We start from the raw sequence: 54958 nt of genomic DNA on the forward strand, positions 1-54958 counted from the left end.
AAGAGCGCCGGTCACGGGTTTTAAAGGATCAATGGTTTAATTTGTCGAGGTCGATATTTAATTTCAACACATTTATTTTCCGGGGGCCCAGAAACCGATGGTCAATATGGTTATTTACCAATTCCTGTACGCTCTGTTGTGCAAGCCCCCGGACCCTTGCAATGCGTGCTACCTGGGCATTCGCCGCAGCAACCGAAATGTCGGGGTCTAACCCGCTGCCGCTTGCTGTTACAATATCGGCGGGGATTACGGCTCCTGGATTCAGCTGTTTAAAATTTTCGACCCGTTGCCGTACTTCTTTCAGGTAGTCAGGATTGTTAGGTCCTTTATTGCTGCCACCGCTGCCGCCGGCATTGTAAGCTACCGCGGAAGGGCGAGAATGGAAGTAGATGCTGCTATCGAAACGTTGCCCGATATTGGCATAATAGCTTTTCCCGCGGCTGTCCGTGATCATTTCTCCCTTTCCTTTTTCCGGTGTAAGCCGGGCAAAGCCTGAGAGCAGCAATGGATAAAAGCCTACACAGAGCAACATCAGTACAAGTGTAAGGCGTAGGGCGGGAAGAATATGTTGTTTCATTGTTTTATTTTTTGGAGAAGTGAATGGTGAAATATTTATGGTGAGACCCTGGCCTGAGAAATTTATAGCGAAAATGGATGCCAGTATTGTTTTTAAAAGACCAGTCCCACCATCAGGTCAATCAGCTTAATGCCGATAAAAGGCACAATAATGCCGCCAAGCCCATAAATGAAGAGGTTTCTTCGCAGCAGTGCACTGGCGCCGATGGGTTTGTAGGCAACGCCTTTTAATGCCAATGGTATCAGTAAGGGAATGATAATGGCATTAAAGATTACAGCAGAAAGAATGGCGCTTTCCGGACTATGCAGCCGCATGATATTTAACCCCTGTAGGGTTGGCACAGCGGCAATGAATAATGCCGGTATGATGGCAAAATATTTGGCCACATCGTTGGCGATGCTAAAAGTAGTGAGTGTGCCACGGGTCATCAGCAATTGTTTCCCGATCTCTACTACCTCGATCAGCTTCGTTGGGTCATTGTCAAGATCTACCATATTGCCGGCTTCTTTGGCTGCCTGCGTTCCGCTGTTCATAGCCACGCCTACATCGGCCTGCGCCAGGGCGGGTGCATCATTGGTGCCGTCGCCCATCATGGCAACCAGGCGGCCTTCAGCCTGCTCCTTCCGGATATAATTCATTTTGTCTTCAGGTTTGGCCTCCGCAATAAAATCGTCTACCCCGGCTTTTTCTGCAATGAATTTGGCGGTAAGCGGATTATCTCCGGTTACCATCACTGTTTTGATACCCATCCGGCGCAGCCGTTCAAAACGCTCCCGGATGCCGGGTTTGATGATGTCCTGTAGTTCGATCACTCCCAGTACCGTGTCGTTTTGGGCTACCACCAGCGGAGTACCTCCATTGCTCGCGATCTTCTTTGTTTGGATAAGGGTTGCTGCCGGAATGCTGTTGCCTGCTTTTTGAACCAGTCTTGTAATGGCATCCATAGCGCCCTTACGGATATGGACGCCGCTGAAGTTTACGCCAGAGCACCGGGTCTCTGCGGTGAACGGGATTGGTTTGTAATTGCTGTGCTCAGCAAAGAACTGCTGCTGTGCATGCGGAATATAGCTTTTATCTTTAAGCATGCCGGAAGCCAGTTCCACGATGGATTTTCCCTCTGGGGTTTCGTCTGCAAGAGAACTCAGTACTGCAGCCTCCATGAAATTCTGTTCACTGACGCCGTTGGCCGGCCAAAAATGGGTGGCCTTCCTGTTTCCGATAGTGATGGTACCTGTTTTATCCAGCAACAGCACATCAATGTCGCCCGCGGTTTCAACGGCCTTGCCACTCTTGGTGATTACATTGGCCCGCAGCGCCCGGTCCATACCTGCAATGCCGATTGCAGAAAGCAGGCCGCCAATGGTAGTGGGGATCAGGCAAACAAAAAGTGCGATCAGGGCCGCGATGGTAATGGGGGTGTGCGCAAAGTCGCCAAATGGCTTCAGCGTGGTACATACGATAATAAATACGAGTGAAAAGCCGGCGAGCAAAATGGTAAGGGCGATTTCGTTGGGCGTCTTCTGCCGGGAGGCTCCCTCTACCAGAGCGATCATTTTGTCCAGGAAACTTTCGCCGGGTCTTGTGGTTACTTTTACTTTTATTTTATCCGATAAAACCTTGGTGCCGCCAGTTACCGAGCTTTTATCACCACCGGCTTCCCGGATTACGGGAGCACTCTCGCCGGTGATTGCGCTTTCGTCAATCGTAGCGAGGCCTTCGATAATCTCTCCGTCGGTAGGAACGATATCACCTGGTTCGCAGATGAAAATATCATTGAGTTCAAGGGTGGAAGAAGGAACAATACGTATTTCGTTCAGCGTCATTTCTCCTACCCGTTCTATTTTCTTTGCCGGGGTTTCTTCCCTCGTTTTACGTAAACTGTTGGCCTGGGCCTTTCCACGCGCTTCAGCAATGGCTTCCGCAAAATTGGCAAAGAGCAGGGTGATAAAAAGAACGGAAGTGATGGTAATGTTATACGCCAGTGATCCCTGCGCGGCGCTGTTTCCCGCTGCTGCGATCCAGATGCATACGCCCAGCATCACCAGGGTGCCGATCCATACCAGGAACATGACCGGATTGCGGAACATTTTCGAAGGGCTTAGTTTAGCGAAAGAATCTTTCAGTGCTTCGAGGAACTGATCTTTTTGAAACAAGGATGTATATTGATTTTTCATTGTGAGATGTTTAAGGAGAAGTGAACGGTGATTGATTAGATACGGGAATCGAGCATTGAGATTTTGAAATTTGCGAAATCTGTTCTACATAAAGATTTTTGTTTTTGAATGCATTGCTTCGCCGCATTCTTAAATCTGGTATGTCAAACCTGGTATCTCGATTTTCTTGTCTCAATTCTGCTGCTTACCCCATCCCAAAATACTCTGCAATAGGTCCCAGTGTTAATGCGGGGAAGAAAGAGAGCGCTGCTACAATAACGATCACGGCGAATACCATAAATCCGAAGGTAGCAGTGTCTGTTTTCAGCGTACCCGCACTTTCAGGGATGTATTTTTTGGCGCCGAGGATGCCGGCAATGGCTACCGGACCGATAATGGGCAGGTAGCGGGAAAGGATCAATACAAAACCGGTGCTGATGTTCCACCAGGGCGTATTGTCGCCCAAACCTTCAAATCCGCTCCCGTTGTTGGCGGCACTGGACGTATATTCGTAGAGCATTTCACTAAAGCCATGGAAGCCCGGATTGGCGAGTGTGGCAGCTGTTTGTGCCGGCAATGCCGCCGCCAATGCGGTACCGGCCAGTATCAGCAGGGGGTGCAGCAGGGCTACGATCATGGCGATCTTCATTTCACGGGCTTCTATTTTTTTACCCAGGAATTCGGGTGTTCGGCCTACCATCAGACCGCTGATAAAAACGGCAAGGATGATGAACACAAAATAATTCAGGATGCCAACGCCACAGCCTCCGTAAAAACAGTTGGTCATCATAGCCAGCAGCATATTCATGCCACTCAACGGCATATAGCTGGAATGCATGGAGTTGACGGACCCAGTGGATATTACGGTAGTAGCAATACTCCAATAGGCGGAGGCAGGGGTGCCAAAGCGTACTTCTTTTCCTTCCATGGCGCCCAATGCAGGGCTAACGCCCATGGCTGTAATGTTGGGATTACCGTTCATCTCCGTAATGATATTCGGAATACAAAGGATCAGGAATCCAAGAGTCATTACGCACCAGATGGCCCATCCCAGTTTTCTGCGGTTTATAAACTGTCCAAAAGCAAATACCATGGCAAAGGGAATCAGCATTTGTGCGATCATCTGTGTCATGTTGGTAATGTAGTTGACATTTTCGAAGGGGTGTGCGGAATTGGCGCCAAAAAAGCCGCCGCCGTTGGTACCCAGGTGCTTGATCGGAACAAATGCTGCCACCGGACCGGTGGATACATATGTGGTATCGCCCTGCAGGGAAATCATCTGCTGTTTGCCTTCAAAGGTCATGGGCGTATGATTCAGGATCAGGATCACGCCAATAATAATAGAAATGGGCAGCAGGATCCGGGTGATGGATTTGACAAAGGCGTTGTAAAAATTCCCCAGGGTTTGATGCGTTCCCTTCCGGAAAGCATAGAATACTGCAGCAGCGGCGGCCATACCTGTGGCGGCGGTTACAAACTGCAAAAACATCAGGTAAAGCTGGCTGAAGTAACTGACGCCGGTTTCTCCGGAGTAATGTTGCAGGTTGCAGTTTACCAGGAACGAAATAGCGGTATTAAAAGCCTGGTCGGGCGTTTGGTTAGGGTTATGATCAGGATTTAGCGGCAACCACGATTGGTTCAATAGAATGAACATGCCCAGCAAAAACCAGATCAGATTTATAACCAGTAAGACCACCAGCTGTTGCTTCCAGTTTTGTTCTTTTTGCGGATTAATCCCGCTGAGTTTAAAAAGAAGCCGTTCGATGGGGTTAAAAACCGGGTCCAGAAAACTACGCTCGTTACCATACACTTTAGCTATATACCTGCCCAGGGGGAGCGATAGCAGCAGTGTAAGAACAAACATAACGACGATGCCTAATATTTCAGTGTTCATTGTTTGGTAAGAAGTTTTATAGTGAGAAAGAGAAATGTTAATAGTGAAAAATTTTTAGTGCGATGTAGGGCTGCGTCCTAAAACTTTTCTGGTTTGAGCAGCACATAACACATATAAATAAATACAAGGAGAGCGATAATGAATAGTTCTGTCATTTTATTAAGATTAAATAGTTTATAGATGCTTCCTTAGATTTTTTCAAAAAAGGAAATGGATCTGAAAAAGAGGATAAAGCAGCCGATGCCTGAAAGTGTAAGAATAGCTGGTAACATATGTCTGTAATTTTTTTGTATTTAATTCATCCCTCCGGTGCCAAAAACAGCACCGTTTTTTTTACAGGTGTGTAAATGATTGGTGGTTAATTGTTTAAGGGAGTGTCAGGAAATTGGAGGCATAAAAAAGCCTATCAAAATGATAGGCTCGGTTCTCAAAATGAGAAAGTAAGGTATGAAAAGGCAGGAGCCAGGGTTAAGTCATAACGGGTTTACAGCTTATACTCATCAATTTTCCTGTACAGGGTAGCCACCCCGATTTCAAGCATACGGGCCGCCTCGGCTTTATTGCCTTTGGTAAATTGCAGGATCCGGCGGATATGGGTTTTCTCTATGAAAGCCAGCGACGACGGATTTTCTCCCGGGCCGGCTGACGAAGACCGGTATTGCTGAACTTCCAGCGGAAGATCTTCAATATGCAGTTCATCATCCTGCATCAGGATCACGCTGCGCTCAATGCTGTTCTTTAGCTCGCGGATATTGCCCGGCCAGCGATATTGCGTTAGTGCTTCCAGGGCCTCCGTTGAAATGCGGAGGTCCTTTTTGTTTGTTTTTTGAGCAAACAACCGGAGATAAAAGGAGGCCAGTGCTTTTATGTCTTTTTTCCGTTCCCTTAATGCGGGAAGATTGATTTTAAAGGCAGCAATGCGGTAATAAAGATCCTCCCTGAATTGCCCGGTTTCAATTTCCTTCAGGAGGTTCCGGTTGGTAGCCGCCAGCAGCCGTAGGTTGATCTTTGTAGGCCTGGTTTCGCCAATCTTAATGAACTCACCGGATTCCAGTACCCGGAGTAGCTTGGCCTGCAAATCGATCGCCATTTCGCCGATCTCATCCAGGAATAATGTACCATTGTTGGCTTCTTCCAGTAAGCCGGCCTGGTCCTTTACGGCGCCGGTAAAAGAACCGGCCCGGTGTCCGAAAAGTTCCCCTTCCAGTAGCTCCCTGCTGAATGCGGCACAGTTAATCGCCACAAAATTTTTGGTTCTCCGGCCGCTGGCCTCATGGATGGCTCTCGCAAACACTTCTTTGCCGGTTCCGGTTTCACCGGTAATCAATACCGTGGCATCGGTGGGTGCCACTTTTTTTCCAAAGAGAATGGCTTGTTGTATGGCTTCCGACTGCCCGATAACGCTGTCGAATGAATATTTATTGCCGAGCTGCTGTTCCAGCTGCAGCACTCTTTTGCGGAGGGTAACTTTTTCCACCGCCCGGTTCAGCAGCGGAATGATGCGGTTATTATCGTCCCCTTTGGTAATGTAATCGAAGGCCCCGTTTTTTATGGCTTGCACACCGTCAGGAATATTGCCATAAGCTGTTAAGAGGATCACTTCTGTTTGCGGAGCCAGGTCTTTTATTTTTTTTACCAGGTCTACGCCGTTTGCGTCCGGCAGTTTTACATCACAGAGTACCACATCCGCAGCAGTCTTTTCCAATTGCTTCAGTCCGGAGCGGCTGTCTCCTGCCTGGAATACTTCAAACCCTTCGAGTGCGATGATCCGGGAAAGAAGCTGTCTTAATTTTTCCTCATCATCAATGATCAGTACGCTGTGCTTCATGCTATCAAACTTGAAGCAAAAGTAATGTAATAATTTATGGGTTGCTTTTTGGAAAAAATAATAGGTTTGCGGTGTAGCGCAGTTCCTGAGCAACTATAAAATAATTGTTTTATCTTTAAATTTTGCATATATTAGAATTGTGAGCGAGTCAATACCAACAATAAAGGAAATCGCCAGGCGGCTGAACGTTTCTGTATCCACTGTGTCAAGAGCGTTGAGCGATCACCCGCGGATCAGTACAAAGACAAAGGAAGCGGTAAAGGAGCTGGCGAAGGCACTGAATTATGAGCCCAATTCCAAGGCGATTTTTTTCAAGCAAAAAAGAAGCTTCGTTATAGGGGTGATTGTACCGCATATTTACGAAGACTTTTTCTCGAAGGGCATCAGTGGTATCGAGGATGTGGCGTTAGAAAACGGCTATACGATCTTGTTTGGCCAGAGTCATGATCGTATTGATAAGGAACGCCAGGTAGTGGATGCAATGAAGAACCAGCGGGTAGACGGGCTGATCATTTCTTTGTCGAAAGAAACCAATAAGAGCGATCATCTGAAAACGCTGGATGCCTATAACATACCGGTGGTATATTTTGACCGCGTGCCTTCCCAGGCCGGGGTAAACAAAGTGTATTGCAATCTGTTTGAAGGTACTGTAGACATGATCGAATGGCTGTTCAAGCAAGACCGGAAGCGCATTGCATTTATCAATGGTCCGGGTGCCATTATTGCATCCAAGGAGCGGCTGGATGGTTATATCGAAGGAATTTCCCGGAGAAAGTTGAAAGTAGATATGCAGATGGTGGAGCAGACCGATTTTTCGGAGGAAGGGACACACAAGGCCGTGGCCCGGTTGTTGGCACTCAAAAAACCACCGGATGCTATTATCAGTTTCAATGATTATGTGCATATGGACGCCGTAAAATACGCACTCAAAGAACATGTAAAGATCAATGAAGATATCCTGTTTGCCAGCTATGCCAATATCTCGGTAAACAAGCACACGGCCTACCCGCCGGTTGTTTCCATAGACCAGTTCCCGTACAGCCAGGGTGAGGCCGCCATGAAAATGCTTATGGATATATTACAGCACAAGCCTGATGAGAACGCCGTTGATAAAGCTTACCGGCATAAGGAAATTCCGGTTGCACTGGTTTACAACACATAAAATCACTTGCAGGGCAAACGTTTGCACCGGGTTTTGAAAAAAAACTTACACTTTATTTTATACATTTATCCCTTTAAACCAAATTATGGATAAAGTACTTGCCGGTTATGGAATGAAGGCAGATCAGTGTGCGGTAAAACCTTTTGGAAGCGGGTTGATCAATCATACATGGGAACTTCGTAACGGAGAAGATCGCTATATTTTGCAGAAAGTAAATCAGAACGTATTCCGGGAGCCGGAAGCCATAGCCTGGAACCTGGAATTTATTGACGCTTATCTGAACGAGCAGGATGCTGCGTATTTTTTTGTAGCACCGGTGAAAACGGTTTCAGGAGGAACGATCTTGCATATAGCGGATGATGGCTATTACCGGATGTTTCCTTTTGTAAAAGGCAGTCATTCCGTAGACGTTGTGGAGGAACCTCAACAAGCATATGAAGCCGCAAAGCAATTTGGAATGTTTACCCGCAAATTGTCTGGTATTCCGGTAGAGAAATTAAAGATCACGCTTCCTTCTTTTCATGACCTGGTATTACGGTATGAGCAGTTCCTGGAGGCCTTAGAAAAGGGGAACTGTGAGCGGGTGGCTGCTGCCGGCGATATGATCGGGGAACTGAAAGCGCAGGCAGGTATTGTGGACCGATTCCGGGAAATATTAAAAAATCCCGATTTTAAGCGGCGGGTAACGCATCATGATACCAAGATCAGCAATGTATTGTTTGATGAAAACAACAAAGGACTTTGCGTGATTGATCTGGATACAGTGATGCCGGGCTATTTCATCAGCGACGTAGGAGATATGATGCGCACCTACCTTTGCCCCGTAAGCGAGGAAGAACAGGATTTCAGCAAGATTGTGGTGCGGGAAGAATATTACAGGGCAATTGTAAAAGGTTACCTGGAGGAGATGAAGGATGAACTGACATTGGCAGAGAAGGCGCACTTTTTCTATTCCGGGCTTTTCATGATCTATATGCAGGCGCTGCGGTTTTTAACAGATTACTTAAACGATGACCGTTATTACGGTGCAAAATATGAAGGGCATAATTTTATAAGAGCGCAAAACCAGCTCACTTTGTTGAAACGCTTACTGGAGAAGCGGGAGGTACTGGAACAGTAGTTTTTTCTTTCTGGTATTTATTTTTATTTTTTTTTATAAAAATCCCTTACTTTTGCAGCCGCTTAGTTTATACACACCAGGCGAGAAAGTATCTTTGGAAATGAAAATTAAGAAACGTGGAATTAAACGGTTTCTTGAAGATCAAAATACCGGATTCGGGAAGTAGCGCAGGCCGGTAGCGCATGGCGCCTGAGGCGCCAGGGCCGCAAATGAAGTATACAACGTATATATTGTATAGTGAGTCTTTGAAAAAGTATTATGTTGGGAGCACCGTAGATTTGGCAGACCGGTTGCGAAGACATAATAATGGTGAGGGTAAGTTTACAAAGAAAGGAATGCCCTGGGAGTTGATTTGGAGCAATGTGTTTGCGAGCAGGAGTGAAGCAGTATCTTTGGAAATGAAAATTAAGAAACGTGGAATTAAACGGTTTCTTGAAGATCAAAATACCGGATTCGGGAAGTAGCGCAGGCCGGTAGCGCACCTGGTTTGGGACCAGGGGGTCGCAGGTTCGAATCCTGTCTTCCCGACATTTTGAGAGCTTACAAAGCCTCGTAAATCAGCTGAAACGCTTTATTTACGGGGCTTTTCTCTTTTTAGGCATGTAAAACACTAGTGCCGAAACACACCCTTATTTACCCTTATTTACACTCCTTCTACACGTTTTGTTTTACGTATGTTTAACGGAAAAACTACCTTTGTTTAACAAAACAAATCTATGGGAGTTACAATAAAGGTAGTCCAGTTAAAGCATCAGGAAAAGAAAGATGGCACATTGCCAATACTGTTTCGTATTACAGAAGATCGAAAGGTTAAATATGAGAAGACGGGTTTTTCTGTGAAAGCATCGCAGTTGCGCAGCCAGCATGATGCCTGGGTATATAAGCATCCGGATGCTGACACGATAAACAAGAAAATATCCATCCAGTACAAGGAATTGGCGAACGCGTTATTTTTTGGAGAAGGGGATAAGGTGATGACGCTATTTCAGGCCGTAGACAAAAAGCTAACGCAGCTGGAGAAGGAGGAAAAGGTAGCGGCCTATAACCGGTTGCTTACAAACAAGGAGTATCTTAAAGAGGCGCTGGTTCACGACTATCCATTGAACAAGGTTTCCAAAGATGTCGTGGAAAAGTATGTTAATTTTCGAATCGATAAGGGCAATGCACAATCAACCATTAAAAAAAACCTGCAAGATATTTCTACTGTTTTGGAGTATGTCAGATGGAAGGGGAACAACGAGTTTGCCATTTATGCTGAAACCGTAAAGGCAAAACCGGTCGATCGGGAAAAATTAAATCTTGACGAAATCGCCAAACTTGAAAATACAGTCTTTGATGGGAATATGGAACTGGCTGTAGACATGTATCTGTTTTCATATTACCTGCATGGCGCCAGGTTTGAGTCCGTTGCCCTAATGGAACGTGAGGATGTTGTTGGGGATATAATAAAGTACCGTATGAATAAAGGGCAAAAAGTTAGGGAGATTAAGATTCACGGAAAATTGAGGAAGATTATTGATAAGTACATCAACGGCAAAAGCATCTATCTGTTCCCGGCAGTAAAGAAGCGTGTTGAAAGCGTATGGCATAAAAAGGACATCTTGGGAGTTGCGAATGCCACCATGAATAAATACCTTAAAATAGCCGCCTATAAAGCCGGTATTGACAAGGATATTTCCCTTCATGTTGCCAGGCATAGCTTCGCAACCAACATAAAGCGTATGGGAGTTAATATAAACGTCATTAAGGATGCATTGGGTCACTCTAAGACGTCTATGACCGAAAAGTATTTAAAGGATCTGGAAGACGATCTAATCAGCAATGAGGTGAATAAACTATATGAGTAGGCTAGACCAATCGTAGCAATAAATTGCCATCGACGCCGAGCTTTTCGTTGAGAGACTTTAAAAGACCAATTGTGGGTTTGCGCTTATTGTGCATAATTTCTGATAGCTGGGTGCTTGTGGTATTAAGTATTTCTGCGAGTTCCTTTTGCTTCAGCTGCTTCTCGTACATTTTCAACTGCAGGATACCAGGTATACTATCCGGCATTGGAAGTACATAATTTTGATCTTCGTAGGCCCGAACAGCTTCTGTGTGCTTGTCCAATAATTTACTATCATTGGGTGAGAGGGATGCAAACCCGCCGCCGTCTGTCGCCTTTGCCAGGAGTCTTTCCATTTCGGCTTGTGCTACTATATATTCAGCCTTTGTCATTGTTTTGCTCATGTTATATCGTTTTACAGTCTATCAAATAGTACTCTTTATGTGTGCCAACAAATCTAATATATAAAGTACGTTTACTAAAATGAATCATCGCAACCAGCCGGTATTTATTTCCACCTATATTAAATACAAATCGATCATTTCCAACAGCATCTACACTATTGAATGTTTTTTTCACATCAGCAAAGCCAGCCCAATCACAACTGAGAGCCTCATAATACCATTTTAATAATGGATCTTTCGCCCGATGCTCAATGTCGTAAAAATCGATCAGTTTTGCTTTGGAAATAACTACCATGATGTAAAGATATGAAATAAAATTCACAAAAACGAAAAATAATTTACATTTTGCAAATATTAACATTTGCTCTATTCGGCTCACTATGTCAGTATTTTCCGATTATCAACAGTGCCATACACCCATGAGGCTGATTTTAACAAGTCTATTTAATTCGTAACGTTTTAATATTCAAAAGTTTATTTAAAGTTTTATTTTAGATGTCATTTTAGTTGTCTTTTTAATTGTTACTTTAAGTGACATTTTACGTCTACGTTTTAACTATCTTTGTTGTACGGTACACCAAACATGTATTTGGTGTGACTATTTAACAGTTAATTATGGCAATGACTATCCAAAATAGCCCCGTTTTAAAGGGGGCAAGTGCAAAAGCTTTCATAAAGAAGGCGGATACCACTATGTCTGAGAAAAAGGAAACTGTAAGTTTTAAGAAACAATACACTGCTGCGCAATCTATTTTGAAGAAAGCCAAAATGAGATAATCTTATAAATTGGGATTTTTAGAAGACAACTGCACATTTTCTCCTCTTACCGGTGATGTTTTGTTGACTGCGAATCATTTTAGCTGCGGGCATCCCGATTTGGACGACTTCTTTCTGAATGATTCCGTAAAATATTCAAAACAGTACCTTGGGAAATCGTATTGCTTTTTATTGGATAATGATCCGAAAGAGATTATTTGTGCTTTCACTGTCTCAAATGATAGTATCAGGGTTGGGACTCTTCCCAAAAAAACGCGAAACAAGGTCAATCGCCGAATCCCATATGTTAAGCAATATAATAGTTATCCTGCGGTTCTGATCGGGCGGCTGGGGGTCAACAAGGCTTACCGTGGCAAAAAAATTGGATGTGAGTTGATGGACTTCATTAAGGCTTGGTTTATAGATGAAAATAATAAGACAGGTTGCCGGTTTATTTTAGTTGATGCGTATAATGAAGAAGAACCATTAAAATACTACAACAAAAATAGTTTTCTTTTTCTATATGAAACTGAAGATGAGGAGCGCGAGTTTAGGAATATCGATAAGGATGAGCGTTTACATACACGATTGATGTCATTCGACCTAATTGTACTAGCTCCTAAATATGATCTGAAAGTTTGAAATTACAATTAGCAATTTTCATCCACCCATTGATATATTTCCTCCATTGTACAACCTATGGTTCTACAGCCAGTCCGAAGGTGTAGGGCTGGTACATCTTTGTCATTCTCCCGTACTGGGATGCTCCTGAAGGCATTTCGCTTTGTATATTTTGTGTGGCTCCCAACAGTGCTGTTGGGCTTGGCAAAAAACCCTTTGTAGTTAAGGAATTTTATCCAGTGGGCAGTTTTTATTGGTCTATTGTTCCCCATCCAAAATTACGCAGCAGTCATTGAAATTTTTTGTACACTGTTCTCAACGACATTAAACCCCTGCAAAACACCGTCCGAATCAACATGAGCATGTGAGAAATTCTTTCTGAACATTTTGTCTTGACTCCATCCCAAGGATTTTAAAAGTCTTTGACTTTCTCCTGGATCAGCATCCATCAAATACCTTAAGGTCTCATTTGCTGAATCAAGTGCCATTTGTTGCGCTTCTTCAAACGTGTTTCCATATCCTGAGGCATCCAAAGAAGGGAAATAGAAAACATGGTGCATAGTGTCTGCATCGACAAAGCTAATTCCATTAATATGACCGATGACTTTCTTTTTGGGAGAAACTTTGAGGTGCTCAACCTTATGAGTTCCAGTGCTTTTATTTATTATGATTTCAGCCATATCATTAAATAGAACAAATTTAATGAATAATCGTTTATTGTGAAATATCCGACGCTATCCAATTGAGTATCAATACTACCTCTCTAAAATCTTCCCCTTTTCCTTTTCGAACTCCTCCTTTGTCAGAACGCCGTCGTCTAATAATTTCTTCAACTTCGCCAGCTCGTCAGCCTTGGAAGGGGCGGGGGCCGGTGATGATTGCCTGTATTGCTCCGGAACGATGATCTCGCCCTTTGCAATTGCACCCTCAATATTTACATCCCACCTTCCAGAAAATGTGGTGTTCTTGTATGTAATTACAGGTATTTGTTTACCTCGAAATACCTTAATCTTGAAAATCTTAAATTCCTTGTTGGCTTCGTTGGCCGGAAGATGCGGATTTCCGCCCAGTCCCTGGGTGGCCTGCGACACCTGTATAAAAGCGAATCTTCCATTATCCATGGATCCTATTCCTGTTTTTATTATGTCCCCCTTATGAATAACCCAACCTATCGAGGTGACAAGCGAATCATTTTTCTTTTGAGCAAATAATATCATGGGGAGCAACATCAATGTTAGTAGTACAAAATTTCTCATTAGTATTAGTTTTAATTTGTTGTGAATAAATATTTTTGCTAAATGTTTTAGTATGTAATTTGTTTTTACTTTATTTTGTGGTACCAATTTAAGAAAATAATATAGACGCTAATGAGTACTACGATTAAAAAAATGAATGAAAAGTGCGCTAACTGCTCTTATTCAGAAACATGCCCCTTTACTTGTCTTTCTGATCCTCCAATGGCTGAGGTGTTGTTTTGCCCGAAAGAGGAAGATGTTCAACCGCACCAGAAGATCTTTCTTTCGCCCTGTCGGCTAATGAAGCTTGGACGAGTGCATCTAAACTGAGCAGTATCCTATCCAGGATCTTCCCATTTTGCTCCACCAGGTTTTGGTTTGCGGTGTTTGCCTTCAGGAGCGCTTCGGATAGATTCTGGATAGTTTTGTTGTCTCCAACCGATGATGCATTTTTCTGGTCAACAGTACTCAGTATCATTGTGCCTTTGCCTGTTAGATACCAGTCGAAATCCAAGTCTTTCAAGTTAGATTTCATGCCATCCTCAATTACACTTAGATCCCTTGGGTAATTTCCTGTTCCATCTAAAGGCTTCAACACCCGGCTTACATATTGTTGCCTGGTATTTATCACCCTTGAAAATTCTGTTACATTCCCCCCCGTGTAATGCAAAATAATTTTTACAAGACGTTTTGTCTTTTCGGGCATATCATCCTTTATATGTAATTTGTCTCTCTTATTCACACAGATTATATGTATATTTGTTTAAAATTAAGTTTATGGGTAATCCTTTATTTAAAGCAATGTTTAAACCAACAAAGCACCCTCCTGTTCAATTGGCAATTGACAACGAACCGGAATACAATCGACTTGTTGTTATATATGAAAAAGAGACACTGATCATAATGAAGGCTCAATTTTATATCATGATTACATTGCTTTTAATATCAGGGCTAGGATTTCTTTTAAAACTAATACTACGCTAATACCGAAACCCCACCTGGCATACCTTCTGGTAAATCTTCTATCTTGTTCCGATTCTTCTCTTTTGGCACTTTCTGACACAAATGTGTGATTTTTAAGTGCTTCATTACCATCATCCGTGATTACATAATCAGTACCACTCCCTCTTCGTATAGGGTTTGGCAACCCTGTTTCATAGTCGACTCTAATCAAATTATTGTCATGGATTAAATTATATCCCTCCAAGTTTTCCAGTACCCCGGTTTCAACCTTTTTATTAGATACATTATATAAACCATACAACCTCTTAAGCTCTTTTCTCTCCGTCTTGTTTAGTCCGCCTGTTCTTTCTTTACATAAAAGTAGATAGTAAATACTTCGATCATTCGGAAAATCATAGTATCCAAATTTATACTCTTTCATAACTCATTGTTTCTCAATTGCATTCGATTTGGTTGCGTGTTAAGAATTGTTAACAAAATGTTAAATACATAAAATATATGTTGAAGTGTTTCATTTTACATATAATGTATGTTATCTTTACACTAACAATCACTTACTGGACAAAAGTAAGGTAAGTAAAAAACTTAAACAATAACTAAAAGTAGTAGACATGTTACAGAACAACACATTTACAGTTTGCGACGACGGGGTTGCAGAATTGTTGGTTAACGCTGATTATGATGTCGATCGGGATTATTTCGACCTGCACGATGCTGGTATGACGGTTACTGTTGATATTAAATCGGTGGAGTTGCTGATTGCTGGCGGCGGCATTGATATTAAGGATAAGCTTAATAAGAAGCAGATAAAGAAGATAGAGGACGAGGTTGTTGCACAAATCGCGCTGCAGGCGGCGTAAATACTAAAACTAAAAAATCAAAATAATGAAAAGAGAAATTTTGTTTCGCGGAAAGCGGGTGGATAACGGAGAGTGGGTGTATGGTTACTTTTTTTTGTCTCAAGATATGGGGTGGTCTTTTATAAGGGTTGAAAATGTGAGTCCTTATATGGAGTGTTACACAGATCATCAAGTCATCCCCGAGACAGTAGGCCAATACACCGGCTTAAAGGACAAGAACGGGAAAATGATATTTGAGGGGGATATTGTTTCTCATGCAACACAGATTGGTCGAGATGAGGTTAAATGGCTTCAATGTCAATCAAAGTTTGTTCTTGGGGATGGGCATCCATGGGGGATGATTTATAAAACATATGAAATACATGGCAACATTCACGATAACCCACTATAAAAAACTTCTGCATTGGGTATAGCCCTTCCGGTTCGCAACCGGGTGCAGACCAAATACTAATCACCAAACCAAAAAATCAAAGAAATGAAATCAAATTTTTTAACAAGACGAGAATTAGAGATTCGGCAGATGTATGTGGAATGTGTGCTAACGGCCAAGCAGATCGCGTATGAACTTGGTTTGGCACAGGAAACGGTGAAAGTACATCTGAAGAACATTAAACGAAAAATGAACGCTATTAGCGGCGTAGACATGAGCAAGAAGTACTATGAGGAAAACTTTTGGCTGATTCGCAAGGACACTACGCCAACGCAGCCACAATTGACTGTTGTTCCCAAAAAGAAAACGGGGATGCTGGTCAGCATGACTCTAAACAATCAACTCAAAAAAACAGCATAATGGAAGTCGAAAAACTTGTGCCAATTCAGAAACTAAGTGAGCAAACGGGCGTGAGCGTGCGTGTAATAACACGGGCAATCAAAACGCGGCAAAAATACAAAAAACTTGTCGCTTCAAAAATAGGGCGTGATTGGATGGTGTCCTTGGCAGACTGGGAAGACTATGTTTATCGCAAATCTAACATGTCATGACAAAGCATTTTGTTGACGGAACAGACCTTCCGGATTGGATTATCCAGGATAGTTATAAGCATGAGGGCTACAGGGCGAACTACGGCATTGATGACAAGTTTTTGCTAAAGATGTTGACGGGCGATACAGTAGCTATTTTCAGGGTGATTCCTAAAAATATATCAAGGGAGGATCTGGTTTCACACCAGCGAAAGCACTACACGGAGCTGTTATTTGCTGCACTCCGGGAAGTTCCGCGGGATCGCAGGAAGATCATGTTTTTGAGAAACGAATTATCAAACCTTACTAAAAAATCTGCTTAAAATGAGAATATCTAAAAAAGAAATGGATCTACATACGGATATTATTATGCTCCGTGTTATGCGTTGCCTGGGTGGTTTTACACCTCAACACAGGAAGCTGCTTAAGGTTCGGGAGCTAGAGTTGAAAAACTACTTAAAAACGAAGAAATGAGGGCGGTAATACAAACTATTGCAATCATCGCACTAGCTCTGGCTATCTGCTTCATAAATTGATAATATGAAAGAAATGGTATACACACTAATAACAACGCTGGCAACAGTTCTGATCATGTTCATTTTCGTTTCCTGGGCTGATAGGCGGCGCGATCAGGATCAGTTAAACGAAAAAACAAAATTTCCATCGTCCTGGGATTCTGATGAGGACTGGTGGGGTATATAATTCTCATAAGCAGTTTAGGCCCGGTTAGTCTTGGCTGGGCATTTATCAAAAGTTCTTTTAAATTATTCTACAGCATGGTTCGAGTGCGCCCTCCGTTGCTCGACGGTAAAGAAAGATAAAGCTGGTCTACATGCTGTAGATATGCGCGTGTAGCTCAACTGGTAGAGTTCCGGTCTCCAAAACCGGTGGTTGAAGGTTCGATTCCTTTCACGCGTGCAAAAGGTTTAAGCGAGTAAATCCATAGTAGGCCCGTGTTGCATGGTAAAAGCAAATAGGCGTATTTAAGATTGGTGAATTCTGACGATGGATGACAGCGAGGAACTGTAATAACTCACTTACTCAAAAGAGATCAGATAGAAGCGATTGAAGAAGAAATTATTAATCAGCTGGCGGTGGCGGCGTAAAAAGTAATTATGGAAAAGAAATTAATACTCCAACTTTTACATGATTTTTCGGAACAATACGGAGATACATACGAGTATAGATGTATTTACGATAGTTCTTTCGATGAATTTGCGGATAAAATTATTAATGCTTATGATTCTAAAGTAAATAAGAATCCGCCTGTAAGAACCTTTGTTTGCGAAGATTGTGGGGGCGAGATGCCTATTAACAAAAAGTGTGATAGCGACATCGAAGTGTGTGATGATTGTATTCGTGACTACGATAACAAAACCGGATACTGCTCAGTGCATTGTAGATATAGTGGACAATGTGATCAATCTTGTTAATAGCGCAATATTCTAAACTGTGCGTTTCCCTAAAAAATGGGATGATGATGACTTTTTGGGATGGAGTTAACAACTTAAAAAATAAAAATAATGGAAAATCAAATTGTGCAAAACAGTAAAAACGAAGTAGCATCTATTGATGAATTTAGGCAACGTCTGCAGAATTTCGCCAATGTTCTGAATCTGTCAGATCCGAAGGAAGGAGTGGCTAAAACACCTGATGGCAAAGCCAAGACGCTCCCTATTTCGTTTGTTGAAATGCAGTTGGACGAAATGTTTACGGGGCTTTGGAGTACGGAGAACTTTAAATGGTCAGTCATTGCAAATGAGGTTGTTGGTAGTATCGATCTCATTCTTATCCATCCGGTTACCGGACGGGAATATAAACGGACAGGGGCGGCGGCTATTCAGATAATGGTTAACAAAGGCGCAAATCCATTGGACATAAACGCCAAGAAAGGAAATGCCTTGGATATGGGATTTCCTAAGCTCAAAGCGGAGTGTGTTAAAAATGCTGCGATCTCCCTGGGTAAAATATTCGGTCGTGACTTAAATCGTACGGCTGCTGACAATTTCAATCCATTTTATAAACAAACAGTAAACTAATGTTACAGATTTCACAGTCGCTTATTAAGGAGGTGCTAAAACATGATCACTGTCCCAAGCAGGTATATTTTTCTTTCGTCGAGGGTAAGGATTTGATTGAGCCATCGGAGGCGATGTTAACGGGCCGGTATTTTGAATCTGAATTGCTGGGGGCATGCCGTGGCGGGAAGAAGCAGGAAGCGAAGATGATAAACAAGGGCAAGGAAAAGGCGCAGGCGTATAAAGACTGTGATGAACTGGTATTGTTTGCAAAAGGGGTACTGGATAATCTGGGCATTAGAATAAGTGAAAACTTTATACAGGTAGAATTGATATCCGACTTTTTAAAGGGTAATATTGATCTCATTTCAAATGACATTATCAGCAAAGATGATATTGCAATATATGACATAAAATGGACTGGGACGAAGGAGGATGATAGATGGAATGGCTGGGGCGATCCGGCAAATAACCAGGATGCTGAGATACAGGCGGTTCACTACACTATGTTATACCACAAGAAGTATGGAGTCTATCCTCCGTTCTATTTTCTAATTTTCGGAAAAGATAGGTGGGTGAAAATTTTGAGATTTCGTTTTTCAGAGGACGCGATCGAACTACACAAGGAGCGCATAAAATATACAGCCGATAAGATATCACAGTATGCAGATGAAAAGTGGAAGGGTAACGGGTCATTCAATAAATGCATTTCCTGTCCATTTTACAACATGTGTGATGACAGGGCTACGGTTCCACAAATTGAAGAAGTAATAATTTAAAACAAAATATATGGCAGAAAAAATTTTCGTAGGAGGTTTCCGGGGATTCGCAAAAAATGACAAAGCGCCCGACTGGGTAATCGGAGATGCCCTCATTACGATCGATGAATTCAAGGCGTTCATTAACAGCAATCAACAGTACCTGACGGAATACAATGGGAAAAAACAGTTGAAGATCCAGGTTACCCGGGCGCAAAACGGATCACTCTCCTTCACTGTTAACACATATCAGAAACAAGACCAGTCCGGACAAACTCATCCCATCATGCAAGGCCCGGCCACACCGGTTGGCGCCGAAGAATTGCCTTTCTAGCGGAAACGGCATCATAGCACACAAATCTACAACTCATACTTAATGGCACTTTCAACCACTTAGTTGCACATAATAACATGTTATTTATGTGGTGGAAAAATATTTTCTATAAAAACGGAAAATACAGTAAAAGTAATGTGAAAAAAGTTTAGATTTGATGTTAAATACAGTGTATGGGGTCGATATCTATTGAAATATTGGGCGTCCCTATGGCGAAACAATCAGCCAGATTTAGGGCGGTAAAGAGCGGTAACAGGACGTTTGTGACTTCGTATCAGAAGAAGGAGGTGGTGAACAGGGAAATGACTATTGCGGCGGTTGTGCAGCATAAATTACCAAAGGGTTTTCAGCCGTATGACTGCCCGGTACGATTAGATATTGATTTCATTTTTCCAATGCCTAATGCGATGCCAAAAAAACTAAGGCAGGTAGTAATGGAAGGGGGGGCGGTATACAAGGATACCAAGCCAGACAATGACAACTGTACGAAGGGGGTTATGGATGCTGTACAGGGGATACTTTTTGTCAATGACAGCAGGGTGGCCATCCTGAATACAAGGAAATACTATGGCCCGATTCCAAAAACAATTATTAATGTAACAAAAATTTAAAATGAAATTATGTATAGATAGCAAGTTATTGCTGAATGGGTTGAAACAGTTGTCCGGCGCTGTTAACCCTAATCCGATAATCCCGGTACTATCAAATGTAAAGGTTGAGGTTGAGCGGGACAGGGTAGTACTTACCGGCTCATCCAGTAGCCTAACCATTGTTCATGTCCTTGAAAACGATAACCTTGAAGCATTTTCGTTCCTGGCGCCATACAATGACCTTGTTAATGTTTGCGCCGCCCTCCCTGGAAACATTGATATTGACGTTTCGTCCACCAGTATACAGATTACCAGCGGGGATGATAAGCTTACATTGGGTGTTTCTGACGAGGTTAAATTCTTTCCAACAATACCTGATCGAGGTAACGGTTTTTCTGTTAAAGTGGATGGTACTTTTTTCAACGCGATTAACCAAGCAGCCACCTCTACCAGCACAACACCAGGGGATCAGTTCAATAACATCTATATTGATTTTACTGAGAACGACGCCATTGTTTTCGCCTCGAACCGGATCCACATATTTACTCAAACTTTTGGAATTAAGGGAAAAACGCGGCAGATAAGCGTGTTGCCAGAGCTAGTGCGGCCTTGCAGGAGCTTCCAAGAGTCGGAAATGTTCATTGATGAAAAAAATGTATGGTTTTCATACATGAACACGACTGTAATTGCCAAAACCAGCGAAGCCGCATCCGTACCAATACGACAGCTGCTGTCCAGGCGTACAGAGCCTAATTATTCGATCAGCCGGTGGGGGTTGTCAAACTCTATTGCAAAGGCGCTGTCCTGCTCTAGTGATGAGCGTTACCCTTTTATCACAATGACCGTAAAAGGATCTGATGTGAAAATCGATTACAATTGTGAGTACGTTGGCAAGAGGGCGTCCGTTATGACAACAGGTAATGGGGATATTGATCAACATATTGTCTTGAATGCAAAGAACCTGAAGGATGTTCTGAACAAGTTTACCAGCGAAACAGACACTGTGGATCTGTCAATTACCGCACATGATGCTAACATGTACATTACCTCCAAGGCCGAATCAATCATTTCTTTTATTTCACCTATAAATTAACAATTATGGCACAATCGCCTTCAAATGGGGAGTTGATCTCCATTAACACACCGCTGGGAAATGTCAGCGTAGTAGTTCAAAACAGTAATCTGCATCTGACAGAAGTCTTTGAGAAGATTAAAGAGGTTATGGAAAAGGGCAATAGTAAGAAATTGCTTGATGTTATAGTAGCGACCATGTAGGCTAACTCCAACCTAAAACACCAGTTCCTAAAAATCATTTTTGAAAAATGTGCAAAAGCGCAAACGGGCATACCATGCCTACAAATGAACGGGAATTGTTAACCTGTGAATTTTAAAAACTTAAAAAGGAGGTAAAAATTTTATGGGTAAAAATAGCAACGCAAAGGAAGACGAAGAGTTTAGCGGATATGACTTGTCCAGGAATTGGTTTGATTGGAGTTTTGAAAACCCGGAAATGATCACTCCTACACACACAGCTTTGTATTTTTTCATTATAGAGCATTGCAATCGCTTGGGGTGGAAACGAAAGTTTGGACTTCCCTCAAAGATGACCATGGATGCGATTGGTGTTAAAAATCACAAAACATTTAAGAAGGCGTTTGATGATCTCGTTGAATGGGGGTTTATTATTGTTGTCGAGAAGTCAAAAAATCAATATAGTGCGAACATTATTGCCCTGGTAAAAAATACCAAAGCATGTACCAAAGCACTTACCAAAGCAAGTCTAAAGCACTTACCAAAGCAAGTCCACGGCACTGCCCATAGCACTGTTGATATAGATAAACCTAGAACTATAGAACCTATAAACCTAGAACCTAATAACAAAGATAGCGGCGATGCCGCTGATCAAAAAAAAGTCGTTGGGTTGTATGCATTGTGTGTGGAGTATTGGTTGAAGGAGGCCCATGTTGGTTGGAGTATGGATGGAGTTCAGGGTAGCGCGTTAAAGTCTATTTTGAAAAAGCTTGGTCAAACTGTTTTGGCGTCAGGAAGGAGCCCTACAGATGAGATCATCCTTCAGGAATTTAAAATGCTCATAAGGCAGCTGCCAGAGTGGTTCAAGGATAAAAACCTGAACGTGGTAAACGGGAAATACGATGAGATAGTAACACAAATCAAAAACAGTAAAAATGGAAATAGCACAACCAGGCATGTCAACAAATACGCTGCGAGGCTCGGATATGGAACTAATCGCAGATCAGATTTATAAGCTTTCGGCCCTACAGGCTGGTGAACTGTCCGAAGGAAAGTGTGAAATGATGGCGGATTTTATTCTACGCATCATGCCCGAAATAACGCCGAAAATTTTGTCAGAGCTGATCGACGGAATGGCAGTAGGCGATTTTGAGTATGATCAGTTTAAGGGGGTTCAGAATATTTTCAATGCATACCGGCACTACAAGAGCAAATCTATGTCAAGGTATTCCGAAGATGACATTTCACCAGTAAGGAAAAACAGATCATGACAGTAACAATTTACAGTAATATTTTTGAAAAGGTAAATGGATACAGGCGGCCTGTGTCGCATTTATTGGATAGAATCAGAAATGGAAGAAGCCGGAAACGAATTGAGGAATTGCGTTCGTGCCTGGACAAGGATAAGGCTGCAAATCTCAAAAAGAACCTGCCATCTGTTTGTTTTTCAGGAGAATTCTCGGAAAGGTTTGATGATAAACTGCTGAAGCATTCAGGGTTGATTTGTTTGGACTTTGACAATGTAGCCAATATCCCGGATAAGATAGAGGATCTGATCCAGTATGATTTCGTGTATGCTGTGTGGATCAGCCCGTCTGGAGATGGCATAAAGGTTTTGGTTCGGATTGCTGATGGCAAAAAGCACAGGGAGCATTTTAGGGCACTTCAAGATGTATTTCCTGGCATTGACCCTTCCGGTATCAATGAAAGCAGAGTTTGCTACGAAAGTTATGATCCAAATATTTATGTCAATGAAGATGCAACACCATTCACAACAGTTAAGGAAGTCGAAAAAGTGGAGGTAAGGGATGTTGTAACCAGAACACATGAAATTTTCTCAAATCTTTTAAAATGGCTAACAAACAAAGGAGATGCCTTTGTGACAGGCGAGCGAAATACTTTCATATTCAAACTGGCATCGGCATGCTGCAGGTTTGGGATCGACGAATCGGAATCAATATCACTGATCAACCGAGAATTTCAACTGAACCAATCGACATTCTCAATCAAAGAGGGCGAGCAGGCTATAAAGTCGGCCTACAGGTCAAATAAGGCGCATTATGGCACTGCAACGTTTGAGATGGGCAGGTTGGTGGATCAAGAGACGAAACGCGAAATTTCGGTTGAGGAAATACTTTCTGACGATTTTAAACTTAACGACGTCATTTATGGGATTGATGTAAAGGAAAACGCGATCAGTATTTACGAAAATGGATATGAAAAATTAGAAGGGATCGGTTTTGAGTTTGATAACCACTGGAAGCCTAAGACTCGAGAACTCACATTGCTTTCTGGTATTGGCAACTACGGAAAATCATCATTCGACGACTGGTATAAACTAAATCGAGCGGTATTGTATGGTGATAGGTTTGGAATATTTAGTCCAGAGAATAACCCAGCAGAGGAGTATTATCATAATCTTACGGAAATACTTCTGGGCGACGACTGTACGCCGCGAAACCCACACAAACCAGCCAAGAGGCTTTACGACCAGGCATACGATTTTGTGAGTAGCCATTTCTTCTATGTGTACCCAAAAGAGGCACTTAGCACCCCGGATTACATCATGGAAAAGTTCTTTGAATTAATCATCAAAGAAAAATGTAACTGGTTTACTATCGATCCGTTTAATCAGCTTTCTAACGACTATGCAAAAGCTGGGGGGCGGAGTGATAAATATCTTGAGGATGTTTTCAGTAGGTTTTTGCGGTTCACACAACAGAACAATGTGTACATGAACATTATAGCACATCCCAAGACAATGAGCAAACAATCTGATGGAAACTATCCAGAGCCTGATGTATTTGAAATTGCTGATGGTGCGATGTGGAACAATAAAATGGATAACATCTTGATTTATCACAGGCCATTTGGCCAAACCGACCCGCGCAATCCAATGTGTACAATAACATCGAAAAAGATACGGAGGCAGAAGGTCGTAGGCGTTAAGGGTTTTACAGAACTTAAATACTTCCTGGCTGATCGTAGATTTTTTATTGAACAGGAAGGAGTGAATGTTGATATTCTTGATCACAACTTGGTAAGATCAGGGCTGACAATGTTCACAGATAAGCAATCGGAGCAGCAAAAATTGATAACAACAGGATGGGAAGCAATTGATTTAGATTTTTAAAAAACAAAACTATGAGTGACGAGAACAAAGCAATAAAAGGGCTGGAAGTAGCGGCTCCTGAAATAATAAGGCAACTTGATTTGCCAAAATCACTGATCGAAATGACGATGGATGAGCTGTATGTATTTATTAATCAATTAAAAACGTAAAATACATAAAAAAAAGTTGAAAAAACATTGTGAAAAATGTAAAAAAAGGTATCTTTGGTGTGAAATCAGAATGACAAGCTAAAACTGTAATAAATGAAAAAGGAAAAACTAACAACTCTCACAAACGATCAGGAGGCACAAATTCCAGTAATTAGGGATCAATGGCTGAATTATATTTTGTCATGCGAAAACAGACTGGATAGAGATAAGGCAAGAGAAGGAATTGAGTGGCTGTATTCATACTGCGGAAAGAAGAGGCCCGTTGTAATATTTATGGATAGTCCATTTGGGTGTCAGGTTGCTGCAAACTATTTTTTAAAATTTTTCAAAGATGTTCCGGCCAACATCCGGGGCAACATCGGGGACAACATCGGGGCCAACATCCGGGGCAACATCTGGGCCAACATCCGGGGCAACATCGGGGACAACATCCGGGGCAACATCTGGGCCAACATCCGGGGCAACATCTGGGCCAACATCGGGGCCAACATCCGGGCCAACATCGGGGACAACATCTGGGCCAACATCGGGGCCAACAAACTAGAGTATCATGCATCATCTTGGTATGGAAATGTTGGGGATTATGGATGGGTAGCGTATATGGACTATTTCTTTCAGATGAAAATGATTCACTCAGATCGAGAGGATGATTTCAATACGTTCAAGAATCTGTTATTGTCTGGTGTGTATGATATGATACAATTTGAGGGTCTGTGTATTGTTTCTGATATGCCAACTGTAATATTAAGAAACGAAACTGGAAGGCTTCACAGCGTTGATAGACCTGCCATTGAGTTTAGGGACGGAACATGCTATCATTATATCCATGGTGTTGCAATTAGTCCGGATCTATGGTTAAAACTTTCCAAAAAGGAATACACTTTCACGGATTTTATGTCAGAAAGGAATGAGGAGGTTAAATCCGCCTGCTTGGCATTCATGGACGAAAAGTGGGGTAGTGAATATCTGTTCCGTTTTATTTCTGATCATCTAAAAGAGGTTGATACGTACGTTGATAAGAAGGATGATGTTTACCTGGTAGGGACAACGCGTGGGATGAATATCGGTGTTTACACTCTTTTTAAAGGTGAGTTAAATGATATAAGGCTTGCCTTTGTCCGCTGTTATTGTCCGTCAACAGACCGCATGTTCTTCTTGTGTGTTGATCCGTCAAATAGCAACGCAAAAGACGCTATCGCTTCATTGTATCGAGTTCCGAGAAAGCTACAGAGCGAAATTAAATACATACAGAGGCAAGGAGAACGGTATTCTACGGTTTTTACTGAAAAGGGTAGAGGCATTCTTAAGTCCTTGTCAAATGATGATATATCAGACCTGACACACTTACCTGGAAAACAATATTTCTCACTTCTTAAATATGAATATTAATGGAAACAACAATTCAAAGGATGAATGTGGCTCCATCCTCTGTCGAGGGCCATTTCGTTGAAAACGCTAAAAAAATCGTTAACCTGGATGAGGTAAATGAGACATTCTATGTGGAAGGAAAAAGCCGGTTGGTGACGAAGAATCACACTACGCTTGAGATGAATGACGACTGCCTTATTACCTGTCAAACCGTTTACGATCCGTTTAAAAACGAGTTCACAAAGTCGCGGGATTAGCAAAAACGCCCTGGCATACGGCGAGTAGTATGCCCTTTTTTTAACGCTCTCCGCGATTGCTATTATCGGTTTGATTGCCGGTATAGTGGCGGAGGTAAAACGAAATAGATGTCACGAATAAGAGAAAAGAGATTCAAGGCTATCAAACGTGGAGAAAACACCTGGATTGTCTATGATGAAAACAGAGGTGCCGCCATCACTAAGTCTGTGTCGCCGAATGCATCTTACAACAAAGAGGTAGCCGAGGTTATAGCGGACTTGCTAAATAATCAGGACGAGATCGGCAGTTATGCAATTAAGAAAATATCGCAACAATGAAGCACAAATTAATTTCTACAGAAAAGGCCCGCGTTCTGATCGTGGATCTTCCGGCGGATGTGACCGGTAAATTAATTATTAGTAACATTCAGGTTGATAATGACCTTGTAGAACTGACAGGAAGCGCCCCAAGGTTTTTGTGTTCTCTACCTCCCGGCACCTGGCTGCCCGACGGTAAGCTGGGAGAGGCTACGGAGGAGGTGGCGGCGAAGATGGTGGAGAAAATGCTGATCGATAAATGGCGGAATTACCTTGTTCATAATCAGTATTACGAATACTTGCTCAATACGGCCGCCGAATCCGTTTGCTCACTGGTTGAAGCTAATGTGAAGCTTAAAAACAAAATATCAAAACCCGACAACTACGAATTATGGGCAAGATATGGAGATTATACACAGTACGGCAAAAGCCTTACAGAAGAATGTATAAAGTGGCAGGCCGAAGAGGAAACCGTATTCAGAAACCCGTTTTTGTTTTTTCATAATAAGTAGACACATATATGACTTTTAAAGATAAGTGTGGGCAAATAGTGACTTGCAAAAATTGCAAAATCGAGTTTGTGTATAGTCTTAAAAATAGAGTGTTCTGCAGTGTGCATTGCCGCGATACCTATAATTGGTATAAGCCCAAAATGTCGGTGTGTAAGAAAATAGAAAATATTGATGGGGAGGTGTGGAAAATCATTCCCGGGTATCAAAAGTACATGGTAAGTTCAATTGGGAGGATTAAATCTGTTGATAAGAAATGGTTAACGGGGGAAGGATACACAGCACTACGGCAAAGCCCAGAACGGATCTTACGAACCCATCTGATTCACGGATATTTAAAGGTTGCTCTTTGTAAAAATGGCATTGAAAAGGGGTTTGCCGTCCATAGACTCGTGGCAGCTGCATTCATACCTAATCCATCAGGGAAACCTCAAGTAAACCATATTAATGGAATTAAGTATGACAACAGAGTTGAAAATCTTGAGTGGGTTACAGGAAAAGAAAATGTAAATCATGCGATAAAGATTGGTTTATGGAAGAAAAAACGAAAGAAGCGCGTGTATTTAAATGATGACCATAAAAGAGAAGTGGTTGTACTGTACAAGTCGGGTATACCAATATTGAAGATTTCAGAAACGTTGGGCGTTCCGTATACATCTGTGTACTCGGTAGTGAAAAAATACAAGTCCGGGGCTTCGGTGTTTATTAAAGGTCGGAAGGTTTTGAGCAATGAATACGGGCACATTGTGAAGCTTAGAGAAGAAGGGGTTTGTTTGTCGGAAGTGTCAAAAATGTATGGTGTGTCGCCAGCTACCATAAGTCTTATAGTCAAGAAATATAAACATATTCAGAAAGTAGGTTAACCGATGAGGCTTGAATAGTCTAAAAGCTCCTGCGGGAGCTTCTTAACCAGAAATAATTTTAACCCCTCCCGCGGGTTGCGGGAAGATAGAAATACCTACTAACTCTTAACGGCAAGGTCGGCCGTAAAACAGACCATAATAACATGAAACGTTTATTCACTTTTTTGATCGTTGCGGTGGTAGTGTGCGCCACCTTCTTTATCGCTAAGCAGGCCAAGGCTACCGAAGACGCAAGCCAGTGCTGTGATTACATCGTTAAGTACCAAGAGCAATACGATGTTTGGTATGATTCGGAAGGATATGGGTATTGGAGTATTGACCCCACGTCATATACGGCTGTATACTGCGGCAGACCGGCGGCAATGGGCACAAGAAGATGCGCTCTGCATACTGGATGGCCTCAAGCAAACGATCCTAGCAAAGCGGAGTAAATAACTCTACCGGACGGTGCGGGAACGTTCCGCCCGGTTTTAAAAAACTTTGAAGATGAAAACAGTTGAACAGGAGCCAAGCACATCATATTGCCTTAAGTGTGCAGGAAAAGGATGCTACATGAGCCGATACGGAATAAAACCATGCGAAGACTGTAACGGATCTGGTCGGGTGACTAAATCGTTTCGTAAGGAGCAAATAAAGAAGCGCAAAGAACTTATTAAAAGTTATGACAATGGAAAATAAACAAACAGACCTGCTGCAGCAGGTAAAGGACGAGGTGCTTTATAAAAGCACCGATTATGAAATATCTGGTGAGGAAGTGGACGAAGTCGCCCAACGCTACGCCGAGGCCTACCACGCCGCCCGGATCCAGGAACAGGGGGAAGCGACCGGTAATGACATAGCACCATACTTGGTCGCCTGGCATGACAAAGGAGGCTACCCGGATAACTCACCAGAGGGTAAAAATGTCCAACAACAAGCCATGAAGCCGCTAAACAGCAATAACAGACAGGCAGTAGTTGGGGAATGCTTTACAAAGTCAGATATTATTGATATTCTTGATTTGCATATCAATGAGACTGTTTCGCGCCTCAACACCCGGGCAGCCGAATATGCCGCTGGGAAGGTGGCATGGATGTATACGGAGGAGCAGGTCCGGGAGGCGATGTATCACACCTATGTCAACGGACCCGGGCATGACAGTTATGCAGACTTTGAAGACGGTGTAATCGCCAAAATAAAGCAATCAAAATGAAAAAAGGCGACCGTAAAAAAGTATTTGAAAAATATGGAGGCCGCTGCGCTTACTGCGGGTGCGAGTTGGGAGACAAATGGCAGGTAGATCACGCGATAAGCAAATGCTACTGGTTTTATGTAAACAGTTCTGATCCGGAGGGGGTGAATCATATTGACAATCTGAAGCCCGCCTGCGTGCCGTGTAATCACTACAAAAGGTCTCAGTGTGTAGATGACATCAATGGCGGCCACAACGGATTCCGGTCCTATATGCTTTCATTTCATAAGCGATTGGCCCGGTTACCAAAGAAGACCGGTTTAGAACGAACCAGGCGCCGGATAGCCTACATGAATGTGATCGCAGAAAAGTATGGCATCACACCAGAAAAGCCGTTTAATGGGGTATTCTATTTTGAAACAATTAAAAAAGGAGGTGGAGAATGAAAAATAAGCGACAAGTCTATTTTAGAGATTACTCGCTCAGTAGGCCATTCGGAAACTACCGAACCCATGAAACAAAAGATGGATTAAAGTGGAAAACCGGATTCTATGTGTCTTGGACAGCGACCGTTGATGTTTATGCACAAGAAGGGTATGCCGGTTTTCGGATATGGCAAGGAGGTAGGTGCTATTCAAAAAACGTTTCTAACATCGATGGATTTCCCTCTGACTTATGGTTAAGTCGGGAGGCGAATAAATTTTCAAAAGAACTACTTAGAGGAGAAAATATTAATGGATAATCAACAACACATAGCAGACAGCCAGCGCCCCGGAGGGGTTGTGGTGATACCGGAATTGAACGGATGGGTGAGTGTGACGGATCGGTTACCGGTGCCTTTTGAATCGGTTCTTCTATTTGGAATAATCAACGCTCCCGGGTATATGAATGAGTGTTGTGAAATGGGATATTATAACGAGAAATTCATTGTTTATCGTTCCATGCCTGAAATAGAGGAATTTGAAATCACTCATTGGCACCAGCTGCCAGATCCACCACGATATTAATCACCAACCGTCAAGTAATATTTGACAATTAAAAAGAGTATATGGTACACGAATTAAAAACACACCCGAAATACTTCAGTGCCCTGTTAGCAGGAAGTAAAACATTTGAAGTCAGAAAAAACGACCGGGATTATAAAATCGGCGATGAACTCCTTTTGAAGGAATATGACCCGGATGATGATGAGATTGTGCCCGAGCCATACACAGGCCGCATCCTGCACCGGAGAATTGATTATATCCTGCATGGTGGACAGTACGGTATCGAACCCGGTTACTGTGTGATGTCAATTTCTAAAATTTAATTATGAAAGCAATTTATAAATACCCAATACCGGTACAAGAAAAGTACGCCATTGAACTGCCTAAGGATGCTCAGATCATCCGGGTAGAGGATGTGGATGGTCTTTTCTTCTTATGGGCAATCGTTGAAACAGACCCGGATCATCCGACGGAAAAACGATGCCTTGAGTTTTATAAAACAGGACAGCCGATTGAAACGCCAACTGAGCGGCTCCGTTTTCTGGGCACCTGTAAACTTTTTATTATGCAGGAACTCTGCCTATATGTGTTCGAAAACTTCTATGAAACCAATACAATAAATAACTATGAAGTACGGAGCTAAACCCTTAGTAGTGGGTCATTTTTCGATCGATTGCAAAGAAATGATGTTCTATCAGGACATGCTGATTAAACTACCTGGTGGGTCAGATATACACGTGGAGGACCGACTAAAAGTTTTCAGTGATATTATAGGTGCGGCGGCCTGCCACTTCGTTGGGGCATCCGGACTAAATGCCTACATCGATTCATCCGTATATCTTTCCGCCAAGCGTCTGTTCCAGGCAAAAGGAAAGCCTTTTAATCGCCCCGGGTGGCATTCGGATGGATTCATGTCTGATGATATCAACTACATCTGGTCGGATGACGGGTCAACGGTCTTTAATTTTTCAGATTTCAACCTGACACAGGATGATAAATTATCGATGCAGGAAATGGCAGAACAGGCATTACCTGAATTCGACTGGACGTATTCCGCCGGCACCCTGCTACGCTTGGATCAGTACAACATTCACCGGGTCGGTGACGTTGAGCGGGACGGTATGCGGACTTTCGTAAAGGTTTCTTTTTCTAAAAATAAATTCGATTTGGAAGGCAATGCCCATAATTATCTGATCGATTATGATTGGGAAATGAGGCCCAGGGGTATAGACAGGAATATCCCGCAGAAAGTTAAATAACCCGGCTACGGCCACAAAGACAATTTATGCAACTAATAAAAATAGCAAGATACGCCAACGCCACGGAGATCACACCGGTAAAGAATAAACGTGTTTTTGTTTGCTCGAATAAAAGCAAAGACGGAGCCCCTGTTGTGACTATCGGGTTAAAATTCCTTGAAAAGGATTATGATGCCGAAAAGCAGGCATTCTACAGGAGGGACAGCTGCCGGAACGTACGGCAATTCACAGCCTTTCTTACCCCCGAAACTGCTTGCGCGCTGTATGATGCGCTTGGGGACTATATGCACAGGGTTACTCCAGAATTTAAAAATGATCAACCGGCACCGGAAGGGCGATAAAGAAAAATGAAAAGAGAAATAATTTTCCGCGGGAAGCGGGTAGATAACGGCGAATGGGTTTACGGATGCCTGGTTACAGGATTTGACGAGCGTAAGGGTCGAGAAAGCGTAGATATAACCTATCAGCAGTTTGAAGGCGCAAGCATGGATTATCCATATCCAATAGTTACTACTTTTTATAGCGAGGTCATCCCCGAAACAGTGGGCCAGTACACTGGGTTAACGGACATGAACGGGAAAATGATCTTTGAGGGGGATGTGTTCTTTGAGGAGATAGAGCATAGTTGGGGCGACGATCGATATTACTTTGTTATCACCTGGATATCAGAATGGGCAATGTTCTCTGCACTGTCTATTTCGGAGTACAACGAGTACCTGGACACCGGAATTGAGCACCTTGATAGAATGATTTCTTTTAATATTGAACCCGATGATATTGAAAAGCTACATCGGGCTGGCAACATTCACGATAACCCGGAACTGATAAAATGAGTAAGCTATCAGACAAAGACCGGGTACTGAAAGAGTTTATGGAGGAGCACTTTGATTTCCGATCCCTCAAAAAAGCGGGGTTCTATGGTAGGAATATCAGGAAGTGCGATTTCTACTCCCAGGCCCAACGTGTCTGCCAATACTTCGGCTACAAAACCGTTTTCGAGTACAACACCACAGAGATAAGAGGGCATTTAACTTTTTCTGATCCTGGTTGCCCGGCAGGTATAGCCACGGCCCGCCCCCTACATGTGGATGAGTCCGGCGATCTGAAACAGGAACCATTTATAACAGTAATTAAACCTTGGACAGAACAATGACAACAGAATACAAAATAAAACCTGCCAAATGCGAGATCTGCGGGGAGCTTATCTTACTGGCAGAAGGCCCGGATTTAATTCCGGATCCGGAGGACGACCCAATACCGCCAGTATGTGGGAAATGCTACGCGGAGTATTACAGTGAACTATATCCAGACGAACAATGACAACAATAATTCTATCCGTCTTCCTGGCTGCGTACAGCGCCGGGGTAACGTGGGCGGTTGTAACCAATAAAAACAGAAACGATGAATTTAAGAACAGAATTATACAGTAAAGCCAGCCAAGCGGCAGGATTGCCCTTTGAGGCTGTTAGTGGCAAAACAAGACAAGGGGACGCCCCTTTGGCGAGGCAGATTGCTCATTTTCACGCAAAGGAGTCTTTGGGTCTTGGCTGTTCAGAGGCGGCGAGATTGTTCGGTGTTGATCACACTACAATATTGCATGGAGTAAAACGGATAAATGGCTTGTTTAAGTCAAATGACCCACGGGCAATTGATATGTACAGGAAATTTACAGGCTATTCCCTGGATGATGTGCATAGGGCGCACAAAGTTGTTTATCATACTTCTGGATGGTTTAAAGTATTTGACCTTTACAAGAAAGAAATAGCGGTGTTATCCAAACAGATGCTTAGCAGGGAAGCTTTTGCAGCAACATGCGAGGCTGCAGCTAAGTTTTTCGTTACAAATGGCGATGAGTTGGAGGTTCAGATGGACAAAAGAGATTTTATAAAACTTTTTACACTGGTTAGATGATTATTTTTTCATTTTTTGTGATTTTCCCCCTTCGGTGTCCACCGACGGGGTTTATTTTTTACCCGAAAAGTAGATCTTTAACTCCTTCTGAACAGCTTCCTTTACCAGAGCCTGCAATGTTGCATTTACCGGAACAATTACGGTATCGCGGTGATCTGTTTCTCCGAAAATCCAATCATAGCTAACACCAAACAGTTTTTTCGCTGCTATTATCTTGGATGTTGGAAAAAATTGCCTATTTAATCTAAGTGGCGAAATTGAGCTTTGTACATAGCCAAGATCAGCGAACACAGCGGTGTCTGTTTCACCGGTTATAGCCCTGCGTTCATCAATAAGCTCCATAATACGGATATGATACGTCGGAATTTCCTGTTCTTCAGATCCTGATTTCTTAGTTTTTTTTGCTCCAGCTTTTCCAGTCGTTTTTGCCATTTGTTATATTTTGATAAATAAGGGTATCGGGGGATAATTTCTTTCAATAACGTAATTTCTGTATCCGTCCGTTTCTTCTTCCGCAAAAGTATTAAAACCCGCTGAAATAATGTAGCAAATTCGTGCGGCCTCATTTCGGCATGTATAGCATACTTTAAGCCCACATAATACAGGTTGATCGCTTTATCAATATCTCCCAGTTTGTCATATATGTGTCCTGCCCACATTAAAGTTCTCGCTATTTCTCGTGCATTATCGGCGAATTTCTGTTCTTTAACTATTTCAGATGCTGCCAGGTGGGTTTCTTTTGCTTCAATCACAGGTCAAAAATAAACAGATATCGTTGATTGTGAACAGAATAACTATAAGTTGGTATTGAAAACGAAACACAAATAAAAAATAATGTGAAAAAAATTGTTGTATGTGTAAAAAAAGTTATCTTTGACTGATAAAATTCAAGAAATGAATATCAGGACACTAAAAGAAAGAGAGCTTCAAAAAATGATTATGACTTTTTTTGCTGAAGGTTGGTTCGATTCGGAAGTTAATATTGCATTTATTGTAAAAAAAATACAGTCAACATTGAGGATAGGGCACGCGGATGCCAGGAGATTCTTGAGAAGGAACATCCCTTTTTGTCTTTAATAGTTTTTATCTATACTATCGAGTATGAAGAAAACTACTAAATATGCAAGTGTGCGAATGATTGCGGGACGCCTGGTGGTGAAGTATCCACGAAATTCCCGGGGAAAGGAACTTCTGTTTGAGGCTGTGGAAAGAATCAAAGAAGGTGGCGGATATGTTAATTTTAAGATGACGATTGATAGCGATGTGGTTGTGGTAAAATTTGATAAAGATACTGATGATAGAGAAATTGATTGGATAAGGTATTGGATGGGGCGGCCTATATAGGCGTTATAGAAATTAACAGGTGTGGATAATGTAAATAGAAGTTTTATAAAATGTAAGGTACATTTACAAAAATGTAAATAACGTTATGTTTTCTAGTTTGAAGTTTGCGGATAGAACAAGCGCATTGAAGCTGTGGAAAAGGAATAATCCAGTCGAATTTAACAGCGCCATGAGTCAGTTAGCTAAGAGGTCGCCGGCGGCTCCTGTTTCTTCACTGGATGGTGTTAAAGATAGGTTTGGGGAGGTTGGATTGAGTGATCGGTGGGTGTTTATTGGGGTGTGCTTTAAGTATATCTACCCAGAGGCTTTTAGGGAGGATGTGAAGGATTTTAATTTTACGGATGGATTTGTTAAGAAGATGGCGGAGCTTCTGGGTATGCAAACTTCAAACTTTTCTGCGGAATTTTCAAGGGTTAGGCTGAATTTGTCGCTCAGGGATAGTGATCTGAAGAAGGAGGTAGAGCGGAAGTTCTATGATATGGGGTACAAAAGTGTGAGTGGGTTGTTTGAGGTGTAGATGACGGAGGATAAAGTTGCTGACTTCGCAGGTGGAATAGTAACCTGGATTTTAAATGTTGAGGGCTGGTAGTCTTGCCGGCCCTTTTTTAAGATTAAGAAATTAAAATGACATATAACAATTCTGATGAACTTTGTCAAATAATGGCTGAAAGGCAAAAGGGGGTGACACTCCTGCGGTTTTCATGCGGAAAGGATGCTATTGCGTCATATATTCAACTGAAGCGATACTTTCACACTATCATCCCGATTTATCACTACCTGCACCCTGATCTGGATTTTGTCAATGATTCGTTAGTGTACTATGAAGAAGTTATGGGAACGCATATTTACAGGGTGCCAAATCAGATGTTGTATAAGCATTTAAACAGCGGACTTTTCCAGGACTTACACAGCTGGAATGCGATAAAAAGGATGCAGTTGCCAAACTTTGACAATGACGAGGTGAATGTATTCATCAAGGAAGATTTAGGACTGGATCCAGGCTTATACACGGCTATTGGTGTGCGTGCAGCGGATTCTCTAAACAGGAGAAGGTCAATCAAGATGCACGGAGCGGTAAACCATAATAGGCTTACGTTCTTTCCGGTGTATGATTGGAATATGGAGAAGTTAACGGACGAAATACAGCAATCTGGCATAAAGCTGCCTGTAGATTACAAAATATGGGGAAAGTCGTTTGATGGCCTGGACTTCAGGTTCATAAAACCATTAAAAGATAATTTCCCCAATGATTATGAGAAACTGAAACAATTATTTCCCTTAATAAACGTAGAATTGCAACGATATGGCTATTAATTACAGCAACAAGAACATATCAAAAAAGGCTCCTGCCAAGAAAATGAAATCAACTGATACTAATATTGAAGTTGATTCACTGGCGGAAGTAAACGAGATCATTGAGTATTCGGCAAAAGCCAAGGCTGAACGGGATAAGTTTAAAGAGAACACGGATGCCAACTACTTTACGGTTGTGACATTTAATAATTCTGCCCAACTTGATGAATTTTTTAATAAGCTTGGCATCAGATTGTCGGATAAGCAATACATCGATGGCAAGCAGCTGGCTAAGAAACTGGGTATAACAATAGAAACTCCGGACAAAGTAGCTCCAGGAGCTTTTAGGATTAGCCAGAAATTGAAGGATATGACATTGTAAAACAATTGTTAACCAATAAAACCAAAACAACATGCGTAGACGTATCAGAAGGGTAGCACCCATTACTTCACGGAGAAGCCGCGCCGCGGGCGGTAGGGCAAGAGTCTCTAGATCTTCTCAAGGTTCTTAATTAATAGTTCATGCGTAGAAGATTAACAGCAATAGCCAGAAGGCTGACAAGGGCGGGGTTTGGCCCAGGGTCAGGCAGGCGTACTATTATTGGGGTAAATAGCAGACGGCAGGCCGTTGCTATAAATCCAGGTCGAGGTAGAAGTACTTCCGGAAGTTAATTTAACGGGGCGTAACTGCCCCTTTTTTTGTTATGAGTGGAAAGAAGATACATAAACAGGAGGCGGGCGGTAAAGTTTTGTTTAAGCCTGGTAATCAGGCTGCAGTGAAGTGGACTGATGAAACAGTTATCCCAGAGATTGAAAAAGTTCTTGCTGTTTTGTGTAACGATGATAGCGGGCTTGAAAATCAAAATATTGTAAGGGCCAATGATATAAAGTATGTGGAAGAGGCGGTACTGGCGGCGGGTGTAGATCTGCGTTCCTGGGAGTATTGGAATAGTGGGCCATTCGTAGCGAAACTGCCAGATGATAGTTTGGTTTTGGGGCTATTAAAAAAAGTGAAGAAAATCAGCGAGCTGAGGTGCCTATATTCTGGTCAGGCAATGGATATATTTTTCCTTAAAAATAAGTTTGATTACAGGGATAAATCTGAACAGGAGATTAAGCAAGAAACGACACTGAAGGGGTCAATCGCACCCGAACAGTGGTTGAAGGGAATGATGAAGGATGATAAAGATTCAGGAGCCATATAAGCCATTATATACATCTGATAAGTTTATAATTCTCATTACTGGTGGCAGGGGATCTGGCAAGAGCTTTAATGCCGCCACCTTTATTGAGCGCTTGTCCTTTGAGAAGGGGCATAAGATGTTATACAGCCGTTATACAATGACGGCGGCCAATATTTCTGTTATTCCTGAATTTACCAATAAGATTGAGCTAGAAGGGTTCCAAAACCAATTCACCGTTACCACAAAGGATATCATTAATACCTTTTCTGAGTCTCAAATCATGTTCCGGGGTATCAAGACGTCGTCCGGTAACCAGACGGCCAACTTAAAGTCTATCGAAGGGCTTACAACCTTCATCGGTGATGAAATGGAGGAGTGGGAGAGTGAGGATGATTTTGACAAATTGGTTCTTTCCATCCGGCAGAAGGGAATCCAGAACCGGGTAATACTGATCATGAACCCATCAGATAGTGAACACTTTGTATACAAGAAATATATTGAGAACACTCACAAGATTGTCAACATTGACGGGGTAGATGTTCAGATCAGCACGCACCCGGATGTCTTGCATATTCATACATCGTACCTTGACAATATTGAACACCTGGCTGATCAGTTTCTAAATACAATCCAGGGGATAAAGGAAAAAAGCATAAAGGATAGCACCGTTAATGGCATCCTGGACAAGGAAAAGTTTCTACACAGTAAATATGCCACTAAGGTGATCGGCCGCTGGACGGATACGCCGGAGGGAGCCATTTACACTAATTGGGAGGAGGGCGAGTTTGATGAATCTCTACCATACGGCTATGGACAGGATTACGGATTTATGGTTGACCCTGATACGCTAATCCGGTGCGCTGTTGACAATAAGCGAATGCGGGTGTATGTCGATGAGGAATATTATGACCGCGCTCAGCTGAGTACCGACCAACTGTACGAAATGAATAAGAGCAGGATAAAGAGGCCTAATGATTTAATTGTGGCTGATTCAGCGGAGGCTAGATTAATTGCAGACCTTAGAGCCAAGGGTTTGAATATTGTTGAGTGTGAGAAGGGGCAAGGATCTGTAACGGCCGGTATTAAAGCCCTGCAGTCGTACACCATTGTGGTGACACCCCGTAGCAATAATGTGAAAAGGGAGCTGCGGAACTACAAATGGAGCGATAAGAAGGCGGGGATCCCGATTGACGACTACAACCACGCCATGGACTCTTTACGCTATATTAGCAAGCGCCTGGGAATAAAGACAATGGACCTCGCCCCGATACTGGCAGGTGGATTTTAAAACGTAAATTTGAAATTATGAAGCGACCTTTACTGAATGAGTTTTATCGTGAAGTGATGCGCGAATATCCAAACACTCTTCTGGCTGCTAGGTGCCGACTCACAATAGCCTTGGCGGCGTTTAATCGCGATTGTTACTTTAGCATCATAAGCCCCATACGGCGCTTTCTATAACTCTTACAAAAGCGGTTTTCTATTTTTTGTACCCCTCTCACTTATTGATCAACTTGCATCAAACGCGAGTTAATGACCATTGAGGAGATATTACAGGAGGACGACCTGGCTAAACGGGTTCAGTACCTTCAGTCACAAGCTAACAATACCGATGAGGACATAGAGGCGGCTGAAAAGCAGTTGGATCCCAACCAGCATTCTGTCACAGACCCCAACAAGCGACCAAAACGTAAAGTAAAGATTGTTGAGAAGGATGCTAATGGCACCCAAACATCAAAAGAAGAATATAAGGAGGTAAACCGTACTCCATTCAGTTACCAATCGGATATTGTTGATAAGCGCGTATCCTTTGTCTTTGGAAATCCATTACAAGTCACCACAGCATCAAAGAATGTCAACGCGGATGCAGTTCTGAACGCAATTATTTCTGTCAATAAGGATGTTAAGATTGATTCTGTTAACCGGGAGATGGCCCGAACACAGTATTCATTTAAGGAGGTGGCAGAATATTGGTTTACGCTACCAGGTGACAGGCAGAATCGGTACGGATTTGATAGTGAGATAAAGATCAAATGCGTTCTGTTTAAACCACAGGATGGGGATCGGCTGTATCCATTTAAGGATGAATTTGGTGACCTGGTGGCGTTTTCCAGGGCCTACAAGGTAAAGGAGATTGATAATACGGAGATAAAGTACTTTGAGACATGGACAAAGGGTTCATACACCAGGTTGATAGAAAACGGATCGGGGTGGATTGAGGACGTAAGCGAATATGCCAAGAAGGCGGACACCTATGTTAAGGCAATCGGTAAAATACCAATTGCATACTCTTACCAACCAAATACTGAGTGGTACAAGGTGCAGCGCTTGTGTGACCGGAATGATATTTTGGCCTCAAATCACGGCGACATCAATGACCGGCATTCAAAGCCCATCCTGAAGGCGCGAGGCGTTGTTACGACCAAGATTGATGACTTTGTACAGATGGAGGGGCCGGAGTCAGAACTGGACTACATATCCTGGAATAATGCAACCGATAGTGTGGAGTCCGAGTTTGCCCGTAATGAAGATAAGATTTACACCAGCACCAGAACCCCCAAGACGTCATTTGAGGCATTGTCCGGTAAGGGCAATATCCTGTCAGGTGAGGGTCAGAAAATGGCATTCATGGATGCCCATCTGGAGGTGATGAATAAAATGGAGATTCACGACATCCACCTGACCCGTCGGTACAACATCATTAAGTCAATACTGGGGGTGATGAATAACAGCTGGAAGTCCTCTATGTCTGAAATCAATATTGACGTGAAGGTGACACCGTATATGATGGGTGGGGATACCGAAAAAATTCAGCAGCTGATCGACCTGTATACCAATAATATGATTTCCCTTGAAACTGCATGTAAGATGAATCCCCTGTTTGAGGATGCGTTAGCGGAATATAATAGGATAAAGGAGGAGAAGGAGGCGAACGATAAGGCCGCCGCCGGTCTGGATGCATTACAAAATAGCGGAGAGTGACCCCCTGCAAGAAACTGAAATATTATTCACAGAACAATGCGCTCAATAACGCGAAGCGTATTTACAAATCTTTAGGCAATGGAGTTATGTTCAAAGCCTATTGTTGCCCGAAGTGCGGTAAGTGGCATCTTACGTGTGCTACCAAGGGGGACACAATAACCAAATTACTATTTAATGACAGTAGGAGAGTTAAAAAAGTTATTGACAGAAATGCCGGATCAAATCAGCCGAGAGGCATTTGATGACCTGGTGGTGACCATCTGTACAGATGGAGAGCATTTTTTAGTCCCTGAAACAGATAAGAGCGGGTATATGGAATTTACAAACCCCTGTGATGAGAACGGTAATATTATTCCTGGAGAAATGGACCCGATTCCATTTTTTGGTATTGTGGCTAATGTGATTGTTTCTGAATAAAATAGAGAGTATGGATAAAGAGGAGTACACGACGGATGAGTATGATTTGCAGGAAACGCCGATAACCTACGAACAGTATTTGGATAAGATCGACTATCGGTCTTATTTCAAACTGATGGGGGTTCCCGATGATGTTTCAAATAATTTCCACCGCCTGGCGCAAGAAATGGCTGTAACCCCTGCAATAGACGCGATAAAGCCACATTTCAGCGATATACAGGGCACAAACTGCCTGGTGAAGATCCGGCGGCACTTTGTGAACGCCGTGGAGCGGTTGAGTGTTAACAACGAGGTTCAACACGATCTGGCATGATCAACATTACACCCTTAGATGATATTAAACAACACACGGATGACAGTACCTGCCACTGTGAACCTGGGGTGGTATTTGAAAACGGAGAGATTATAATCATCCATTCATAATTTGATGTCAGGGAGGCAATGGAGGAAGTAAACGAAATATTAAGCAATGAAAAATAATGTATCATTTGCAACCATTTATAAGGGTGAAAAATACGGTTTTGAAAAAACTGGTATAGAAATTCCAGATGAGATATTATCAGGTATCGAAGTTGAAGAGGCGTCTCTAATTGTAAGGGCCGCTATAGGCTCAGCGATTAAAGCAGCGGAGGATGAGTTTGATAGGGTAATACGAAGTAAAAAATACACATGCAAATACGAAAAAGATGGTGTAATACACCATATATCTAATGATAGAAATTTGGGATAATTATAATAAGCAATGGTTGGAGCCGATGGCTATTTTTTTTGATAGAGAAGGCAATCCATGGAAGGTGTCGGCCTGCTCTCCCGGAGCAGATCCATTATCGGATGGATGGTACGACTTACAGGGCGATGATTTAATGCAAGTAGGTATCAAAGGCGAGGTTACATATAACTCCGAATTGTTGCCAGGATGAACCAACGCCAATTAGAGGATATACTACGGGTTTATGAGATGACTAAATCTGCCAAAATCAATGATATTGTTGGAAAGATCAGCCGTTTGTTCAACCGAACATTTAAGGACGCTGCGGAGCTTGTAAATTATGCCAAGCTGATCAATGGGCGGCTGGATCCCGCCACCCGACGCAAGGTGCAGGAACTGACAGATAAACTATTCGGCGAAATAAACCGGATGATACTGCTAGGGGTCGAGGATTCCGGCGTCGTTTCAGCCAAATTGTCCCGAGCTATCGATATGCGGGTACAGAAGCGCATTAAGGCACTTCCGTTGGCTTCATATGGTAAAAAGAGTGCCGGGGTTTTACGTAAAATCACAACCAAGAAGGACTACGGGGAAACCCTGTCTAAACGAATCTGGAAGCAGAATAAACGCACCCAGGCGCACATAAATAAAGTGCTTGTGGACGCGGTTAAAACCGGCAAATCAGCCAAAAATACCGCAAAAGACATGGTTTTGGCTCAATATAAAAACAAGTCTGGCCCGGGTATTTACGCTGATCCCAAGAAGAACGCCGAACGCCTGACCCGAAATGTGATCAATAGGGCATACAAGGAATCAGACCATGAACGATGGAAGTCTGCCTGGTATATCAAGGGAATAGAGGTAAAGTTGAGCAACCGGCACCCAACGTATGACATCTGTGATCTCCTGGCCACTGTTTACCCAAAGGATTTTAAGTTCACGGGATGGCATGTTAACTGCTTATGTGTGGCCGTGCCGATTCTATTAACGGAGAAGGAGCGTGATTTGTACGAAGACTACACACTGGGCATTAGAAGTCAGCCACCAGCCCTGCAATACGTTACAGATCCACCACCAGAGTTTGGCAAGTGGGTATCTGATAACAAGAGCAGAATGAAGGCGTGGAAATCCGGTTACCCAGACTGGGTAACTGAGAATAAAAAGTATTTAAAAACAAAACTGTAGTTATGGATATTGTAATAAGATCATGTTATGTGTTTTTGGCAATAGTAGTTTGTGCGGTGATCGGTTATTGTATCAAGCGCACAAGGCAGTAGTTTTAACAGTACTCACCACGCTACCCATAGAACAGCGTCCCAGGGTGAGGCAAATATTCCCTCTTTATCATTTGGCCGGTTGTTTCTACAACTGGCTTTTTGCTTGTGTTGATGTTTGGGGTTTATTTCGACATATTAACATCTGTTAACTTCTCTGGTTGGCCACCTACCGCGCATTTTCTATTATTGTTGAATAATATCATAATTATGAAACTAAGAGGAAGGAGGCTTAAGCAATTTAAGGATCGGGCGAACAAGGCCGCAAGGTATGCCATCAACAAGCGATTGGTAGAATACTTAAGAGTAAATGATCCTGAGTATTATGGAAAAACTCTTTGTAGGTCTTATTATCAAAATATAATAAGGTTTTTGGGGTTGGAGTCCGATAGTGTACAGATGTTGGGCCGGGTAAAACTTAGACAGCTAATTGTTGATGAGTACAGTAATCCATTTAGCCGAATTTACAATGGACGCGGAGAACACGGGTCCGTTTTCTACACTTCAGATAAGTGGTTGTCTTTGAGGGATCAAGCACTTACTATTTATGGTAAGGTTTGTATGAAATGTGGCAGAAAGGGATATGCCCATGTTGATCACATAAGGCCGCGTAGCACATACCCGCAGTATGAATTAAATTTCAACAACCTTCAAATACTTTGCGCTGATTGCAATATGGAGAAGGGTAATAAAAATGAAATTGATTATAGGCCTGATTGGGCAAAGAGAATGTATGTTTTATTGATTAAATCAAAGAGTAATGGTACTGTATAAAAATTCAAGAGTGACCCCGAAAAAAATAGTTTCTCTACAACCTGGAGAGGTTTTTGTTTTTGGTTCGAACCTTGCAGGCATACATGGCGCGGGTGCTGCCAAAATGGCTATGATGTGGGGTGCAAAATATGGTAAAGGCGCTGGTCGCCAGGGGCAGACATTTGCCATACCCACAAAGGATGCCCAAATCAAGACGTTGCCGATTGACAGGATAAAGGTTTTTGTTGATTTATTCGTGGAGTACGCAACATTGGGCCATAATACGTTTTTAGTAACAGAAATCGGATGTGGCCTTTCGGGGTATGAGCCAAAGGATTTAGCGCCATTGTTTTATGGCTGTACATATTTGGATAATGTTTGGCTGCCCCAACGGTTCTGGGATGTGCTCAATGGATGATAGGATGATTACGATTATTACGCCGGGTTAATCCCCGGCTTTTTTGTGCCCATACCCAAAAGAAAACCCCTACTGTAGAAACAGCAGGGGAAAATCATAAAATCAAATGAAAAATGAAACAAAAAAGAAAAAGCAAATCACCTCAAGTAGTACAATACAAATAAACAACATAAACACCCCATTTTAAAATCTATTGACACACCAATTGTAATCCATATTTACGTACGGTTTGCCACACCTCGCTATACAGGGAACTTGCATGAACAACCAAAACAACTGCTTTTCAGCAGTCAGTTCTTTTAAACAAAAAATATTTCATGCTTAAAGACAAGATTCTTGCTGCCCTTAAAACCAAATACAAAGACCTGGGGTTAAGCGCCAAGATTTTAGAAGGGTTTGCTACACGCTTAGCAAAAACTGTTACAGAGGAAGAAAAAATTTCAGAAGCCGTGGATGATGTTGAGCCGGAGCTTCAAACGTTACAGTCTGTTATTGATGCCAACAGAAAGAAAGTGTCTGATCTTGAAAAGGATATCGCCGCTTTGAAAGGTGTAAAGGCAGAACCAGTACCGGGTGCTGATCCCAATCCCTCAGATCCACAACCGGATCCCAAGCCTAAGGCATCCGACGAAACACCTGCATGGGCAAAGGCTCTGATGGATTCCGTTGCTGCACTGCAAACAGAACGGGTGACCACAAGCCGTAGGGCTGGATATGAGGCCCTGTTTGCTGATGTGAAGGACGATGATAACCAGGCTAAGGACATGAAGGCTAATAAGCTGGCTGGGTTTGATCGGATTTCATTCAAGGATGATGAAGATTATAATTCATTCTTAGAGGCCGAAAAGGAGTTTTTGACAAAATTCAACCAGGACCGGGATACTGAAAGTTTGAAAGGAGGACGCCCTCCTGTTGCGACGACGGCGACTAAGGGTAAACCTGATGAGACAATGCTGGACACAGTTGTGGATGATTTTAAAATTTAAACTAAACCAAAAAACTAATGGCTACAGTTAACTTGATTAACGCCGCTGACACCTTTGTTAACCCTAACGATTCTATTGTTATTGTTGACAACTTCGCTTCCATCCGTGGTGGGCGATCGTTGGATGTTACCGGCTTTACTCCTGATTACATTTGGGGCGGACACCCCATTATTCAGGAGACTGCTACCAAGGAGTATAAACCACTCCCTTTGAATGGCACCAATGACGGCTACGGCGCCCTCCCTGCGGGCCACACCTATGCTGGTATTCTGATTGCAACTATCCCCACCCAAAAGCCATTTGCTGGCATCCTGGTGCAGGGTACTGTCAATCCAAAAGCGATGCAGTTCGATTCATCTGCTATTTTATCAGCACTTAAGACGGCACTAACGCTGGTGGATTTCCGTTCAGATAACCAATAAACACTAACCAAAACTAACTTTTTTTAAATGGCACAATTTTTATTTATCGACTGGGCGAAACAGTATTTGCCTGGTATTACGATAAGGGTGGTAAATAAGCTGAACGATGAAAAACGCCTACAGCCTTACCGCTTCTTGAACATGCTGACGCCTCGTTACTCTGTTACTGGTCAGTGGAATACAGTTTCTACCAATGGGCGAATGGTGATGGCCGATGTGGTTGCGATGGATTCCAGTTTGCCGCTGAAGAGCCGCCCGGCTGCTTCTCGTGCATCTGGTGACATTGCTAAGATGGGTCTGGAGTTCAGCCTGAACGAAAAACAGCTTACCGATCTGGATACCATGATTGCGCAGAATATTCCTCCTGCCCAAATCATTTCAACCATGTTCGCCGATGTTCCGCGTGCGGTTTCCGGTATCTATGAGCGTATTGAGTATATGCTGCTGGAGGCACTCTCTACTGGTATTGCAATGGCGGTGGATACAGACAATGTGGGTACCGGAATCCGCCTGGATTATCAAGTCCCCACAGATCATAAGCGTGGTGTTGTTAAGGTATGGAGTGACCCTACTGCAGCTCGTATGGATGATATCCAGAAGCTGGTTGATGTGGCGGATGTTAATGGCGATGTGTTTGTGCATGCCATGGCAGACCGCACGGCGATCAAACAACTTTTGGCCGATCCTCAGTTCAAACAGTACTACGCTTACCGCCAGGGATTTGCGGGCGATAAAACCATTATCCCCAACCTGGATGAAAATGTTGTTACATCTCTTTTTCAGGATCGTTGGGGTATCACCTTGGAGATTGTCAACCGAAAGTTTAAGCAGGAGGCCAACGGTGTTATCACCAACAAAACTCCGTGGGCGGATGGTACAATTTCCTTCCTGACCGACCGGAATGTGGGCGATCTGGTATATGCTACCCTGGCTGAAGACAACCACCGCGATGAGGCCGTTATTTACCAGAAGGCAAATGACTATATCCTGGTTAGCCGTGGAGTAGACTCTAAACCTTCACTGCGCGAATATACTAAGTCTCAGGCTCGTGTGGCTCCGGCCATCAATGGCGATGTGCTTTATATTCTCGACACTAAAACAGTACAAGCATAATGGGAAGACCAAGGAAAGTACAGGAGGCTGTAGATCAGTCTCCTGTTGATCAAACAGAACAGGTGGAATCCGTTGATATAGAACCGGAACAGGCCGTTGTTAAACCTAAAAAAGGCGTTGAGTATGTTATCGCCCAACCTTTTGTTGATAAGGATGATTTTTCAAAAGCGTATTCTGTGGGGGATGGTGTTCCAAAGCACTTTGACGAATTTAGGATCGAAAGCCTGTTGGAATTAGGACTGATTACACAAAAATAGCCAATGACAAACCTGGAAGCATTTAAGGGACTATTAGACGAACCGGCGATTCCGGATACACGTATTCAAGGCGTGCTTATTGTAAGAGGAATAGACCCCAATGCTGAATGGTCAATGTCTCCGACCAACCCCATTAATTGCCGGTTCTATGGCGCCCTGATAATTGAGAAAATGAGGGCAACCAACGGAGCCAATGGTCTAAAATCTATTAGCGAGGGCGGAATGTCCGTTAGTTACGATAGTGCTAGCCCATATCTCAAAGGATTGATTGATGGCTGGATCAGTGATTCTAATTGTAGTTCTTTAAAAGATCAGTACACGGCAAACAAGATTTCTGACGTTTCATACTTGCTTGACAGATGATTTGGTACGACGATACGGCTAGTTTTAAACGTGTTACCAGTGGTGGCGGGTACAATCCAGACACAGGGCTCCCATTTCCAGAAAGCACTGAGACGGTGCATGTAGTTGGCCGCTGCGACACTAATGTGAACCGTTTTGTTGAACGAAATGCAGATGGCGCATTTACATCGCCCAAGTTTGTTTTCTATATGGATCTGGATCAACCGGAAATCCCCCTGGATGTGGAACTGAAGGTTTTTGACACCAGTTCCGGCAAACAGTATACAGGGGTAGTCAAACAGCATAATCGAGGTAGATTAAACGCATATGCCCTATGCCAATAACAAGACAATTTACAAGGCTGGATGTAACGCGGGCGCTCCTTCAGAAAAAGGAGGCCTTTCTGAATGCCCTGATGGATCGTTTTGAGCAGGTAGGAGAGGAATCCGTGCGTCATGCCAGGTTGAAAGGTGACTACCAGGACCAAACGGGCAACCTGCGTAACTCTATTGGCTATGTGATTTTCAAGGATGGGCGACCATACAGGGTTTCGTATCCTAATGATGCTAAAGGGGTGGGTAGGGGTGTTAAGAATGGCGCCGCGATGGGGAAGGCACTTGCGATGGAGGTGGGCCGTGATTCGGCCTATGGCGATGGAATATTCATGGTTGTGACTGCGGGAATGGATTATGCCATTTACGTGGAATCTGGCGTCCGCGGTGGCAGAAAGCATGATGTGTTAACCAGCGCCTCCATTGTTGCTGCCAGGTCATTTAAAACCAAAGTGAATAACCTGTATAATAAACTGAAATGATTACACCGTTTAGCGCCTTGCAACAGATACGTGGATTAATTTGGCAACCAGCTGTTAGGGCATTGGTGACCGGTGTTTATACTGGCGAAATAGCATTGACTGAATTTGACAGGGCTACAGCGGCAAAAGAGAAATTTATAGCGATAAATTTTCTTACCACTGATTTTGCCCAGGTACAGACGGGTGTTTTGAATATGAACATATACTGCCCAGATGTGAGCGGTATAGCTGACGGGGAGTCTTTGGACGCTGTTCTGCTGGCCGTAAAACCACTTCTCGAAGACGCTTATACGAATGATCTTAATACTGAACTTGGAACCTTAACTGAACTGAAGCTTGATGATAAAAAGTACACCGTTTATAACCAACGGATTAACGTGTACGCACCGAATTTATTATAATTAAACCAAAACTAAACTGACATAACATGGCATGGAAACCATTTTACGGGCTTAAAAAAATTGAGATTGGTGTTGCGACTACCAATAATACTGCCCCGACCGTTCTGACAGAGGTTCCCTTTACAAAGGTTGATACGGCTGTCTATTCTAAAGAGGCTGACAGTTTCACGGATATTCCTATTGAGGAATCAGAAGTGGCACTTGAGCGCCTGAAATCACAAACAGGGCCTCGCGCGTTCCGGTGGACCACCTACAGCAACGACTTTTCTCTGAAGGCGATGCTTGAGGGCGGAACTTATACAGCTGGAGGCGCTGGTGTTGGTGATAAGTATTCACCTCCCGAGGCCGGATCCAATGTGAAGCTGTATGTTAAGATGACGGACAAATTCAATAAAACCACCGAGATCTTTAACGCCTCCATTGAGTTTGTGGAAAACTCTATCCAGGCCAAATCGGGTCTTCCTGAATGGCAAATTGCGGCTACTGCTACTGCCGTTGGTGCAGGGTTCAAGTCTGTTATCGAAACACAGCCCCCGGCTGCTTAATTATTATCAAAACTAAACCCCATACGGGCGGTGCAATAAACGCCGCCCTATTTTTTTATGGTTACACGAGAGTATATAGATCGCGCGGAATCTGACGCGATACTACAAAAGCCTTTTGATATTTCCGTGGTCACAAAGGAGAAGACCAAACACTGGTTTTTCCGGGAAAAGGAGGTTTTCACGAAACACACGTTCCAGGTTCACCCTATGAAACTGGCGCAACAACAGCGGATTATGGGCCGGCTGGCTGATATCAATGTTCACATTTTCGAGGATATAGATAATCTTATGAAGGTGTACGGCAAGTTGGTATCTGAACATATGGATGATGTTGTTTACTGTGTGTCTGTGATGCTTTCTGACGCCCGCATGGAGCCTACAAGGGAGCTGCAGGAGTTTGTAAAACTGAATTTCGACAACAATGACCTGGAGGCGGTGTGGGCTGTTATGGTGAAGCAGATGAACCCCGGCCCTTTTACGAATGGTATAATCTTGATGAAAGGCATAGACCTGAACGAGGTGAACCCCAGAGCTTAGGCGAGAATAATAGCGCCTGGGAACGTATCGGAGGACTTATGAAATACTTCCGGATGTCGTGGGATGAAATAGTATATGAGCGTAGCCTGTTGAACATATCAATGCTGCTTGCAACAATACCAGACTATTCTTCTGATGACGATAACCAAAACAATTCGGCCGAAAAGATGGCCAAATCAATCAATAAACAATTTGAGTAATGGGTAATGTGGATATATCCCAAGGCGGGATGCAGTTTAACATGGGTGTTAATACTGGCAAGCTGAAGAAAGACCTGAATGATGCAGACAATGCTTTTGAGAAGACGGCGAAAGGGGCGGAAGACGCTGGGAAAAAGATCGATAAGGTATTCAAGGACCTGGCAAAGGGTGCTGCAGCATATTTTACGATTCAGCAAGGAAAGGAGTTGATAAATAACATTATCAAGGTTAGAGGTGAGTTCCAACAGCTGGAAATTGCATTTAGCACTATGCTGCAAAGCAAGGAAAAGGCGGACAAGTTGATGGCGGACGCTGTAAACCTTGCCGCAAAAACGCCCTTTGGTCTTCAGGATGTTGCTGCGGGAGCAAAACAGCTATTGGCGTATGGGTTCGCAGCAGAGGATCTGATTGACAATATAACCAGGTTGGGTAACGTAGCGTCTGGTGTTGGATCGCAACTTAACGACCTGATTTACCTGTACGGAACCCTTAAGGCATCAGGCCGGGTGACCCAGATGGACATTAACCAGTTTGCAGGTCGTGGTATTCCCATTTATGCTGAACTATCAAAGGTTCTTGGAACAACGGTAGATCGCGTTCGGGATATGGTTAGTGCTGGACAGGTGGGGTTCCCCCAAATAGAGAAGGCGTTTCAGAATATGACCAATAAGGGCGGAATGTTTTTCAACCTTATGGAGGCTCAAAGCAAAAGCCTTACAGGACAAATAAGCAATCTACAAGATTCTATTGATCAGATGTTTAACGAGATTGGAAAATCCAATGAAGGTCTATTTTCTGATTCTATTTCCGGGATCGCTTATTTGGTTGAGCACTATAAGGAAATTGGTAAGATTCTCACAATACTCATAGCCACTTATGGAGCCTATCGCGCTGCATTGATTCTCACATCCGTCACACACGCGACAGCGTTGGTTGGGATGAAGGCTTTTGCCGTAGCAGAAACGGCCGCGGCAATTGCCGGAACAAGGGTTACTGCGATCCAGGTATTACAGGCAGGAGCTTTGAACTTACTAGCCGCTGCGCAGGCTCGTTTCAATGCTATCTCTGCTGCAAATCCGTACTTGCTTATCGTTACAGCTGTTGCTGGTATTACGGCTGCTTATTTCGTCTTGAGGGATACGACGACTTCTGTTGAACGCGCGCAAGAGGCGCTAAACAAAAGAAATGAAGAAGCAGCCCGGTTCACCGATGATCTGAAGAATAGGACAAACGAACTGTCGGCGGCTGTAAATTCACAGGTGTTGCCGATGGCTGATCGGATAGTGAATTATAAAAGACTACAAGAGCTATACCCTGACCTACTCAAAAACATGAGTATGGAGGAATACTTGTTGAAAAGCACAACGGATCAACAAAAATCACTTAACGAGGCGGCTAGCCGTGCGTCGTTTGCTCAGCTTAGGAAAGAGTATGAGGAGGCTACAAAAAAGGTAGAGGGGCTAAAAAAGCAGCTACAGGACCTGAAAAATACTCCCGGTATCGGTTCGTTTGGTAACACCGCTGCCGAACGATGGAGCCGACAGTTGGAGGACGCACAAAATTATGCCAGAGGTTTAAAAAAGCAGCTGGATGATGCCGAAGAGGCTGCCAGACTGGGGGCAATGACCGAATCTCAAAAACTGGAATACTACACCAAGCAGAAAAATGAACTGGAAAGCCAGATTAAAAAATATGAGGACCTGAATGGAAAACTGGTACGTACAAAAGACGGTACTATATCCATCCGCGAAAACCTGGCAGCTTGGAGTATATTGGGCCTTCTGAATCAATTCAATGATTTAATTGGTCAGATCAATAGCATTAAAGGCTTATTGAACGGCACTACTGTTATGACGACTCCGGCGCAGTTTAAGGAGGCTGCTAGCAAATTGCGGGATTCGGCTGAACAGGAGGCTGATGCAACAAAGCGGAAAGCTATGTTGAAGCAGGCTGAAGAGTATCAGAAGAAGTACGACGAGATGATGGGCAAGGTTGATAAAAAGGCTCAGTCTGACGCAAAAAAGTTAGCCAATGAACAAAAGCGTGCCATTGAACAGGTAACTGAAGCTGAGCGTCAATCTACCATCGATAGGTCAATTGAAGGGGAAAAGCAGATAGCTGAAATTCGTGAACGGTATAGGAAAATTAGACAGGTGCTTACTGAGGCTAAAGTGAATGATCCGACACAGTTTTCAAAAGTTGATGCGCTGGAATCACAAGCTATCACGGATAGCAAGTACCAACGAGATACCAGCGACATAGAGAAGTACCTTAATAAACAGAAGGATCTATACCAGAAGTTTAATGACTATAAGGAAAAAGTTGGATTGGAGGCGGCCCAAAAGGAATTTCAGGGCAAAATACAACTTGATAAGACGTTTGCTGACATTGTTGATACTTCCCTGAAAAATCACATGGATGCACAATTGGGAAAACAAACCGATGCTTATTCACAAGCCAGAGAGTTGATGTTGCGGAAGTTCAAAACAGAGTCTGCCGATGATTCTTTCGGGATGGATCTGGATAAAAGGTCGGAAGCATTGGTTGCGTTGGCGTCCTATAATGATAAGAAAGAGGCAATTGTCCGGGATTACAACGAAAAAATAAAAGCATTGGGGGCAACAGCTTCTGCTGAACAGAAGGCGGAGGCTGACCGGCAAAAAGAGGAGGCGCTTAACCAGCTGAAAGTTGAAGAGGCCGATAAAATATCCAGATACAAGGAGTTTACCCAAAAGATTATTTATACCAGCAAACAGGCGATTGCTTACCAGGTGAAAACCCTCAACGGATTGCTGGAAAATGCCAATATCCCGGAGGATGTTAAGGCTGGGATCCGAAAGCAGATCGAAAAGCTCAATGCCCTGCTAAAGATGCCGGAAAAAAATGCGGTAGATACCCAGTTTGATAGGGAGATTCAAAAACGCGTGGATTTGATCGCCCGCTTGGGTAAGGAAGGTAAGTTGACAAAGGAAAAACTGGAGGAGCTGACTACACAGATCAACCAGATGAAGGCCGACAGTACAGAAATTAAACTTGAAATATCTGATAAGAATTTGCGTTGGTTGGATAAGGTGCAACCGGCCGTGCAACAGCTGGGCGAATCTTTAGAGACGTTGGGTGGTCAAGGGGGATTTCTTTCTGAACTGGGTGGATTTATTTCAACATTGGCGTCACAGATCGGTAATCTACGGGATACTATTAGCCAGATCAATACCAACCAGGCAAAGCTTAGCAGTTTAACTGTTGGGTCATCTGAGTATAATGCCCAACAGCAGAAGATGAACATGGACGCTTATGTGGCGGCTGCGCAATTCGCTGTTCAGGTTATCACTGCTATCGCGGATGCATCAAAAAAACGTAAAAAAGCTGAAGAGGAATTTTACATCAATCTTCTTGGCCTCCAAAATGACTATAACCTGGCACTTGTCAAGCAGCAGCAATTGCAGGCTGAGTTGTCGGAGAACATTTTTGTTAAGGACTATTTTGGCCGGGCTAAGTCGGGGATGGCAGCTGCCATAACTGCAGCCAGTAAATACCAGGAGGCATTAGATAAACTTTCTGAAGGTAAATCTAAAGTTAGACAGAAGAATGTCGTTGACGGCAAAACCACTGGAGGTCTTGTTCTGTCTGGAGCGGCTGCAGGTGCGGCAATAGGGGCGGTAGTAGGGGGTGGTATATTTTCGATACCTGCCGCCGTGGTTGGAGCAGTGATTGGAGGAGTTGTGGGGTTGATCGGTGGCCTTTTTTCTAAAAAGAAAAAGGATGTTTACGGTGGATTGCTGGAGCAATATCCGGAACTGCTGAAAAAGGGCGCTAACGGCCAACGCGAAATCAATAAGGAGCTTGCAGAAGCGCTGATAAAAAACAACCAGCTGGATGACAAGACTAAGAAGATAGTTCAAAATGCACTGGACCAGAAGGCCGCTTTTGAGGAGGCATATAAGCAGGTTACACAGGTTGTTAGTGACCTGGCAGGCGGGTTGGGCGACGAACTTCGGGATGCATTGGTAAAAGCCTGGAAAGCTGGCGAAGAAGGCGCTAAGGCCTTTGGGGAGACGGTTGACAAGGTGCTGGAGAATATTCTATCTAACCTGCTGTTTCATGCTGCATTTGATGACCTGTTTGATAAGCTGCAAACAAACCTGTCTGAAGATTTTGTATATGGTGGGATCTCAGATATTGTCGATTCGATGGGTGAGTTTTTCAAAGACGCCAAAGACAGGATACCTGTTTTCAATAAAGCAATGAAGGAGGCTAACGATTTGGGAAAGAAGTATGGCCTTGATATTTTCGGAAAGAACGGGGTGCAAAATAAAAACACCATCGCTGGCGGCGTTTCAAGCATTACACAGGACCAGGCCAACGCATTGACCAGCCAATTTATGGGACAGCGATTGGCAACTATTGAATTAGTTGAAGTTCAGAAACGCATAGAGCAAATGCAGTATAACAGTTTAAATTATGCTCAACAGATAGCTAACAACACTTACAATACTGTTGTAGAATTGAAAAACGCGGTTTCCTCTTTGAAATCAATGGATTCCAAGATGGGTAACGTACAAAACCAACAGCGCTTAATAGGATGACAGGGAAATATTTTCTGAATGGATTAGATATGTACACTCAGTACGGGTTTGTTCCGGCGCCTGGGTGTAGTGACGATTTTCTACGCTTCAGGCAGCCTAAGGAGCGGCCATTTAATGATTGGCCGGAATATAGTGGCAAGGAGTATGACACTAGCGATAATCCTGTATATAATGATAGGGTTTTTACTCTTCGGGGACATATCGTTGTTTCGACCGAATCCGAGTTTTGGACAAAATGGAATGCGTTATTCACAGCATTTGACAAGCCCGGAACTCAGACAGTCCGTGTGGGCGAATTTTCCGGTGACACGACACAGGCGTCCGGATTTAAGGTGTTTATGTTGGAGCAGCCAGAAATTAAACGTTGGACCAGATTGAAGGATTATCCAGGAAAGAGGGCGGTTGAGTTTACGCTGAAATTACAGGAGGTGCAGAATGGCTAAAATTCCTATTAGATTTATAAGACTATCATGTACCGGCTATGTGATTAATGGGACAACCACTGGTTCGGCTTTTTTTGCAGTAGAATTGGAGGCGTGGTCTGCAGCAACAGACAGAGCGTTGCATATTGTACCTACCACCAATGCTTCAGTTGTCCAGGGTTCGCTTCAGAACCTTACCGACGGCCTCTATCAGGATGAGGGATCTTGGGTCGTTATACAGCCGCCTTCTGGTCCTCCTGTCTATTTTATCGTGGATCTCGGTGCTGTTTTTACCGATATAGATGAAATAAAGGTGTGGCTGTACCAACATACGGCGCCGATTGTATGGAAGAACGTAAAGACCGAAGTGTCTACTGATAATGCAAACTGGACCGTAGTCTCCGAGGCGGTAGATGTTCCTGGCTCAAAAACAGTTCCGTTAATAGCTCCTGTTCCGGATGTAATCCTTTCGGGGGATTATGTTATTAAAAATAAATCCGGTGGTACCGTTGCAATAGTAAGCCCCACTGGTACGCAAACGCGCGAGGCGATGGGTACGAACGTTGTGGATATGGAGTTCACCCTCCACTCACCTGTTGAGTTTAAAAAAGGCGATTGGTGCACAGTTTATGGGGAGAAGTATTTCGTCAACATCCTACCAACAGTCAAGAAGGACACTTCCAGCACCCGTTACCAGTACACTATGCAGCTGGAGCACGAATCGTACCTACTTAAAAATCGCATCTT

73 protein-coding genes and 2 tRNA genes (1 of these 75 running past the window's edge) are annotated in these 54958 nt (G+C 43.2%); 62 read left to right on the forward strand and 13 right to left on the reverse strand.

All coding sequences use genetic code 11. The annotated features are described in order from the left end of the window. Positions 1-28: 28 nt before the first annotated feature. The 5 genes from LL912_RS00545 to LL912_RS00560 form a co-directional block, all read right to left on the reverse strand. Complete coding sequence (locus tag LL912_RS00545) at positions 29-577, reverse strand: potassium-transporting ATPase subunit C (protein ID WP_235551599.1); 549 nt, start codon at positions 575-577, stop codon at positions 29-31. A 92-nt stretch (positions 578-669) separates the two neighbouring features. Then, positions 670-2751 (reverse strand): potassium-transporting ATPase subunit KdpB, encoded by a 2082-nt coding sequence (kdpB, locus tag LL912_RS00550; protein ID WP_235551600.1) that lies wholly within the window; start codon positions 2749-2751, stop codon positions 670-672. Between the two features lie 184 nt (positions 2752-2935). Next, positions 2936-4624, reverse strand: coding sequence for a potassium-transporting ATPase subunit KdpA (gene kdpA / locus LL912_RS00555; RefSeq protein WP_235551601.1), 1689 nt, complete (start codon positions 4622-4624; stop codon positions 2936-2938). A gap of 77 nt (positions 4625-4701) precedes the next feature. Beyond that, on the reverse strand, positions 4702-4779 hold the full coding sequence (locus LL912_RS26130; RefSeq protein WP_406603595.1) for a potassium-transporting ATPase subunit F: 78 nt from the start codon (positions 4777-4779) through the stop codon (positions 4702-4704). A gap of 329 nt (positions 4780-5108) precedes the next feature. Next, positions 5109-6452, reverse strand: coding sequence for a sigma-54-dependent transcriptional regulator (locus tag LL912_RS00560; RefSeq protein WP_235551602.1), 1344 nt, complete (start codon positions 6450-6452; stop codon positions 5109-5111). A 139-nt stretch (positions 6453-6591) separates the two neighbouring features. Here LL912_RS00560 and LL912_RS00565 point away from each other — a divergent pair, with 139 nt between their 5' ends. The 5 genes from LL912_RS00565 (at position 6592) to LL912_RS00580 (ending at position 10581) form a co-directional block, all read left to right on the forward strand. Beyond that, positions 6592-7614 (forward strand): LacI family DNA-binding transcriptional regulator, encoded by a 1023-nt coding sequence (locus LL912_RS00565; protein ID WP_235551603.1) that lies wholly within the window; start codon positions 6592-6594, stop codon positions 7612-7614. A gap of 85 nt (positions 7615-7699) precedes the next feature. Further along, positions 7700-8734, forward strand: a complete 1035-nt coding sequence (locus tag LL912_RS00570; RefSeq protein ID WP_235551604.1) for a phosphotransferase enzyme family protein — start codon at positions 7700-7702, stop codon at positions 8732-8734. 209 nt (positions 8735-8943) lie between these two features. Next, positions 8944-9198: a GIY-YIG nuclease family protein gene (locus tag LL912_RS26135; protein WP_406603588.1), complete on the forward strand. Its 255-nt coding sequence runs from the start codon at positions 8944-8946 to the stop codon at positions 9196-9198. Next, positions 9189-9262, forward strand: a tRNA-Pro gene (locus tag LL912_RS00575). The genes LL912_RS26135 and LL912_RS00575 overlap by 10 nt, the downstream gene beginning before the upstream one ends. A gap of 188 nt (positions 9263-9450) precedes the next feature. Next, positions 9451-10581 carry a site-specific integrase gene (locus tag LL912_RS00580; RefSeq protein ID WP_235551605.1) on the forward strand — a complete coding sequence of 377 codons (1131 nt, stop codon included), beginning with the start codon at positions 9451-9453 and terminating at the stop codon, positions 10579-10581. Between the two features lies 1 nt (position 10582). Here the strand turns inward: LL912_RS00580 and LL912_RS00585 are convergent, their stop codons facing one another. After that, positions 10583-10963, reverse strand: a complete 381-nt coding sequence (locus tag LL912_RS00585; RefSeq protein ID WP_235551606.1) for a helix-turn-helix domain-containing protein — start codon at positions 10961-10963, stop codon at positions 10583-10585. Between the two features lies 1 nt (position 10964). After that, a complete protein-coding gene (locus tag LL912_RS00590) occupies positions 10965-11342 on the reverse strand; it encodes a type II toxin-antitoxin system HigB family toxin (protein ID WP_235551607.1) in 378 nt (125 codons plus the stop codon). A gap of 236 nt (positions 11343-11578) precedes the next feature. Here LL912_RS00590 and LL912_RS00595 point away from each other — a divergent pair, with 236 nt between their 5' ends. Together LL912_RS00595 and LL912_RS00600 are read left to right on the forward strand one after the other, a co-directional pair. After that, positions 11579-11740 carry a hypothetical protein gene (locus tag LL912_RS00595; protein WP_235551608.1) on the forward strand — a complete coding sequence of 54 codons (162 nt, stop codon included), beginning with the start codon at positions 11579-11581 and terminating at the stop codon, positions 11738-11740. 9 nt (positions 11741-11749) lie between these two features. Further along, on the forward strand, positions 11750-12361 hold the full coding sequence (locus tag LL912_RS00600) for a GNAT family N-acetyltransferase (RefSeq protein ID WP_235551609.1): 612 nt from the start codon (positions 11750-11752) through the stop codon (positions 12359-12361). A gap of 257 nt (positions 12362-12618) precedes the next feature. On the opposite strand, the gene LL912_RS00605 is transcribed toward LL912_RS00600, so the two are convergent. The 4 genes from LL912_RS00605 to LL912_RS00620 form a co-directional block, all read right to left on the reverse strand. Further along, complete coding sequence (locus LL912_RS00605) at positions 12619-13020, reverse strand: hypothetical protein (RefSeq protein WP_235551610.1); 402 nt, start codon at positions 13018-13020, stop codon at positions 12619-12621. A 75-nt stretch (positions 13021-13095) separates the two neighbouring features. Beyond that, complete coding sequence (locus LL912_RS00610) at positions 13096-13596, reverse strand: SHOCT domain-containing protein (protein ID WP_235551611.1); 501 nt, start codon at positions 13594-13596, stop codon at positions 13096-13098. A 178-nt stretch (positions 13597-13774) separates the two neighbouring features. Beyond that, positions 13775-14317, reverse strand: coding sequence for a hypothetical protein (locus tag LL912_RS00615; protein ID WP_235551612.1), 543 nt, complete (start codon positions 14315-14317; stop codon positions 13775-13777). Between the two features lie 186 nt (positions 14318-14503). Next, positions 14504-14959 (reverse strand): hypothetical protein, encoded by a 456-nt coding sequence (locus LL912_RS00620; RefSeq protein WP_235551613.1) that lies wholly within the window; start codon positions 14957-14959, stop codon positions 14504-14506. Positions 14960-15149: 190 nt separating this feature from the next. Between LL912_RS00620 and LL912_RS00625 the strand changes: the two genes are divergently transcribed. From LL912_RS00625 to LL912_RS00765, 29 genes are all read left to right on the forward strand, one after another. After that, positions 15150-15398, forward strand: coding sequence for a hypothetical protein (locus LL912_RS00625; protein WP_235551614.1), 249 nt, complete (start codon positions 15150-15152; stop codon positions 15396-15398). A gap of 25 nt (positions 15399-15423) precedes the next feature. Continuing rightward, a complete protein-coding gene (locus LL912_RS00630; RefSeq protein WP_235551615.1) occupies positions 15424-15789 on the forward strand; it encodes a YopX family protein in 366 nt (121 codons plus the stop codon). A gap of 84 nt (positions 15790-15873) precedes the next feature. Then, positions 15874-16188, forward strand: coding sequence for a response regulator transcription factor (locus LL912_RS00635; RefSeq protein WP_235551616.1), 315 nt, complete (start codon positions 15874-15876; stop codon positions 16186-16188). Continuing rightward, on the forward strand, positions 16188-16379 hold the full coding sequence (locus LL912_RS00640; protein WP_235551617.1) for a hypothetical protein: 192 nt from the start codon (positions 16188-16190) through the stop codon (positions 16377-16379). The genes LL912_RS00635 and LL912_RS00640 overlap by 1 nt, the downstream gene beginning before the upstream one ends. Further along, positions 16376-16681, forward strand: coding sequence for a hypothetical protein (locus LL912_RS00645; RefSeq protein ID WP_235551618.1), 306 nt, complete (start codon positions 16376-16378; stop codon positions 16679-16681). Before LL912_RS00640 ends, LL912_RS00645 begins: the two co-directional genes overlap by 4 nt. Before the next feature lie 522 nt (positions 16682-17203). Beyond that, positions 17204-17276, forward strand: a tRNA-Trp gene (locus LL912_RS00650). Between the two features lie 197 nt (positions 17277-17473). Next, on the forward strand, positions 17474-17791 hold the full coding sequence (locus LL912_RS00655; protein ID WP_235551619.1) for a hypothetical protein: 318 nt from the start codon (positions 17474-17476) through the stop codon (positions 17789-17791). Positions 17792-17881: 90 nt separating this feature from the next. After that, positions 17882-18397, forward strand: a complete 516-nt coding sequence (locus LL912_RS00660) for a hypothetical protein (RefSeq protein WP_235551620.1) — start codon at positions 17882-17884, stop codon at positions 18395-18397. Beyond that, a complete protein-coding gene (locus LL912_RS00665) occupies positions 18397-19155 on the forward strand; it encodes a PD-(D/E)XK nuclease family protein (protein WP_235551621.1) in 759 nt (252 codons plus the stop codon). The genes LL912_RS00660 and LL912_RS00665 overlap by 1 nt, the downstream gene beginning before the upstream one ends. Positions 19156-19165: 10 nt before the next feature. Next, positions 19166-19468 carry a hypothetical protein gene (locus tag LL912_RS00670; RefSeq protein ID WP_235551622.1) on the forward strand — a complete coding sequence of 101 codons (303 nt, stop codon included), beginning with the start codon at positions 19166-19168 and terminating at the stop codon, positions 19466-19468. A 209-nt stretch (positions 19469-19677) separates the two neighbouring features. Then, a complete protein-coding gene (locus tag LL912_RS00675) occupies positions 19678-20079 on the forward strand; it encodes a RusA family crossover junction endodeoxyribonuclease (protein WP_255785540.1) in 402 nt (133 codons plus the stop codon). A gap of 1 nt (position 20080) precedes the next feature. Further along, the gene (locus LL912_RS00680; RefSeq protein ID WP_235551624.1) at positions 20081-21151 is read left to right on the forward strand and encodes a hypothetical protein; all 1071 of its coding nucleotides are present in this window, start codon (positions 20081-20083) and stop codon (positions 21149-21151) included. Positions 21152-21156: 5 nt separating this feature from the next. Continuing rightward, positions 21157-21333 carry a hypothetical protein gene (locus LL912_RS00685; RefSeq protein ID WP_235551625.1) on the forward strand — a complete coding sequence of 59 codons (177 nt, stop codon included), beginning with the start codon at positions 21157-21159 and terminating at the stop codon, positions 21331-21333. A gap of 142 nt (positions 21334-21475) precedes the next feature. Further along, positions 21476-22324 (forward strand): hypothetical protein, encoded by an 849-nt coding sequence (locus LL912_RS00690; protein WP_235551626.1) that lies wholly within the window; start codon positions 21476-21478, stop codon positions 22322-22324. A gap of 252 nt (positions 22325-22576) precedes the next feature. After that, a complete protein-coding gene (locus LL912_RS00695) occupies positions 22577-24442 on the forward strand; it encodes a BT4734/BF3469 family protein (RefSeq protein ID WP_235551627.1) in 1866 nt (621 codons plus the stop codon). A gap of 11 nt (positions 24443-24453) precedes the next feature. Continuing rightward, entirely contained in the window at positions 24454-24591 is a 138-nt protein-coding gene (locus LL912_RS00700) for a hypothetical protein (RefSeq protein ID WP_235551628.1), read from the forward strand. A 93-nt stretch (positions 24592-24684) separates the two neighbouring features. Continuing rightward, a complete protein-coding gene (locus LL912_RS00705) occupies positions 24685-25980 on the forward strand; it encodes a DUF6745 domain-containing protein (RefSeq protein ID WP_235551629.1) in 1296 nt (431 codons plus the stop codon). Further along, entirely contained in the window at positions 25980-26216 is a 237-nt protein-coding gene (locus LL912_RS00710) for a hypothetical protein (protein WP_235551630.1), read from the forward strand. Before LL912_RS00705 ends, LL912_RS00710 begins: the two co-directional genes overlap by 1 nt. Before the next feature lie 108 nt (positions 26217-26324). Beyond that, positions 26325-26534, forward strand: a complete 210-nt coding sequence (locus tag LL912_RS00715) for a hypothetical protein (RefSeq protein WP_235551631.1) — start codon at positions 26325-26327, stop codon at positions 26532-26534. Further along, positions 26531-27025 (forward strand): hypothetical protein, encoded by a 495-nt coding sequence (locus LL912_RS00720; RefSeq protein WP_235551632.1) that lies wholly within the window; start codon positions 26531-26533, stop codon positions 27023-27025. The genes LL912_RS00715 and LL912_RS00720 overlap by 4 nt, the downstream gene beginning before the upstream one ends. Positions 27026-27033: 8 nt before the next feature. Continuing rightward, on the forward strand, positions 27034-27885 hold the full coding sequence (locus LL912_RS00725; RefSeq protein ID WP_235551633.1) for an NUMOD4 domain-containing protein: 852 nt from the start codon (positions 27034-27036) through the stop codon (positions 27883-27885). A gap of 667 nt (positions 27886-28552) precedes the next feature. Then, on the forward strand, positions 28553-29077 hold the full coding sequence (locus tag LL912_RS00730) for a hypothetical protein (protein WP_235551634.1): 525 nt from the start codon (positions 28553-28555) through the stop codon (positions 29075-29077). Next, positions 29074-29502 carry an HNH endonuclease gene (locus tag LL912_RS00735; protein ID WP_235551635.1) on the forward strand — a complete coding sequence of 143 codons (429 nt, stop codon included), beginning with the start codon at positions 29074-29076 and terminating at the stop codon, positions 29500-29502. Before LL912_RS00730 ends, LL912_RS00735 begins: the two co-directional genes overlap by 4 nt. A 288-nt stretch (positions 29503-29790) precedes the next feature. Further along, positions 29791-30063 (forward strand): DUF551 domain-containing protein, encoded by a 273-nt coding sequence (locus tag LL912_RS00740; RefSeq protein ID WP_235551636.1) that lies wholly within the window; start codon positions 29791-29793, stop codon positions 30061-30063. Positions 30064-30104: 41 nt separating this feature from the next. Beyond that, positions 30105-30365: an ASCH/PUA domain-containing protein gene (locus tag LL912_RS00745; protein ID WP_235551637.1), complete on the forward strand. Its 261-nt coding sequence runs from the start codon at positions 30105-30107 to the stop codon at positions 30363-30365. 2 nt (positions 30366-30367) lie between these two features. Beyond that, positions 30368-30685: a DUF7352 domain-containing protein gene (locus LL912_RS00750; RefSeq protein WP_235551638.1), complete on the forward strand. Its 318-nt coding sequence runs from the start codon at positions 30368-30370 to the stop codon at positions 30683-30685. Next, entirely contained in the window at positions 30669-31301 is a 633-nt protein-coding gene (locus LL912_RS00755) for a hypothetical protein (protein ID WP_235551639.1), read from the forward strand. The genes LL912_RS00750 and LL912_RS00755 overlap by 17 nt, the downstream gene beginning before the upstream one ends. 26 nt (positions 31302-31327) lie before the next feature. Further along, a complete protein-coding gene (locus LL912_RS00760) occupies positions 31328-31642 on the forward strand; it encodes a hypothetical protein (RefSeq protein ID WP_235551640.1) in 315 nt (104 codons plus the stop codon). Positions 31643-31648: 6 nt separating this feature from the next. Then, positions 31649-32134, forward strand: coding sequence for a YopX family protein (locus LL912_RS00765; RefSeq protein WP_235551641.1), 486 nt, complete (start codon positions 31649-31651; stop codon positions 32132-32134). Positions 32135-32142: 8 nt separating this feature from the next. On the opposite strand, the gene LL912_RS00770 is transcribed toward LL912_RS00765, so the two are convergent. After that, positions 32143-32328, reverse strand: coding sequence for a hypothetical protein (locus LL912_RS00770; protein ID WP_235551642.1), 186 nt, complete (start codon positions 32326-32328; stop codon positions 32143-32145). A gap of 374 nt (positions 32329-32702) precedes the next feature. Between LL912_RS00770 and LL912_RS00775 the strand changes: the two genes are divergently transcribed. After that, positions 32703-33212 carry a helix-turn-helix domain-containing protein gene (locus tag LL912_RS00775; protein ID WP_235551643.1) on the forward strand — a complete coding sequence of 170 codons (510 nt, stop codon included), beginning with the start codon at positions 32703-32705 and terminating at the stop codon, positions 33210-33212. A gap of 51 nt (positions 33213-33263) precedes the next feature. Here LL912_RS00775 and LL912_RS00780 read toward each other — a convergent pair whose 3' ends face one another. Continuing rightward, on the reverse strand, positions 33264-33644 hold the full coding sequence (locus LL912_RS00780; RefSeq protein ID WP_235551644.1) for a helix-turn-helix domain-containing protein: 381 nt from the start codon (positions 33642-33644) through the stop codon (positions 33264-33266). 669 nt (positions 33645-34313) lie between these two features. Between LL912_RS00780 and LL912_RS00785 the strand changes: the two genes are divergently transcribed. The 25 genes from LL912_RS00785 to LL912_RS26045 form a co-directional block, all read left to right on the forward strand. Further along, positions 34314-34556 carry a hypothetical protein gene (locus LL912_RS00785; RefSeq protein WP_235551645.1) on the forward strand — a complete coding sequence of 81 codons (243 nt, stop codon included), beginning with the start codon at positions 34314-34316 and terminating at the stop codon, positions 34554-34556. 85 nt (positions 34557-34641) lie between these two features. After that, positions 34642-35073 (forward strand): hypothetical protein, encoded by a 432-nt coding sequence (locus LL912_RS00790; protein WP_235551646.1) that lies wholly within the window; start codon positions 34642-34644, stop codon positions 35071-35073. A gap of 107 nt (positions 35074-35180) precedes the next feature. Continuing rightward, positions 35181-35870, forward strand: a complete 690-nt coding sequence (locus tag LL912_RS00795) for an adenine nucleotide alpha hydrolase family protein (RefSeq protein WP_235551647.1) — start codon at positions 35181-35183, stop codon at positions 35868-35870. Further along, positions 35860-36231, forward strand: coding sequence for a hypothetical protein (locus LL912_RS00800; protein WP_235551648.1), 372 nt, complete (start codon positions 35860-35862; stop codon positions 36229-36231). The genes LL912_RS00795 and LL912_RS00800 overlap by 11 nt, the downstream gene beginning before the upstream one ends. A gap of 322 nt (positions 36232-36553) precedes the next feature. Continuing rightward, the gene (locus LL912_RS00805) at positions 36554-37054 is read left to right on the forward strand and encodes a hypothetical protein (RefSeq protein WP_235551649.1); all 501 of its coding nucleotides are present in this window, start codon (positions 36554-36556) and stop codon (positions 37052-37054) included. After that, positions 37029-38321, forward strand: coding sequence for a PBSX family phage terminase large subunit (locus LL912_RS00810; protein WP_235551650.1), 1293 nt, complete (start codon positions 37029-37031; stop codon positions 38319-38321). Before LL912_RS00805 ends, LL912_RS00810 begins: the two co-directional genes overlap by 26 nt. 245 nt (positions 38322-38566) lie before the next feature. Further along, on the forward strand, positions 38567-40015 hold the full coding sequence (locus LL912_RS00815) for a phage portal protein (protein WP_235551651.1): 1449 nt from the start codon (positions 38567-38569) through the stop codon (positions 40013-40015). 174 nt (positions 40016-40189) lie between these two features. Continuing rightward, the gene (locus LL912_RS00820; RefSeq protein WP_235551652.1) at positions 40190-40432 is read left to right on the forward strand and encodes a hypothetical protein; all 243 of its coding nucleotides are present in this window, start codon (positions 40190-40192) and stop codon (positions 40430-40432) included. A 10-nt stretch (positions 40433-40442) separates the two neighbouring features. Beyond that, on the forward strand, positions 40443-40745 hold the full coding sequence (locus LL912_RS00825) for a hypothetical protein (RefSeq protein ID WP_235551653.1): 303 nt from the start codon (positions 40443-40445) through the stop codon (positions 40743-40745). Between the two features lie 156 nt (positions 40746-40901). After that, positions 40902-41162, forward strand: coding sequence for a hypothetical protein (locus LL912_RS00830; RefSeq protein WP_235551654.1), 261 nt, complete (start codon positions 40902-40904; stop codon positions 41160-41162). A 186-nt stretch (positions 41163-41348) separates the two neighbouring features. Further along, positions 41349-42326: a hypothetical protein gene (locus tag LL912_RS00835; RefSeq protein ID WP_235551655.1), complete on the forward strand. Its 978-nt coding sequence runs from the start codon at positions 41349-41351 to the stop codon at positions 42324-42326. Between the two features lie 299 nt (positions 42327-42625). Continuing rightward, positions 42626-43189 carry an HNH endonuclease gene (locus LL912_RS00840; protein ID WP_235551656.1) on the forward strand — a complete coding sequence of 188 codons (564 nt, stop codon included), beginning with the start codon at positions 42626-42628 and terminating at the stop codon, positions 43187-43189. After that, the gene (locus LL912_RS00845; RefSeq protein WP_235551657.1) at positions 43176-43586 is read left to right on the forward strand and encodes an A1S_2505 family phage non-structural protein; all 411 of its coding nucleotides are present in this window, start codon (positions 43176-43178) and stop codon (positions 43584-43586) included. Before LL912_RS00840 ends, LL912_RS00845 begins: the two co-directional genes overlap by 14 nt. Before the next feature lie 317 nt (positions 43587-43903). Next, complete coding sequence (locus LL912_RS00850; RefSeq protein ID WP_235551658.1) at positions 43904-44572, forward strand: hypothetical protein; 669 nt, start codon at positions 43904-43906, stop codon at positions 44570-44572. 17 nt (positions 44573-44589) lie between these two features. Then, a complete protein-coding gene (locus tag LL912_RS00855) occupies positions 44590-44994 on the forward strand; it encodes a hypothetical protein (protein ID WP_235551659.1) in 405 nt (134 codons plus the stop codon). Positions 44995-45021: 27 nt separating this feature from the next. Then, positions 45022-46107: a major capsid protein gene (locus LL912_RS00860; RefSeq protein WP_235551660.1), complete on the forward strand. Its 1086-nt coding sequence runs from the start codon at positions 45022-45024 to the stop codon at positions 46105-46107. After that, a complete protein-coding gene (locus tag LL912_RS00865) occupies positions 46107-46364 on the forward strand; it encodes a hypothetical protein (protein WP_235551661.1) in 258 nt (85 codons plus the stop codon). The genes LL912_RS00860 and LL912_RS00865 overlap by 1 nt, the downstream gene beginning before the upstream one ends. A gap of 3 nt (positions 46365-46367) precedes the next feature. Then, complete coding sequence (locus LL912_RS00870) at positions 46368-46727, forward strand: hypothetical protein (protein ID WP_235551662.1); 360 nt, start codon at positions 46368-46370, stop codon at positions 46725-46727. Between the two features lie 313 nt (positions 46728-47040). Beyond that, complete coding sequence (locus LL912_RS00875) at positions 47041-47520, forward strand: hypothetical protein (protein WP_235551663.1); 480 nt, start codon at positions 47041-47043, stop codon at positions 47518-47520. Then, the gene (locus LL912_RS00880) at positions 47517-47921 is read left to right on the forward strand and encodes a hypothetical protein (RefSeq protein ID WP_235551664.1); all 405 of its coding nucleotides are present in this window, start codon (positions 47517-47519) and stop codon (positions 47919-47921) included. Before LL912_RS00875 ends, LL912_RS00880 begins: the two co-directional genes overlap by 4 nt. A gap of 26 nt (positions 47922-47947) precedes the next feature. After that, positions 47948-48466 carry a hypothetical protein gene (locus LL912_RS00885; protein ID WP_235551665.1) on the forward strand — a complete coding sequence of 173 codons (519 nt, stop codon included), beginning with the start codon at positions 47948-47950 and terminating at the stop codon, positions 48464-48466. Between the two features lie 57 nt (positions 48467-48523). Next, on the forward strand, positions 48524-49003 hold the full coding sequence (locus LL912_RS00890) for a hypothetical protein (RefSeq protein WP_235551666.1): 480 nt from the start codon (positions 48524-48526) through the stop codon (positions 49001-49003). A gap of 199 nt (positions 49004-49202) precedes the next feature. Next, positions 49203-53789 carry a tape measure protein gene (locus LL912_RS00895; protein WP_235551667.1) on the forward strand — a complete coding sequence of 1529 codons (4587 nt, stop codon included), beginning with the start codon at positions 49203-49205 and terminating at the stop codon, positions 53787-53789. Further along, on the forward strand, positions 53786-54232 hold the full coding sequence (locus LL912_RS00900; RefSeq protein ID WP_235551668.1) for a hypothetical protein: 447 nt from the start codon (positions 53786-53788) through the stop codon (positions 54230-54232). The genes LL912_RS00895 and LL912_RS00900 overlap by 4 nt, the downstream gene beginning before the upstream one ends. A 40-nt stretch (positions 54233-54272) precedes the next feature. Continuing rightward, positions 54273-54958, forward strand: partial view of a discoidin domain-containing protein gene (locus LL912_RS26045; RefSeq protein WP_235551669.1) — the 5' portion only. Its footprint extends 4513 nt past the window's final position; only the first 686 of its 5199 coding nucleotides appear in the window; the start codon lies at positions 54273-54275; its stop codon lies off the right edge, out of view.

The organism is Niabella agricola, assembly GCF_021538615.1.
In the GTDB taxonomy this organism is placed as follows: domain Bacteria; phylum Bacteroidota; class Bacteroidia; order Chitinophagales; family Chitinophagaceae; genus Niabella; species Niabella agricola.

What these genes read in the sequence shown, in the direction of transcription:
- LL912_RS00810 (WP_235551650.1), top strand. Translation starts at nt 37,029, where the DNA reads ATGATAAAGATTCAGGAGCCATATAAGCCATTATATACATCTGATAAG.
- LL912_RS00790 (WP_235551646.1), top strand. Translation starts at nt 34,642, where the DNA reads ATGTTTTCTAGTTTGAAGTTTGCGGATAGAACAAGCGCATTGAAGCTG.
- kdpB (WP_235551600.1), bottom strand. Translation starts at nt 2,751, where the DNA reads ATGAAAAATCAATATACATCCTTGTTTCAAAAAGATCAGTTCCTCGAA.
- LL912_RS00820 (WP_235551652.1), top strand. Translation starts at nt 40,190, where the DNA reads ATGACAGTAGGAGAGTTAAAAAAGTTATTGACAGAAATGCCGGATCAA.
- LL912_RS00695 (WP_235551627.1), top strand. Translation starts at nt 22,577, where the DNA reads ATGACAGTAACAATTTACAGTAATATTTTTGAAAAGGTAAATGGATAC.
- LL912_RS00710 (WP_235551630.1), top strand. Translation starts at nt 25,980, where the DNA reads ATGGAAACAACAATTCAAAGGATGAATGTGGCTCCATCCTCTGTCGAG.
- LL912_RS00765 (WP_235551641.1), top strand. Translation starts at nt 31,649, where the DNA reads ATGAAAAGAGAAATAATTTTCCGCGGGAAGCGGGTAGATAACGGCGAA.
- LL912_RS00670 (WP_235551622.1), top strand. Translation starts at nt 19,166, where the DNA reads ATGGCAGAAAAAATTTTCGTAGGAGGTTTCCGGGGATTCGCAAAAAAT.
- LL912_RS00720 (WP_235551632.1), top strand. Translation starts at nt 26,531, where the DNA reads ATGAAGCACAAATTAATTTCTACAGAAAAGGCCCGCGTTCTGATCGTG.
- LL912_RS00610 (WP_235551611.1), bottom strand. Translation starts at nt 13,596, where the DNA reads ATGAGAAATTTTGTACTACTAACATTGATGTTGCTCCCCATGATATTA.
- LL912_RS26135 (WP_406603588.1), top strand. Translation starts at nt 8,944, where the DNA reads ATGAAGTATACAACGTATATATTGTATAGTGAGTCTTTGAAAAAGTAT.
- LL912_RS00625 (WP_235551614.1), top strand. Translation starts at nt 15,150, where the DNA reads ATGTTACAGAACAACACATTTACAGTTTGCGACGACGGGGTTGCAGAA.
- LL912_RS00735 (WP_235551635.1), top strand. Translation starts at nt 29,074, where the DNA reads ATGAAAAAAGGCGACCGTAAAAAAGTATTTGAAAAATATGGAGGCCGC.
- LL912_RS00660 (WP_235551620.1), top strand. Translation starts at nt 17,882, where the DNA reads ATGGAAAATCAAATTGTGCAAAACAGTAAAAACGAAGTAGCATCTATT.
- LL912_RS00780 (WP_235551644.1), bottom strand. Translation starts at nt 33,644, where the DNA reads ATGGCAAAAACGACTGGAAAAGCTGGAGCAAAAAAAACTAAGAAATCA.
- LL912_RS00815 (WP_235551651.1), top strand. Translation starts at nt 38,567, where the DNA reads ATGACCATTGAGGAGATATTACAGGAGGACGACCTGGCTAAACGGGTT.
- kdpA (WP_235551601.1), bottom strand. Translation starts at nt 4,624, where the DNA reads ATGAACACTGAAATATTAGGCATCGTCGTTATGTTTGTTCTTACACTG.
- LL912_RS00805 (WP_235551649.1), top strand. Translation starts at nt 36,554, where the DNA reads ATGAGTGGAAAGAAGATACATAAACAGGAGGCGGGCGGTAAAGTTTTG.
- LL912_RS00845 (WP_235551657.1), top strand. Translation starts at nt 43,176, where the DNA reads ATGGTACTGTATAAAAATTCAAGAGTGACCCCGAAAAAAATAGTTTCT.
- LL912_RS00875 (WP_235551663.1), top strand. Translation starts at nt 47,041, where the DNA reads ATGCCAATAACAAGACAATTTACAAGGCTGGATGTAACGCGGGCGCTC.
- LL912_RS00545 (WP_235551599.1), bottom strand. Translation starts at nt 577, where the DNA reads ATGAAACAACATATTCTTCCCGCCCTACGCCTTACACTTGTACTGATG.
- LL912_RS00855 (WP_235551659.1), top strand. Translation starts at nt 44,590, where the DNA reads ATGGCTACAGTTAACTTGATTAACGCCGCTGACACCTTTGTTAACCCT.
- LL912_RS00740 (WP_235551636.1), top strand. Translation starts at nt 29,791, where the DNA reads ATGGATAATCAACAACACATAGCAGACAGCCAGCGCCCCGGAGGGGTT.
- LL912_RS00560 (WP_235551602.1), bottom strand. Translation starts at nt 6,452, where the DNA reads ATGAAGCACAGCGTACTGATCATTGATGATGAGGAAAAATTAAGACAG.
- LL912_RS00700 (WP_235551628.1), top strand. Translation starts at nt 24,454, where the DNA reads ATGAGTGACGAGAACAAAGCAATAAAAGGGCTGGAAGTAGCGGCTCCT.
- LL912_RS00835 (WP_235551655.1), top strand. Translation starts at nt 41,349, where the DNA reads ATGAACCAACGCCAATTAGAGGATATACTACGGGTTTATGAGATGACT.
- LL912_RS00825 (WP_235551653.1), top strand. Translation starts at nt 40,443, where the DNA reads ATGGATAAAGAGGAGTACACGACGGATGAGTATGATTTGCAGGAAACG.
- LL912_RS00675 (WP_255785540.1), top strand. Translation starts at nt 19,678, where the DNA reads ATGGCGAAACAATCAGCCAGATTTAGGGCGGTAAAGAGCGGTAACAGG.
- LL912_RS00690 (WP_235551626.1), top strand. Translation starts at nt 21,476, where the DNA reads ATGGGTAAAAATAGCAACGCAAAGGAAGACGAAGAGTTTAGCGGATAT.
- LL912_RS00840 (WP_235551656.1), top strand. Translation starts at nt 42,626, where the DNA reads ATGAAACTAAGAGGAAGGAGGCTTAAGCAATTTAAGGATCGGGCGAAC.
- LL912_RS00585 (WP_235551606.1), bottom strand. Translation starts at nt 10,963, where the DNA reads ATGAGCAAAACAATGACAAAGGCTGAATATATAGTAGCACAAGCCGAA.
- LL912_RS00685 (WP_235551625.1), top strand. Translation starts at nt 21,157, where the DNA reads ATGGCACAATCGCCTTCAAATGGGGAGTTGATCTCCATTAACACACCG.
- LL912_RS00645 (WP_235551618.1), top strand. Translation starts at nt 16,376, where the DNA reads ATGACAAAGCATTTTGTTGACGGAACAGACCTTCCGGATTGGATTATC.
- LL912_RS00885 (WP_235551665.1), top strand. Translation starts at nt 47,948, where the DNA reads ATGGCATGGAAACCATTTTACGGGCTTAAAAAAATTGAGATTGGTGTT.
- LL912_RS00715 (WP_235551631.1), top strand. Translation starts at nt 26,325, where the DNA reads ATGTCACGAATAAGAGAAAAGAGATTCAAGGCTATCAAACGTGGAGAA.
- LL912_RS00655 (WP_235551619.1), top strand. Translation starts at nt 17,474, where the DNA reads ATGGAAAAGAAATTAATACTCCAACTTTTACATGATTTTTCGGAACAA.
- LL912_RS00665 (WP_235551621.1), top strand. Translation starts at nt 18,397, where the DNA reads ATGTTACAGATTTCACAGTCGCTTATTAAGGAGGTGCTAAAACATGAT.
- LL912_RS00680 (WP_235551624.1), top strand. Translation starts at nt 20,081, where the DNA reads ATGAAATTATGTATAGATAGCAAGTTATTGCTGAATGGGTTGAAACAG.
- LL912_RS00775 (WP_235551643.1), top strand. Translation starts at nt 32,703, where the DNA reads ATGAATTTAAGAACAGAATTATACAGTAAAGCCAGCCAAGCGGCAGGA.
- LL912_RS00865 (WP_235551661.1), top strand. Translation starts at nt 46,107, where the DNA reads ATGGGAAGACCAAGGAAAGTACAGGAGGCTGTAGATCAGTCTCCTGTT.
- LL912_RS00760 (WP_235551640.1), top strand. Translation starts at nt 31,328, where the DNA reads ATGCAACTAATAAAAATAGCAAGATACGCCAACGCCACGGAGATCACA.
- LL912_RS00635 (WP_235551616.1), top strand. Translation starts at nt 15,874, where the DNA reads ATGAAATCAAATTTTTTAACAAGACGAGAATTAGAGATTCGGCAGATG.
- LL912_RS00595 (WP_235551608.1), top strand. Translation starts at nt 11,579, where the DNA reads ATGGCAATGACTATCCAAAATAGCCCCGTTTTAAAGGGGGCAAGTGCA.
- LL912_RS00795 (WP_235551647.1), top strand. Translation starts at nt 35,181, where the DNA reads ATGACATATAACAATTCTGATGAACTTTGTCAAATAATGGCTGAAAGG.
- LL912_RS00850 (WP_235551658.1), top strand. Translation starts at nt 43,904, where the DNA reads ATGCTTAAAGACAAGATTCTTGCTGCCCTTAAAACCAAATACAAAGAC.
- LL912_RS00830 (WP_235551654.1), top strand. Translation starts at nt 40,902, where the DNA reads ATGAAAAATAATGTATCATTTGCAACCATTTATAAGGGTGAAAAATAC.
- LL912_RS00630 (WP_235551615.1), top strand. Translation starts at nt 15,424, where the DNA reads ATGAAAAGAGAAATTTTGTTTCGCGGAAAGCGGGTGGATAACGGAGAG.
- LL912_RS00860 (WP_235551660.1), top strand. Translation starts at nt 45,022, where the DNA reads ATGGCACAATTTTTATTTATCGACTGGGCGAAACAGTATTTGCCTGGT.
- LL912_RS00800 (WP_235551648.1), top strand. Translation starts at nt 35,860, where the DNA reads ATGGCTATTAATTACAGCAACAAGAACATATCAAAAAAGGCTCCTGCC.
- LL912_RS00755 (WP_235551639.1), top strand. Translation starts at nt 30,669, where the DNA reads ATGAAGTACGGAGCTAAACCCTTAGTAGTGGGTCATTTTTCGATCGAT.
- LL912_RS00895 (WP_235551667.1), top strand. Translation starts at nt 49,203, where the DNA reads ATGGGTAATGTGGATATATCCCAAGGCGGGATGCAGTTTAACATGGGT.
- LL912_RS00725 (WP_235551633.1), top strand. Translation starts at nt 27,034, where the DNA reads ATGACTTTTAAAGATAAGTGTGGGCAAATAGTGACTTGCAAAAATTGC.
- LL912_RS00890 (WP_235551666.1), top strand. Translation starts at nt 48,524, where the DNA reads ATGGTTACACGAGAGTATATAGATCGCGCGGAATCTGACGCGATACTA.
- LL912_RS00785 (WP_235551645.1), top strand. Translation starts at nt 34,314, where the DNA reads ATGAAGAAAACTACTAAATATGCAAGTGTGCGAATGATTGCGGGACGC.
- LL912_RS00705 (WP_235551629.1), top strand. Translation starts at nt 24,685, where the DNA reads ATGAAAAAGGAAAAACTAACAACTCTCACAAACGATCAGGAGGCACAA.
- LL912_RS00730 (WP_235551634.1), top strand. Translation starts at nt 28,553, where the DNA reads ATGGAAAATAAACAAACAGACCTGCTGCAGCAGGTAAAGGACGAGGTG.
- LL912_RS00570 (WP_235551604.1), top strand. Translation starts at nt 7,700, where the DNA reads ATGGATAAAGTACTTGCCGGTTATGGAATGAAGGCAGATCAGTGTGCG.
- LL912_RS26130 (WP_406603595.1), bottom strand. Translation starts at nt 4,779, where the DNA reads ATGACAGAACTATTCATTATCGCTCTCCTTGTATTTATTTATATGTGT.
- LL912_RS00640 (WP_235551617.1), top strand. Translation starts at nt 16,188, where the DNA reads ATGGAAGTCGAAAAACTTGTGCCAATTCAGAAACTAAGTGAGCAAACG.
- LL912_RS00580 (WP_235551605.1), top strand. Translation starts at nt 9,451, where the DNA reads ATGGGAGTTACAATAAAGGTAGTCCAGTTAAAGCATCAGGAAAAGAAA.
- LL912_RS00750 (WP_235551638.1), top strand. Translation starts at nt 30,368, where the DNA reads ATGAAAGCAATTTATAAATACCCAATACCGGTACAAGAAAAGTACGCC.
- LL912_RS00620 (WP_235551613.1), bottom strand. Translation starts at nt 14,959, where the DNA reads ATGAAAGAGTATAAATTTGGATACTATGATTTTCCGAATGATCGAAGT.
- LL912_RS00900 (WP_235551668.1), top strand. Translation starts at nt 53,786, where the DNA reads ATGACAGGGAAATATTTTCTGAATGGATTAGATATGTACACTCAGTAC.
- LL912_RS00880 (WP_235551664.1), top strand. Translation starts at nt 47,517, where the DNA reads ATGATTACACCGTTTAGCGCCTTGCAACAGATACGTGGATTAATTTGG.
- LL912_RS00745 (WP_235551637.1), top strand. Translation starts at nt 30,105, where the DNA reads ATGGTACACGAATTAAAAACACACCCGAAATACTTCAGTGCCCTGTTA.
- LL912_RS00870 (WP_235551662.1), top strand. Translation starts at nt 46,368, where the DNA reads ATGACAAACCTGGAAGCATTTAAGGGACTATTAGACGAACCGGCGATT.
- LL912_RS00605 (WP_235551610.1), bottom strand. Translation starts at nt 13,020, where the DNA reads ATGGCTGAAATCATAATAAATAAAAGCACTGGAACTCATAAGGTTGAG.
- LL912_RS00770 (WP_235551642.1), bottom strand. Translation starts at nt 32,328, where the DNA reads ATGCCCTCTTATCTCTGTGGTGTTGTACTCGAAAACGGTTTTGTAGCC.